Source organism: Microcoleus sp. SVA1B4 (genome assembly GCF_036700545.1).
Taxonomy (GTDB): domain Bacteria; phylum Cyanobacteriota; class Cyanobacteriia; order Cyanobacteriales; family Microcoleaceae; genus Microcoleus.
The window spans coordinates 1-57,671 of record NZ_JAUBPB010000035.1 but is presented as its reverse complement, the minus strand read 5'-3'; the positions used below and the strand labels follow the sequence as shown (position 1 = coordinate 57,671).

Below are 57,671 nucleotides of genomic sequence, written 5' to 3'. Positions count from 1 at the left end.
CGTCTACCATTTTTTTAAAATTACGATCGCGCAATTCGCCTGCACCGCTATATCGGAGAGGTTCATCGCGCGATTCGCGATCGGGCAGCCATTTGAAGCGGTAAAAGCTCTTTTTGGGTTCGTGTTCTGTTTGCCGCGGTTTCAGCAGATAATCCGGCCCAGAGTTAATGTGATAAGCAGGACTTGCTTCGAGAAATGAGGTAGCTGAAGTCATTAAAACTGCCGGCGCTGTCAGTTCGCCATCTGCCTCAAATAACTGATGAAAACGGTGCATTAACATCCGAGGCGCGCCCACAAAAATAATATAAGACAGTTCCACATTTCGGGCTTGAGAGCGAGTAGTTTGTGCCGATTCACAACTGTATTTCACGCCCGAAAAAGACCCCAAAATATTCTCAGGAATCAGTTGTCGCAGTTCGGGTGTTGCCGTTGATTCGACAATCGGTTCCCGAAGCAGTCCTTCTGCTACCATTGTTCTAGTTTGCGGTACGATACGCTGATAGCCTAAAATCACAAAAGTAACGCAAACAAGTAAGGTAATCGTATCCTGAGCTTCGCCTGATGCAGTGGCATCCTTAAAACACAAAGGCAAAAACAATTCGGCAATTTCTTTGACTATTTTATCGCGCCGTTCGATCAGATTCTCCGCTAAATAACGACGAAAATAAAGAATTTGAGTTTCCCATTGCTGTTTGAGCGTGTCGCAGTTTATTCCCAGCCTTTGAGCGCACAGATCCATGTTTAGCCGATCGTGCGGTTCAATGCCCGTGCGATCGTAAAAAGCATGGTAAGCAGCCGTTTCCCAGAATTCTTTCAAGGCTCGACTTTTGCTAAATCCCTGTTTGACTTCCTCTTCGTCAAGGCGATCGCGTTTAGAAGTTTTCTCATAGCCATCCAACAAATCGCTGACTATTCTCAGAACGGTTAATAACTGATTCTCATAGCGTTTGCCGACTGGCGATAAGGGCATATTTTGAACGGCAGTAATTAACGATGTGTTGTGATTGCCAAATTCTGCTAGGTCGCGGCTATAAAGTTCTACATCTCGATCGAACAATCGATAATTTTCGCCACGAGCAAAACGATTGTGAATTTGTTCTTGAATGACTAAATGGATAGAATCTGCCGCACCTGAAAGTTTTAAAGTTGCTGCACCGTAAGCATCCAGATTTGATTGCACCATATCTGCTTCGTCAAAAACTACGACATCGAATGTCCGGGCAATCAATTCAAAATAACGAATGCGTTCGCGAATAGCATGAGGTGGAACTTCAGTATCCATTGAAAGAACGTGGCCGACCCAAATATCGGCATCTAGCAAATCGCGGGGTGCTTTGTGGCGGCCGCACATCGTCCAAACCGGACAAAGATACTTTTTCATTTGCCCTTTTTTGCCCGCGCTTTGTAAAATTTCGTTGCAGGGTGCATAACCAAATCCCCACATCGAAGTATCAGCAGTAGAAAACGCAGGTAAAACGCAATTTAAGCCAAAAACTTCTGCCTGTTCCAAACTATAGCCAAAGCCGCCATTTCCTCCTGATGCTGCGATCGCATCGGCAATATTGTTAGCGTGTCGGCGGCGAGTTCCATCGCTTTGACCGACTAGCATTCCCACTTTAATTTCATGAAATGCAAGTTCTGCCATGTACTGTCTGGCAACTTCAATGGAGGGAAACACAAACATCGCTTTATAACCGTGTTTTCCCAACCAGACAGCTATCAATACGAGCAAAGTTGTTTTGCCCGATCCTGGCAGTCCAATTAAATGCTTGATGCCTGCTAATTCGATGACTGTTTCTTCTCGCAAGCCCTTGCCAATTTCTGGCACTTGAAGCGCAAAATGTTGAAACCGTTTTACCCAGTTACCCTGTCTTTTTTCAGGGTGATTTGCTTCGCGTTCATCCATCTCAACTGCTAACTCGTACAGTTCCGAAAGGGGAATGCGGATTTTTGCTTTCGGCAAGCGATCGAGGGAATGGGTGCGGCGCGGCGCAAGTGGGGCTGCGATCGGCCCAATTGGCACTCTCGCGGCTGTTGTTTCTTCACCTAAAGCAACGGCCATTTGCTGGCGGGGATCGGCAAAGGTGGCGCTGTAAAATTGGTGTGCCAAAGGCTGGCCCAGAATTTGACGGGCTTGGGCAATTAAAGGGTCTTCTAGGGGGTCTGTGCGTTCAAAATGAAGTGTTTCTAAGTTAATTTTATAGGTTCCTTGAGTTTTGTTGCGGTAGTGGCGATCGTTATAAATAGCAACTGCGTGTTTCACTGACTGTTCTGTCACGTAAGCCAGCGACATCAGGCGCATATTGAAAATGGCTTGGCGGGCTTTTGCCAACGCGGGTGCATTGATGATACTCGCCATTCCCGATATCGTTAAAGGGGCATATTCTAGGGAATTAGTCTCAATAAATTCTGCCATCAAGACACACAGCCAGCAAATGCGATCTATTCCCGTCCAGAAATCTGGTTTAATTCTCATATTTGATTGTCTTTAACAACTGTATGACTTGTGAAACAGACAGAATTTCGAGAGTAGCAGGATCGCCTTTTTTATCGATCGCTGACTGAAAAGTAGAGAGGTAATCTGGCCGCTCCTCAATTAATTGGTCGCTGACGGCAATAATGCGGCGGCGGTAGTGAATCAGCCCTCCGATGCCAGTGCGGTTGAGGCGCAAAGCAAGGGAGACAGGACTGGTGTATGACTTAGCATCAATGCCGATATTGCGACCGTTAATTGCTACGTCGCACAGGTCTGATTCTGGGTAAAGTTCGGCATCTAGTCCGTTTTTTATGGCTGCATCAAAAATTGCTAATTCGTCGATCGCCGGCCCAGTCCAATAGGTTAAAATTTGCGGTTGGGCAATCAGCAATCGGTCTTGGTTTGGGTCTAATTTCTCCGAAACTTTGGCTTTTGAGGAGTTGTGACCGAGGCATTGGCGAATCGGACATCGCCCATCGGAAAAAAGTTCTTTATTGGGATAGGGGCGCATCAGCGTACCGCAATACGCGCAGCGATGAGCGTTTCCGTCAATTAACCAGACATCCGGCACGCTATCAAAAAAGGTGTCAACAATCATTCCCTGTAAAGGTGTTAAATCGTTGTCACGTAAATACTCTAAGAGTTGGTGTTCTCCGATGAGCGATCGGCTGCCAAATAGCGATCGCAAAGCCGTATAAGCTTTGTGCTGGCGGCGAATTCCCAATCGTTCAGTTGCGTCGCGCAACCGTTGGTACAGGCGGTGTTCGATGATATTATCTTCGCCAAAAGTACCTTTACTGTTGGCAATTACTGCACAATCTTGGGTTGGTACTCGCAAGTCTGGATCGATGAGAATTACTTTACCAGAGTCAAAATCGGCGTGACAAAAAATATCTAATTCCCACTTATTGAGGGGATATCTAGCACGTTCCAAAACCGTATGCACGCAAGCCGCGCGATCGCTTTGTCCAGATTCGATATATAGCCTGCCTAACTTGCACATAGCCCGATAAAGTTCCGATGGCATACTATCATCGTCTTGGCGAACGATGTCTCGATTGAGAATTCTTGTGTACTGTCGCAGAATTCCCTGGGCTAGCAATATAACAGTATCTTCAGCGAGATCGATCGTGCTGGCGTGTCCTGTAGGTAATGGCAATGTCGTTGTTTGCATTTGTGGCAACCAGGTTGGGTCTTGACCATCAGTCTCGGCAAGAATTTGTTGCTCCAATGTTGCGTCGGGGAATGAGGGTAAAACTTGAGCGATCGCGGCCAGTGTCCAGCCTTTCTTGAGCAAAAGTGCTGTTGCCAGTCCTTCTAAAATCTGCCGAAACCGAAATTCTTGACCTTTCGGCTGTGACAGGAGTTGCTTGGATCTCCACGATCGCACAGTTCGTAAGGCTGGTGGTTCCACAGATAGCCCAAGCTGCTCAATCCGTCGTTTTAGTTCTTTTGTCAGAAACTCAGCAGTTCCCTGCCACTGGCGATCGTCTTCAAAGTACATAGATGTATAAAACCAACCTATTTACATTGTATAATGATTACATTAAACGATGTAAATAAAGGATGTCAAGAGAAACTACTCAAAATACTTGTGGCTCAAGGTAGTCATTTACCTGTGAATATCTTGCTGGATCAAGCTTTCAGTCTAATTAGAGTCAGGTAAAAACTTAGCTGAGTCCACTCTTGGATCGCAAAATCTTGCTCCCACTGCCAGTCAGTCGGTTAACCTATGGCAAATTTTCTACCTCTGGCCCAACTGCCCACCGTTTTTGGTGAATTCAACTATAATTCAAAATACACTTGAGTCCAGCCCGCACCTTCCCCGGAATATTCTAACTGTGTTTACCACCGCACCTGCTCCGAACTTTACTCAAACCCGACTGCCCGACGACTTGTTTGCAGCCATTAACGCCCTCAAACAAGAATTAAACGCCGTCATTCTCGCCCACTATTACCAAGACTCCGAGATTCAAGACATCGCAGACTTCATTGGCGACTCCCTAGAACTTGCCCGCAAAGCCGCCAACACCAGCGCCGATGTCATAGTTTTTGCCGGAGTTCATTTCATGGCCGAAACCGCAAAAATTCTCAATCCCGACAAATTAGTATTGTTGCCAGACTTAAATGCTGGGTGTTCCCTCGCCGACAGTTGCCCTCCCGAAGCCTTTGCAGCTTTCAAAGCGGCTCGACCAGGACATTTGGTAATTTCATACATTAATTGTACCGCCGCAATTAAGGCAATGAGCGATATAATTTGCACCAGTTCTAACGCGGTTAAAATTGTCAACCAAATTCCCGAAAATCAGCCGATAATTTTTGGGCCCGATCGCAATCTCGGCCGCTACGTAATGGAACAGACAGGCAGAAACATGGAGATTTGGCAAGGAGCTTGCATCGTCCACGAAAACTTCTCAGAAAAAAAGATAGTTCAACTCAAAATCGAAAATCCCGAAGCCGAAATAATTGCCCACCCAGAATGCGAACCTCCCGTGCTGCGCCACGCTAATTACATAGGCTCCACCACTGCTTTGCTCAAATACTCTCAAGCTAGTTCCAGCCAAGCTTTTATTGTCGCGACTGAACCGGGAATCATTCACCAAATGCAAAAGCAAGCTCCGCATAAACGCTTTATTCCCGCTCCTTCAACCAATAATAACTGCGCTTGCAACGAATGCCCGCACATGAGATTAAATACCTTGGAAAAATTGTATCTAGCTATGAAAAATCAAACCCCTGAAATTACCATGCCCCTAGATATTCAACTAGCAGCTTTGCAGCCCATCCAGCGAATGCTAGAAATGAGCTAACCGCTGGCTATTTTTAAGTAAATTTATTGTGTGGTGGGTTGGGCGCGGCGATTAAATTAAGTCATTGCCTAACCCACCAACTCGGCAATTCGTGAAGCAGTGGTTAACTCTTTGTCTTCCTCTGCAGTTCATTCCTTTAAAACTCATCAACAATAAATGATACCAGAAAAACTGATTGTTTTCACCCGCTATCCCGAACCGGGAACAACCAAAACTCGACTAATTCCGGTGCTGGGAAAAACAGGCGCTGCTAACCTTCACCGTTTGATGGCCCAACGGACGATCGCCTGCGCGCTCTCTCTCGAAAAAACCCGCCGATTATCGGTAGAAATTCACCGAGCCGGCGGCAGCAAACAACTGATGCAAGAGTGGCTGGGAAGTGATATTTCTTGTGAAAATCAAATAGACGGTGATTTGGGCGCCAGAATGACAGCAGCGTTTCAAAAGTCTTTTAATTCAGGGGTGGAGAAAACTGCAATTATCGGCACTGATTGTCCTGGTTTGAAAGCAGAAATCATGGCACAAGCTTTTGAGGAATTGAGCCAGCACGATTTAGTTTTGGGCCCGGCCAAAGACGGAGGTTATTATCTTATCGGGCTGCGGCGATCGATACCGGAATTGTTCGGTGGCATTCAGTGGGGAACCAGTGAAGTATTTGCTTGTACGCGGGCGATCGCCCAAAAGCTCGCTCTCAATATTGCTTATCTTCCCACTCTTGCAGATATCGATCGACCAGAAGACCTCCTCGGTTTAGATATTAATATGTTGAAATAACTAAACTCTATTTAATAAGTTTTAAGTATTAAAAATTGTCATATATAATTAGAGAAAACTACTTGATTGTGAAACCAGAAGGTCATAATATAGTAATTGTATTTGTCTAACCAAATGCTGAATCTCAGTAGCAGTTAGACAGCGCTTGGGACAATAGTCCCAGGCGCGAGAAAAAGCCAAAAATTCCCAACTAAATTAGCAACTAACAGCTCCGCTTTGTACAAAACCCGCCCCGCCAGATGAAAGCCCAATGTAGGCGCGGGCGAGGTGTAAAAAATGAGCAACTAATAGCTTGGTTTTTTACCAAACTCTCCCACCTTAAGGCAAAATGTAGGGGCGAGCCTGGGGTCAGAAATGGGCAAAATCAGCTTTGTACAAAACCCGCCCTCTCTCTCACGGGTTGCTTAAGTCTGTATGTCGCCAGAAAATCCCAATCTCAAAATTTCCATTATCATTCCAGTCTTAAACGAAGCACCTACAATAGCCTCAGTCATCTCCACCGCCCTTGAGGCCCAAAATGTCGAAATAATTGTCGCTGACGGTGGCAGCAGCGACGGTACTACAGATATAGCAAAATCTTTTGGCGTCCGAGTTATCTCCACCGCCCCAGGCCGCGCCACTCAAATGAATGCAGGTGCCGCCGCTGCTGCTGGAGATATCCTGCTGTTTCTCCACGCAGACACTCTGTTGCCTCGCGGGTACGACGATAGCGCGCGTCGGGTACTAGCTAACCCGTCTGCTGTAGCGGGGGCCTTTCAACTCCAGATTGACGCCCGCAGTCTCAGCCTCCGGCTGGTAGAAACAGGGGTAAAGTGGCGATCGAACTTTCTGCAACTGCCCTACGGCGATCAAGCCATTTTCCTCAACGCAGCTACTTTTGACCAAATCGGCGGTTTTCCCGACTTGCCCCTCATGGAAGACTTTGAATTCGTGCGCCGATTGAAAAAACAAGGTCGCATTGAAATAGTACCCCAGCCAGTGCTGACCTCCGCCCGTCGCTGGCAGCAGCTTGGGGTGATCCACACCACCGCCATTAATCAAATAGTAATCATCGCTTATTTCCTGGGAGTGTCGCCCGATCGACTCGCTTTCTGGTATAAGAGGCAAAAGAAAAATTCTTCCAAAAACTAAAGAATAGTGAACTTTTCTAAAGCTCGCTGCCAATTATGCAAATAGGAAACACGTCCCTGCGTAAAATATGACTTGAACGCCTCAACTTTTACGCACAGCGAGGAAAAAGAGAATATGGCCGATCCCAGAGATGCAGAGCTGATTAAACCCTTTAACGGCGACCCCTTCACGGGTCATCTCGCAACTCCCATCAGTGCTTCTGATTTCACAAAAGCATTCATTGGGAACTTGCCCGTCTACCGCAAAGGACTCTCGCCCCTAATTCGAGGCCTAGAAATTGGTTTGGCACACGGTTATTTCCTCGTCGGCCCCGAAATCGTCTTCGGACCCCTGCGGGATTATCCAGAAGCAGCTAATCTCGGAGGATTATATACAGCCCTCGTCTTAGTTCTGCTTGGCACACTAGGTATGTCTGCTTACGGTTTAGTCTCTTTCAAACAAGACAACACCAGCTACCCTAGCGCTAATCCCATGACCCCTGATGCCCTCAGAAATGCTGAAGGGTGGAGCCAGTTTACCGGTGGTTTCTTCATTGGTGGAATGGGTGGTGTCTTTGTTGCCTACTTCTTACTCGAAAACTTTAACGGCGTTGATGCCATTTTCCGGGGTTTAGTCAACAATTAGACTCGACTCCCACATATCCCTGTTGGAACACACTAACTTTAGTTTGGAGAATTTGATATGACAGGTTCCTACGCTGCCTCTTTCTTGCCTTGGATTTTGATTCCCCTAATTACCTGGGTGATGCCAGTTGTGGTAATGGGTTTGTTGTTTATCTACATTGAAAGCGACGCCTGATCCTTACCTCTAAAGTAAGACCTAAGTTGGAAAGCCGAAGTAATAAGACGATTGACGAACAATTGCTCTGACATTTCTAGATAAATCTAGGGAAAATTAGCAAAAATTGTTTTGAGATTGCTGGCTATCCGAAAACTTAGTTTCTTTACTCCCATCCCCAGAATTTATCTGTGGAGCAATCTTTCAGTTTTCTTCCTTCAAAACTCATAATTGCAAAAAAATCCTCCGCCTGCAGGCAGAGGATTTTTTTACAAAGAAGACAAATCATCCGCTCAGAGGACACAAATTGCCAAATTCTAAGCCACAATTGTTATGGAAACCTACTAATGAGGAGACAGCGATGCAATTTTTCCCCGCACGCCGCATCTTAGCTCCATTCCTGATCTCGGTACTGCTGCTGGTGACCGCCTGCGGCCAAACCCAAGCCCCATCACGCTGGGACAAAGCCCAGGAGGAAAGCACCCAAAAAGCTGGTAAAGCACAGCAGACAACTGCTGACAAATCAACTGCTAGTAATCAAAACCTGCCCAAAAAGGCAGTTGCAGGCGGTAAGTTAAATAAATACTTCCCGTCTTCTGGGAGTGGATTCGATCGCGTTTTTGCTCAAGAAAAATCCGGTTTTGCTGAAGCTAAGTTGAACAAAGACGGTAAAAATGTCGCGGTTCTCTCAATTAACGACATCGCCGGCAACCCCAGCGCAGGTGCAAAATTCCAGCAAAGTACCAAGAAAATAGGCGGCTATCCCGCAGTTAATCAAGGTGCTAATATCACTGCTGTTTTAGTGGCAAATCGCTATCAGGTGAAAGTTCAATCCCGGACTTCCTCTTTTACCGCTAGCGATAGGGAAGCTTGGCTGTCAAAATTTAACCTGGGCGGCCTCGCCCGCCTCAAGTAGCAATGTCTTTTTTCCAACTCCGCGCCCGACTCAAGTCTGGCGCTATCAGAACTAAGTCTGCCACCATGAGACTGTGAAGTTTTGCAATCTGCCAAAAGTAATACCTTTGATTTTCGTTTCAGCATAAGGAGTTTTTTGTGAGCAAAACAGTCTTTGAATTAGTCGATCAACTGCCTCAAGACAACATGACTGTCAAAGCCCTGCGAGCGCTTGACTTTGTGGTTCCCGGCGAGTGGAACAATTTAGTTGGCTTTGAAAATACCATTCGCACCGTTACTGGCGAAACTGACGAAGAACTGATCCAGCAAATTGGCGAGCGCGCCATCTACCTGTACAACGATAAATCTGAGGGCTACCAGCGCGCTCTCTGGCTCTACCAAACTATTGACAATGCCGACAAGGCTTTGGGTACTGCCGCCCTCGCTAACAAAGTCTCCCAAAATGTGCCGTTTTTGTCCCTTCTGGGCAATCTCACTCCCAAGCCGGAAAAAGCTCAAACGATCGACCTTTCTCTGAAGTTAGTCACTGAGTTGCTCGCTTTTTGCCAAATCAACGGTATTCCCGGCGACAGCATCGGCGATTTTGCCGCTTCCTTGGGCGACTACGGCGGCGAATCCCTGATGCGGATGGCTGCTTTGGTTTGCTTTGATGGTTTGATTCCCCTGGGCCCAGACTTTATCATGGCAACTCAGTCTTGGATTCAGAGACTCTCCCCGAACGATTTGCAAGATAATTCGGTCTTTCAGTCGATCGGGGGCATGATTCCTGGGGGCTCTCCCGCAGGTCAACTCGGCTTTATCGGCGAAAGCTTTAACTCGGTTTCTGGCTGGATGAGCTCTTTTGTGAGCGATCGAGGTTTGACTCCCCAAAACGTACTCGGCCACTTGCAGAATTTTGTAGACATTTCTGCCGACAAGGTGGACTACGTGGGCGCATTCCTCGATATCACTACCAACTACTACGAACACACTGGTGTTCAAACTCTCGCCCGCCGCTTGATTGAACGAGCTGTCGCTGAGATTTAGAATAACCAAAGGAGTTGTGATCTTGGCGGACGATCGCCCTGTGAGAGTGTTTTGAGTTCAAATTTTTTTGACTAGCCATTCTCTCAGGTTGGTTTTCGATAAAATGTGTGCCCTCAAGAAAGTCGATCGCCCGCTTGCTCAACTCCCAACTCCTTACCCAATCACTTTTACCAGGAAGCGTTAATGTCAGAAGAACCGAAAAATCCTACCGCTGGCGAATCCGAAACTCCCAGTGCTGCGATCGATCACGCCCCAAGTTCCGACGAACCAGACACAAGCGACTTACCCAGCACTGACAAGCCTCCAGCGGCTGCTAAAAAGCCCCCAGCCAAGGCCGAAGGCGACAAGCCCCCAGCTAAAGCTAAGAAGGAAAAAGCACCTGCTGTTGAAGACAAGCCCTTTGCGGAATTTATTCAACAAGATTATTTGCCCGCTTTGCAAACTGCTTTGACTAAGCAGGGCGTTAAGGATTTAGAGGTGAGTTTGGCAAAGCAAAAACTCCCAGTTGCTGGCATGAGTTCCGCCGGAGATTGCTGGCAGGTAATTGGCAAATTCCAAGAAGGTCAGCGCCAATTTAACCTGTATTTTCCTCAAGAAAATATTCAAAGTCAAAGGGCGTTTTCCTGCGCTGAAAATAATACCAAAACCAGCACTTTAGAGCCTTTTTTGATAGATGAGCGTAAGGTAACACTAGACCTCATGGTGTTTGGGGTCGTCCAGCGGCTTAACGCTCAAAAATGGCTAAATCTTAATTAACCTGAGTTCGGGATAAGAAGAGGAGGAGCCGTGTAAGCTGAAATACAGCGTATTCGAGGTTTGTGAATTGTAGGGACACGGCAGTGTCCATTGGTGTCAACTTAAGCCTGAAAGCCCGCCAAGTTCGTCTGTGGGCCCGGAGTCCGCCAGGGGTTGAAACCCCTGTCTAATAGCTAAAGTCCTCTCAAAGAGGACTAATGAGTTGAAAATTCTTCTCTTCAGTCCTCTTTTAGAGGACTTTAGCTTTGAGGCGGGGGTTTCAACCCCCGCCGGACTATGGGTTTGACCTTAAGTTGACACTCCTTGGGATCTTGGAGTATCCCTACGGGGAAGCTCACGATAGGCGGGTGTACTTCATAAATGTGGAATCTGCTGTAAATGTAAATGGAAAGCAATAGCCATAGAACTCAAAAAATCAGGTCATCTTCTCAATCAGTGGCGGCATCAATCCTGTGGGATGAAACTGAAGATAAAAATACAATTTTTTGGGAAGAATGGCAGGCGCATCAAGATTATCTTTCCCATTGCAGTTTCAAGTGGATGAACTCAAACCCACTCGATGCCGAAGAAGTATTGAGTCAGGCAATGCTTAAAGCCTGGACAGAATGGCAAAACTATGGAAGTCAAATTAAATATCCTAAAGCTTGGTTAACTAAAATTCTCTATAACTTCTGCATAGATTTGCATCGAAAACGGAAACGAGATGCACTAATAATTGAAAACATAGACGAGATTAAATTTGAAGATTATCCAGCACTTTATTCTAACTTAGGATTTACTGAACCTAATATTATGAACCTAGAATTGGAGGCATATATCCACCACCAAATTGACTCCTTGCCTCCCAGAATCCGCGATACTTTTGTCTTATACCACTACCAAAATAAATCTTATCAAGATATTGCCAAGCTATTTCTATGCTCTGAAGAAAACGTCCGCAAATGCGTGAGCAAAGCCGGACGTTTTCTGCGAAGGCATTTAACCAAATATCTGGCCGGTGAAGATGATACTCCTCTAAATTCTTCCTCGCCCGCCTTAAAGTTGGTAATTCCTTTGCCAGAAAAGTCTCAACCCCAATGCAATTGGGAATCACTAATTCCCCCAAAAAGCCAGGATGAAGAAATTAGCTATCAAGTCACCGTACTATGTCTGGAAACTTTACCCCATCATTCCTACCTCTCTACTACTGTTCCAGTCTGGAGATGAAAGTGCGTTGAGTCAGCCGTTGTTTATCCCGCCTTTGGGGAAGTTGAGAGGATATTGCAGCGGCTCAACGCTAAGAGGAGCAAGGGTTATAGGGGTTGAGGGGGGATTTTGGGGGAGAAAATTTGCTCGTAACTCGAAAAATTCCCAAATTAGGGTGGGAAAACGTCTAACTAATAAATAAGCGGTCAGATAAAACCGCTTAGAGTCCAGGCATTAGTTACATCTTTCTTAACAAAAAATGAGTACATCCCACAAAATCCAGATCGCACTCGTGGCAAGTCTCCTGTGGTCATCTACATCCATAAGCAGTTTTGCTGCTACCAACTCGATTACCTCTGAAAAGTTTCAGTCAGACACGGTAAAACTTCCTGTTGAAAGTCTTCCATCTAGGCAGTTAAATTTAACACCAGATACTTATTTAATTGCTGGTCAGTTCAGGGATATGCTGAGTAAAGTACCTGGGGGATATGCCACGTTCAAAGCATTTGACGAGATATGGAAGGATCCAGCAGACAGGAAGAAAAGATTATTTGATTACTGCAACACTCAAAAAGTGTTATCAGTTAAGCTATGTTTTAGAATGCTAACAGTTTGGGCAGACGATACATGGGAATCTGCCAACCGTAAGGACTCCGATGAGCTAAACAATATATTTGATGAAGCAAGAAAATTACCATGAGCTAAACAATATATTTAGAGAAGCAATAAAACTACCAACTTAGTGCTGCTCCATTTCAGTGTTCAAAAACTTGAAGAAAAAGCGATCTTGCCCACTCGACGAAGGGCGCGATCGCTTTTTTTCGGAGTGCGTAGGCAACGCCCCTCGTAGATATCGCTTTTTGTTTACGAGAGAGCCATTGATTGAGGCGATCGCATTGATTTTCCTTGATAATAATTAATCTTTTATAGCTTGTTTAGTTTGAGTAACTAAGACATAATCTGATCAACGTAAGTTATTCTATTTCCCCTTATATATAGCCAGTCTAAATTATGTCTGGACACTTTGCCACATCATTGGTGCAGTTCTGCCCATCCTCTGGGCTAGAGATGAATGTTCACTTTTTCTTAGAAGAAAAGCCAATTAGACAAGAGCAGAAATTGAACACTTTAAGTAAGTATGTTCAGAAATATCCCCAAGGATGGAAAAAAAGATTAGAACTAGCTAATTTGCTTTACCAGATGGGAGACTGGCAGCAAGCGGTTGCCGAATATCATCAAGTGATTGAGCGACAAGCGCAATTAATGGGTGTGCGGCTGCAACTAGGGAAACTATTGCAGCTAATGAAACGAGAAAAAGAGGCAATAGAAGTCTATGAAAAAGCCTTGTCGTGGTACGAAAACGAAGCGACTCAGCATCATATCAAGGGATTGATTGCAGTTTGTCGGGGTGAGAGTGACCAAGCAATTATTGCCTTTAATTTAGCAACTCATTTAGAACCTGAAAAAGTCGTTCACCGGCTGGCTTTGGCACAGGTGCATCAGCAGATAGAAAATCATCTTGGCGTGCTCAGTGCTGTAGAGCCAATTTTGGCAATCAACCCAGATGATGTTGTGGCGTTGATTTACAGCCATGATGCGAATCTGGCGGTGGGGGATATGAGCGCCGCAACAGAGCAGTTGAGTAAGCTTATAGCTCTATTTCCGAATGATTTTAGGGTACTGCAACGACAAATTGAGCAACGTCTTCAGATGAGATTAGTTTCTGGTGAAGAGGGGAAACTGACGAAAAAGATGATTACCTCTTTACTGCTACAAACTCCTCATGGGGCTGAGGCTCACAATTCTCTGGGCTATTATCACATTTTCCGGGGAGATTGGCGGCAAGGTGTGGAGGTGTTAGCAGAGTTTACCGCCCAACACCCCAATCATCCTTATGGTTGGTATTACTATGGCCGGTGCTTATACGACACGAGAGACTATCAAAAAGCAGCACAGATGATGGCGAATGCTTATCAACTGTATCCCCATAATTGTGCAATTTATCAGGTCTTGTGTGAAATTTTACTGGCTGCCAAACGCTGGGAAGAATTGCGTTTTGTGGCAGAACAGATGCTGAAACGATTTCCTGAACGTTGGAGTGTTTGGGCGACTGCGGGGCGGGTGTTGGTGGAACACTTCAAAGAGATTGAACGAGGATGTAGTGTTTCTGAGCAGGGCACAAAACTTCAGCCGCAGTTAGTTGATACTTGGTTTCGTCATGGGCGGGTGTTGGCTTTGGCGCTTAAACATCAAGAAGCGGTGGAGGCGTTGGAGAAAGGATGGAAGTTGTTACCAGCGGGAATTTCTCTGCAATTCGTGCCGACGGCGTTGTGGCTGGCGGAGAGTTACCAGGTGCTGGGGGATGTTGGGGCTAGTCAGCGCTGGTGGAAAGTTGCCGGTGAGGGATGTCAGGAATTGAGAGCGTTTAACGGGGCTATGGCTGACTACTGGTTAGGGAGAGCCTTGGTGGGGTTGAAAGATCAGTTGGGGGCGATACAGGCTTATGAAAGTGCTTTGAGTCAGCAGTTGTTGTATCCAGCGCGTGGGGAAGTTGAGAAAAGTTTGCTGCGGTTGAAAGGTAAGAAGGGGAAGGGTTCTAGGGGTTGAGGGGGGATTTTTGGGGGAGAAAATTTCCTCGTAACTCGAAAAATTACTAAATTGGGATCGGGAAACGTCTAATAGATGTGGGAAAAAAAACACCACTAATCAACGTAAATTGTCACAAAAAAGGTATTGTCGTATGACTATTGTCAAAAAACTAGGAGTGGTTTTAATCACTACTGTTGGAATTTCTTTTGGTGTCGTTGGTACAGCCTTAGCAGAGATGGTCATCAAAGCAGATAAGATTCTCGTTCCTAATGATAGAGATCTTAAATTTATACCAAGCCATAGGGGAGGGAACACGATTTGCTTCCAGACAACTGATAAATTAAGTGGTTGGATGATGATTATATCAGGAATGAACAAACCAGACTTACTAAAAGCTACCCCCACGGAACAATGTATATCCAAATCCTCAAATAGGATGCCTATATTGATAGTTGGTGCTTTCAGAGATTTACCTGATGAGAGTAAATCCATTCGTGTATATGTGAAAGAGTGACCATAAAGAATTACGTCAGGAAGCGCACAGCTAAAAACATAGTGCGATCGCCGAGCTTGTAGGGTGCGTTAATGAAATGTAACGCACCATTCGTATCATTAAACTCGATGGGTTACGCTGTCGCCAACCCACCCTACGTTTTAGTGCGATCGCTTTTTTGTCGAGAGAATAGCGATCGCATTCTAATCATTGAACTGGTATAAAATCATAAGGAGACAAAACTATGTGTACGCGAATACTATGGACAGGAAAGGTTGGTGACAAATCTTCTTCAGTCTGCGGTCGTAATATGGACTGGGGTTTTGATATGGAAGAAAAGCTCTGGGTCTTTCCTGCTCGACTAAAACGGAAAAGTGATGTCAAGGGCAAATTTATAGGGTGGGTCTCAAAATATGGCAGCATTGCTGCTTCTGTGTACGATCAGGCTACAAGTGACGGAATGAATGAAAAGGGATTAGCAATTCATGCTAATTGGCTTACTGAAAGTTATTATGGGGAGCGTGATGAAAGCAAACCAGGCCTTGATGGCAATCGAGGACTGCAATATTTCCTTGATAACTTTGCCACCGTTAGGGAAGTTGTTGAACACTTGGAAAAAAATAAAGATCTGCAATTTGTCCCAACCAAGATAAAAAAGGGAAATGGGGAAGACAAAGTCCAATGCCACCTGGCGATGGAAGATGCTCAGGGTGAGTCGGTCATTATCGAGTATCTTAAAAATGGAGATAGTGTAGAAAGAAACATCTACTACAGTGGCGACATTCTTAATTATTCGATGCAGTACAATGTCCTGACTAACTCTCCTCCCTTCAAAGAACAGCTTTTAAATCTCCAGAAGTACGAAGGGTTTGGTGGTGAGCTAGACTTGCCTGGTACTACTGATGCTGCTGACCGTTTTGTTCGTGGTGTCTTTTATTTAAAGAGTCTCCCTGAGCCAGCAAACCAACGGGAAGCGATCGCTGGGGTTTTAAGTGTGATGCGTTCTACCGCACAACCGTTTCGAGTACCAGACTCCGGTGCTTATGCCTCATCAACCCGATGGCGTACAGTCGCTGCTCTCACAGAAAAACTCTATCTGTACGAATCATCCCTTTATCCAACTCTGATCTGGCTTGATGCCAAGAAGTTAGACTTCAAAGAAGGCAGTGGTGTTCGTGTCTTCGATATGGCCAAGAATCGGGAAGCGATCGGTGATGTATCCGAGAAATTGACACCTGCCGAAGATCTGTTTGGGAACAACGTATCCACTGATAGCTTGCACCTCTATGTACGCACCCATATAAGCTAATCGTCATTCATTTTTATAGTGCGCTCGCTTGCTCTTGTAGGGTGCGTTAGCTGTCTTCGTAACGCACCTTCTCAATTGTCGGTGCGATGTCTACGAAGCCCTCTCGCTGGAGAGCGATCGCACTTCTTAGTGATTGCACACAGGCGATCGCAAAAGCGTAGCATCCCCATGTAAAGCTGCTAGAACCGTAAGCGAATTGCGACGTTTAACGAACAATGACATACTTATGTATTTTCCCACTCATCTACTTAATTGCTAATTGCTGATGCCGATAAGATTGTTTTTCGGAGATGCCCAATGCCCCATGCCCAATGACTATTGACTATTGACTGCTGACTAATGACCGATTTTCTTCGGATTTTGTCAAAAAATTGCGAGCTTGCATAATCCCATGAAGGTTAACATCTGTTTCTAACAAACAAGCATGACCGCTGTTAGCCAGCAGCACCATTTCAGCATTGGGAATTACCTTGACTAAAAGCTTCGCTTCTACTAGAGAAGGCAGCAGCCGATCGGCACCGCTAGCAATTACTAGCGTCGGCTGTTTGATGCCGCGCAACTGATTTTCGTCAACATTAAACGATCGCACTAAGGCCAATCTCCACACAGACGTGTTTTGCGGTACCGCTTGCATCGCTTCTAGCAAAGCGCGGCGATCGTCGCGCCCAATCTTTCCTAATGATGCTAATATCGGCAATAAACCGATTACCGACAGCGGATAAAGGTTGGCCGGCAGCCACTGAGTCAGATACGAGCCCCACTGCACCCAAGGCTGCTGTCGAAACGAAGAAGCTGGATTGACTAAAATTAATCGATCGCACAATTGAGGAGCTTCTAAAACAGTTTTCATCGCTAAACAGCCCCCAAATGACTCGCCGCAGAGATAAACCGGCCGCTTCGGCTTTCCGGCTTGCTTTTCTGCTTCAATTAAGGCAATTGTTTCGCTAACCAGTACCTCCCAACTAGCCATGTCGTCAGCCGGTACCGTTAAGCAGCGAATGTCGAAATCATTTGCTAATTTAGAAATTTGCGGCCGCAGTAGCAAACCGCTGCCATCCATACCGGGCAGAAATACAAATAAAGGGCGATCGGGTTTCGGCGGTTTGGGGGTTAGGAAACGAATCTTGTTGTTAGCATTTGCCATGATTCAAGTCAAGCGATTTTAGATTTTAGATTTTAGATTTTAGATTGGAAATCTGACACCAGCCCACAGTCAACAGTCAACAGTCAACAAACTTACAAACAATTTCGTTGGAGTAATTCGGCAATTTCTCCCTGACAGTGGTTTGTGAGTTCAGCCACAACTGCTTTGGCTTTTTTGCCTCGATATTGCTGCTGTCTCTCGACAGTAATCCAGTAAGGCTGGCCGATTAAAACATTAACTCGCTGATAAATTATCACAGGATGCCACCCAGATCGATCGAACAGCGGTTCCGAAGGATCAAACAAACTCAACAACTTGAGCGGTACACCCGATCGTATTGACTGTTCCTCAAAGGAACTAATCGCCACCGGCAAAACTGCCAAATCCCGCACCGGCGCCCGCAAAGCCAAATGAGCAAATCCCCGCTGAAACTTCCCCACAGTATTCGGGCCAGTCAGCTTCACCATCGGTTCTGCACCCTCTGGAAACACCCCCACCATCTCCCCGCCTTGCAGTAGCGCTGTTGCTTGAGAGAAAAAATGCTGCTGTCGGTGTTCTGGTGCTTCCAAGGGGAAAGCGCCGAAAGTCGTGACCACTTCCCTCATCACCGGAACTTGACCCATGTAATGATGACAAGCAAAGCGGATCGATCGACCCAAAGCCGCCGTCAGCAGCACAGGATCTAAGAAACTGCGGTGATTGCTCACCACCAGCACCGGACTCTCTTGGGGAATCCGGTCTTCGCGGTACATAAACATCTGCGTTCCCAAACCAGCCAGGAAACAGCGCGAAATCAGCAATTTGCTCTCTGAAGACATGGGCGAAAAGACAGGTGCGACGCTATAAAGGTTGATTCCATTTCCACGCAGCTTAACATTTCTTTACCAAGTCGGGGCTCCCTCAAAAAGTAGACTTTCCCCTTGTGCCTTTGTTTCGTAAGCTGTTGGACATTTAAACTGTGAACTAAAATTTGATAAAGTTCTTGTGGGGAGTAGGGGTTGGGCTTATAGCCCGCACAAAAAATACGATTTAGATTCAGAACAGCTTAGTCCTGGACGCAGGGGTTGCCAGAAACCGGGTTTTTTGCGAAAAGACGCGTTACAGCCCGCCAAAACAGTAAAAAACCCGGTTTCTTTGTCGGAGTGCGTAAGTCTTGTTTCGGCCAAATTTCCCAGTCAGAAACAAAAATTCATAAAGTGTTGTTGCAAACTTCTATAAAAATGTTTAAAACAGCCCTAAAACCAGGTTGCGGCAGCTAAACTTAGAAATTTACAGTGGGCATTGACGCACTGTCAAAGTATTTTTGGACAAGTCGTAATAGCAATCTCGCGAGGCATCAAATGAATAACATCCAAAACTATCGCCTTAGATGTACGCTCACCTTTGGCGACATTTACGGTCAAATCATTGTTTGGCTGATAGTCATCTTCCTAAGTCTAGCGTCGGCACTCGCCTTGTGGAGTAGCGCCCGCCAAATCTTCGCCTTGGCTACCGTCGGCTTGATTTTAGTGCTGTCTCTGCCCTTCTTGCTGTTTGCTTTCGTTACAACTCTGCTAAATAACATTGAAGTGCTTGCTGTAGAACCCGGTACGGAAACTCAACCTTCTGCAACGGGAAATCAGTCCAATCAGCAGCCTGTCGAAAGCGCCGGCTAGTCCAATGTGAAATTTTAACTTTTGATTTCCCATTCAAATCAAAAGTTAAAAAACTTCCTGCTCTTTTGGTAGGAAGTTTTTTTTTGCGTCACGATAAGTTGAGCAGAACACTCAAAATAATTCAAAAAGATGCTAGAACACGACGTAATCATTGTAGGCGGCGGTTTAGCAGGTTGCCGCGCCGCAGTAGAAATTGCCCGGACTGACCCCAGTTTAAAGGTAGCTGTCGTCGCCAAAACTCACCCGATTCGATCGCACTCCGTCGCAGCCCAAGGTGGGATGGCCTCCAGCCTCCAAAATGTCGATCCCGAAGACAGTTGGAAAGCCCACGCCTTCGACACAGTAAAAGGTTCAGACTATTTAGCCGACCAAGACGCGGTAGAAATCCTCACCCGCGAAGCCCCCGGTGTAGTCATAGATTTAGAACACATGGGAGTCCTCTTTTCCCGCCTCCCAGACGGCAGAATTGCCCAGCGCGCTTTCGGCGGACATTCCCACCGCCGCACCTGCTACGCCGCCGACAAAACCGGTCACGCCATCCTCCACGAATTAGTCAACAATCTGCGCCGCTGCGGAGTTCACATCTATCAGGAGTGGTATGTCACGCGCCTGATTTTGGAAGAAGGCCAAGCCAAGGGGGTAGTTATGTATAGCCTGCTAGACGGTCAAATTGAGGTCGTGCGCGCTAAGGCGGTGATGTTTGCTACGGGGGGTTACGGCCGAGTTTACAATACCACGTCGAACGATTACGCCTCGACGGGAGACGGTTTGGCGATGACGGCTTTAGCTGGATTGCCGCTGGAAGATATGGAATTTGTACAGTTTCACCCGACGGGTTTGTATCCCGTGGGAGTGTTGATTTCCGAGGCTGTGCGGGGCGAAGGCGCTTATTTGATTAATTCAGAGGGCGATCGATTTATGGCGAATTATGCCCCGTCGCGGATGGAATTAGCGCCTAGGGATATCACTTCGCGGTCAATTTCCATAGAAATTCGCGCCGGCCGAGGAATTAATGTTGATGGTAGTGCCGGCGGCCCCTTTATCTACCTAGATTTGCGGCACATGGGACGCGAAAAAATTATGAGCAAAATTCCTTTTGCTTGGGAAGAAGCCCACCGTTTGTTAGGAATTGATGCCGTAAATCAGCCGATGCCCGTGCGCCCTACCGTCCACTATTCAATGGGGGGAATTCCTACTAATGTTAGCGGGCAAGTTCGCAGCAGTCCTGATAGTTTAGTAGACGGTTTCTTTGCAGCCGGGGAAGCAGCTTGCGTGTCGGTTCACGGCGCTAACCGTTTGGGCAGCAATTCGCTGTTGGAATGCGTCGTTTACGGCAAAGTTACTGGCGCGACCATAGCACAATTCGTACAAAATCGCAAGTTACCTACCGTAGACGAACAGCGTTATATTACGGAAGCAAAAGAGCAAATTCAGGCACTTGTAGAGCGTCCCGGAAAATACCGCATCAATCAAATCCGGCAGCAGTATCAAGATACTATGACTGAGTATTGTGGCGTATTTCGTAGCGCCGAATTGATGCAGGAAGGTTTAAACAAATTGGAGGATTTAGAGCGACAATATGAGGAGGTTTACTTAGACGATAAAGGCAAGTTGTGGAATACGGAAATTGTGGAAGCTTTGGAGTTGCGGAGTTTGATAATTGTCGGAAAAATGATTTTAACTTCTGCTTTGAATCGGCAGGAAAGTCGGGGAGCTCATTCGCGGGAAGATTTTACTGAGCGCGATGATGGGAATTTTTTGAAGCATACGCTGGCTTATTATTCGCCTGCGGGGATTGATTTGGCTTATATGCCGGTGGCGATTACGATGTTTGAGCCGCAGGAGAGGAAGTATTAATTTGTAGGTGGGCAATGCCAGCCCTATTAAGGTGGTGAAGAAATCCCTCAAACGCTTGAAATTGCGTAGCGGGCGATCGTTAAATCTGATTCTTTTAAAAGGCGATCGGTAATAAACCAGGTTTATTGCCGATCGCCACCGCCTAGAATGACGCAAATCAGTCGTTAGCGCAGCCCTCGAAGAGGATCGCACCTTGACTGGGCTGGCTGGCAATGCGTACCTTACCAATTGAGAGGAAATTCGGCAATCTTTAGTCTCTTCTACCACTTTTAGTTATCTTGCGCTATAATTATGTCAGATACGACATATTTGTAAACTTTATGACTAGACTACTTAATTTATGGAATCCCAAGGCGAGAACAAAGATGTTGTTTGGCTCATCAGAGGCTCCGTAAAAACTCCCCCTTTTTCCGCCTCAGCGCGAATTGAGGCAGGGATTTTATTAAGGATGTTACAAAATGGAGAAATTTTAGCCATGCCTGTCTCTCGGCCTATGCCAAGCATCAGCCCTCACTGCCACGAATTGCGGATCGATGATAGTGAAGCCGGTAAACAGTGGCGAATTATTTACCGGATTGACTCAGATGCTATTGTCATTGCAGAGGTGTTTCAAAAAATTACCCAGAAAACGCCTAAGCGCGCGATCGAAAACAGTCAAAAACGACTGAGATTGTACGATCAAAGCTCAGGAGAAACCTAGTTATTTCAGGACTTCCTTTAGGGTGGGCAATGCCCACCTTACAAATTGAGAGACAATTCACCATTCACAATCCTTGCTCTGTGCAATTCATATAATTTAAAAAAGAGGTAATAATTACAATGGATGCCATTAAACGTCAACGTTTAGAAGCAGCAGGTTGGCGGGTGGGAGATGCCGCAGACTTTCTAGAACTTTCAGCCGAAGAAATTGCTTTTCTTGAGATGAAGCTGTCTCTAATTAAACGCTTGAAGCAGCTTCGCCTTAGTCAAAATCTTTCTCAAGAAAGTTTGGCTAAGAAAATTAAATCTAGTCAGTCACGGGTAGCTAAAATAGAAGCTGGCGATCCGTCTGTTTCTCTTGATTTGATGGTAAGGACAATGCTAGCGCTGGGAGCAACTCGCGAGGATGTGGCACTTGCTATTACTTCTTCCAAAAGCTGAGAAGCAGACAGTTGAAATTTGAGAATCTTCGAGAATTTGAAGTTAACTTTATCCCGATAAAACTATCTCAGCCGTGATAATTGTGGCTAACTTCCTCCACAGATAAAATTAACGCCTCCGCCACTTGTTCGACACTCAAACCCATTCCCAACAATCGGGGAATAGCATCCCTTCTTGGGCAGTTCGCACCTTACTAATTGACAACTACAGGTTCGCCAAGCATAGATATGCTCAACCATATTTTGCTAGCTGTCAAAGCCGAACGTTTTTCAAACAGTCCTGGACGCACTCGGACAAAAGAAACCGGGTTTTTTACCTTGGGTGCGGGCTGCAACGAAGTATTTTTGTAAAAAAACCCGGTTTCTGGGTTCCATGCGTCCAGGACTATCAGAAATAAAAATTGCAACCAATACCAGAGGTAAGCAAAAGCACCTCCTTGGGACGGAGATCCGTCGCCAGAAGATTATTCTTATCAACACGATGGACAACCTATCTCGTGGTCAGAAGAGTAAACACAATCTACTGAATTTGCTGTTTATTCAACTCTGGGGGATGACTGCAAACTTGGCAGTGTTATACTGCTTTTATCCGGTATCATACAGTTAAATATAATATATGAGCCAAACAACACAGACATCTCAATTCCAGCAAGCTCTTGAAGCTGTAGAAGTTTTATCATTAGAAGATCAAGCCCTGCTTCTAGATATTCTTCAGAATCGTCTGCGACAACAGCGACGAAATGAATTACTCAAGGAAGTGGCAGAAGTTCGTCAAGAGTATGCTGAGGGCAATGTTAAATTTGGGTCGGTAGCCGATTTTATGGCGGAGTTGGATGATTGATGAAAATTGGTTGGACTCCCAAATCTATTCGTACTTTCAAAAAGTTAGTTCGTAAAAATCCTCAGCTTCGCCTTTTAATTGAAGCTACGCTTGAACTTTTGTCTGAAGACTGCTTTAACCCCAGCTTGCGAACTCACAAACTGACAGGAGATTTATCGGGTATCTGGTCGTGTTCAATAGATTATGATTATCGGATTTTATTTGAGTTTGTGACTGATCCAGAAGATGAGGAGGAAGCTATTTTATTGCTCAAAATGGGTTCTCATGATGAAGTCTATTAAGACCGATCGCCCTTTTGCCCAATTCTCTCTGACTATCTCACTCTCCAGCATTCTCCGTCACTTCCTCCACGGATAAACTTAACGCCTCCGCCACTTGTTCGGCACTCAATCCCATTCCCAACAAGCGGGGAATTGCATCCCTTCTTGCCTGAAATTCAGCTTGTCGTGCTTGTTCTGCACTCTCGGCCCTTTCCCGCTGTTGTTCCCCTCGCAATCTCTCTAATTCTGCTCTTTCATCGCCAATCAACAGCAAATTACCTTCCTCGTCCCACCACCGCAGCCACAGCATACTTTGATTTTGATAAATGCCTTGCCAAAGTCCCAATGCTATCCCTAAAGATGCAATGGGAAAATGACCGCGTTGATTGAGTTCTAACAGTTGATAATACCCCTCCATCAACCGATAAACTTCTAATCGACCGCTGTTAATTTCATAGATGCCGTAATAGGGAATTCGCATCACCCGCTCGTAAACCCAAAACTTTCCAGGTTTAGTGACTAGCCCTTCATCGGTGCGAGATAAAGGAGTACGTGAAGCGAAGCTATCCCGAAGGGAATCGCGCTCTTCATCCCCGTTCCCGCTAGCAAATTCCAAAGCAATTAATGGTGCTATGTGTTCTCGCCACAGCACGTAGGAACGGCGAATTTGACCGTCTAAATTAGGAGGTACATTGGGAACATAAAACCAATCAGGAGCTTCTGCACCTTTTTCCGGCGGCTCGGTTTCGCGCCAGTAAATGCCGCAGTCTTGACCGATCGCATATTGTCCGTCAGGATGCCGTGCCTGCATAATTGGCCAGATCGAATCTGTTAAAATTAAACTTTGCGGATGCTCCTGAAAATTTTTAACAAAAATACCGTCGGAGTCTGGTAATTGAGTGTGGTCTGGAAAAGCAGGAGGTAGAACAACGCGGTCAACGCTTTGGGTCATAATTCCCTCCGAGGTCTTACCTAATTGGTAATTAGTAATTGGTAATCGGTAACAGGACGCTCCGCGCGAGGACTGAGAAACCCGGTTTATTTATGTATCTGTCGTTGTTCAACCAAGATTTATCTTAGAAACCGGATTTCTTTTCGTAAGTCCTGCGTAATTAGGAATAAAGCGAGTAGTTTTGAGTTTAAATTATTAAGTTTTTAACTTAATAATTTTTCACTGACAACTCAAAACTCTTTTACTTCAAACTTTCCTTAAGGTTTCGGTAGCGCACCTTCTGGACTAGGAGAAGCAGCCGGTTCGGGAGTCGTCGTAGCCGCAGGAGAAGGCGAAGGAGCGCCACTAGCTAACTGATTAATTTGGTCTTTATAGTTAGGAGGAGCTAACTCAGTAGCTCGATCGAACAGCGTTTTTGCCTCATCTGTTTTGCCCTGTTCCTTGAGCACGATCGCCTTTCCTAAAGTCGGGCGAAAATCTTTGGGATTAGCCTTAGCAGATTCGTCGTAAATTGCGATCGCCTCCTCGTAGCGCTTCTGCACAGCATAAACCTGCCCCAAAATCAACTGCACTGAAGTTACATCAACACTTTCCGGTTTCGCCAGATTTGCAGCCGGAGCCGCCTTCAGCGTATCTTGCAGCAATCCGATCGCAGCTTCGGGCCGCTGCTGCACCAGCAGCAAATTCACCAACCCCTGCAAAGCCTTAATTTCCCCAGGCTTAGACGCTAAAATTGACCTGTAAGCTTGAGCAGCCCCTTCGCGATCGCCCGTGCGTTCCTTAGCCTGAGCCAGCAAAATTCCGTATTCAGTAGTCTCGGGATTCAGTGAAGCCAACTTTTCCAAAGGAGCGATCGCATCCTTAATGTCGCCCACTCCTTGGCCGATCAACTCCAGCCGCACCTGCAACAATCCCCGCAAAGCCGTTACGTTGTCAGGTTCCCGCTGCAAAACCAATTCGTACCCCCTAGCCTGAGCTTGCAGCAACTCTGATTGCTTCTCCCCAGACTGCGCCGTCTGAGTAGGTGTTGGAGTTGACGTACTTTGGGCTTGGCTGGCCTTGAGAATACTGTCCAAAATGGGAACTAGAGAAAATCCCAAAAAAGCGATGAGCGACAGCACCACCACCACAGTAATCAACCCACGACGCTTATTTGCTTTTTCCATAATTCAACTATCCCAGCTTAAAATCTACTATTTTCTAAGAATTAACGCCTCGCCCGGGGGCGTGGGCCATTTAACTAGATCCATGCAACCATAAAAGTTCTTAACTTCAAAGTCCGAACGGACAAAGCAGCCTTTTACTTGCAGCTAATATGGTAACAGACCCACAACTCCATGCTAGCTAAACAATTTTGGACACTCAGACCCGCAGCCCCAAGGACTGCGGTGTCTGTCCAATTTAGTCTGGTCAAGCTAAAAATTACCGAAAATATGGCGGATCAGGCCGTTAGGTAATTGGATTAAGTAAAATAGGCAAGCTGAATATCCTAAATGCTATTAGCCAGCAACTCCAGATCAGCGCGATCGGCGATCGATCGGTCAGCAACTCCCAAAGTCCTTATTCGCAAGGATTTTAGCAGCCAGCGAACCGATCGGCATTCGTAGCGTTGAAAGTTGGCGTTGACGGGTCACAACCAGACCTCCGGGCGCAAGCCCCAAGTCAGGTGCTAGTAGTTTTTAAAGCAGTTTCTTCAGTTTATTCCTAATTTCCCTTAAGGGATGTGTCTCCGCTGCAAGGAGTTTTTATGAACCCCTCTCCCAACCGGTCTTCCAAATCGTCCAAATCTACTTCAACTCGCAAGGCTCAGCCCAGCGAACAGGCCGTCAATCCGCCTAAAGATACAGATTCCATTCCTGAGACACCAGACGAAAGTTCGGTGCCTTCGGCGTTGGCTGCGCCTGTTGACCAAAATCAACCGGCAACGCCAACAGACGCCCCAGCGTCCAAGGATAGGCTGCAACGACCACGCTACAGTTCTGCCCCCGACAAGGACAAAACAAAGCCACAAGACCAGCCCAGCAATGCTCCTGCCCCCCCGGCGTCTGCAGCGTCTTCGACACCTGTCAGCGATACTCCAGCCCTAGCAGTCGCACCGCCGGCAAACGCCGAGCCTGCCGCTAACGAAAGTCAGGCCGCTGAGGACATACCATCCGTCATGCGCCAACATCCCATTCCCCCCCCCAGCGAACCCAGACAGTACCGAGCTGTTGGTTTGGTGCGGGGCCGCTACACGCCATCAGAAGAGCAATTCACCCGGGGTATGCTGATAGCTGCCGACGGAACTGCCATCGACGCAGTTTTGCTGGGTAGAGTTATGAGTTTAGTCAAAAATCACCTGGAGCTGGAACAAGAACACCTGTGGGTGGTCTATCCCCGCACCAGACAAGAAGACGGCAACTTGCACGCCCAGATTATGGGGGTTTGGGAGCCGGAAACGCTCAAGAAATCTCCCGAACCGTCCTCTGATGAGGAAGAAAATCAGGAAGCAGCGGAGATTGAGGCTAGTGGCGAAGCATCGACCGCATCTTTGCCTCCCTCGGAACCTGATGTTGAAGATGGCTATTTTTCGATTAGAGGTGAGGTGATTTATCAATCCCAAGAGGGAGAAAAGTATGTCATCGTCAAAATCAAGCAAGCTCCTCGCAAGAATGACGACAAGATGAAGTTTTTTAAACTGAAACTCAAGGGAGATTTAGCAACAAAAGCGATCGGGTTTTTTTGGGATTTCCACGTCAAATTGAAAGCTGACAGTCTGATGATTGAGCAGGCTAATAATATTGGTGCCCTGCCGATTAAAAAGCGGAAATTCCCCCCTGGCAGCAAGCCGCCCGGTGGCTTCAAAGGAGGAGGGAAGCGTCCGTTTACTCCTAGACCCAGCGGTGACGGTGCTCCAGTAGGGCGTCCTACTATCAAGTCCGCTGCTGCTGCACCACCGCCTGTCCCGAAGGAACCTCTTCCTAAGCCAATTAAGAAGCCTAAGCCGATCGAGGAATGAACCAATTTTAGATTTTAGATTTTAGATTTTAGATTAGTGTGTCCAAGACTAATTTACAACCGCTAAATCGCCAATCTAAAATCCTTTATTCGAGCCGGACTTGTGCGCCCCACAAATCTTGCGGGAGAAATACTCTGTCAGTGGGTAGGGGAGCAACTGGGGCCGTGAGGGTAAATTGACCCGCTTCAATTTGCTGCTTCAATTCCAATGCTACTTGCCGGGAGAGAAACATACTCGCAAGGGGGGCGGCCCGTACTGGTTTGCCCTCTATCAGGATGCGGCCAGTCTTTAATTGAGCATAGCTGACTAAACCGAATGTGGGACGAACGCGCCGGGGGATAGAGAAATCTACCACCGGCGCTACTATTTTCTTGTCTGATACTGCACAGTGGGCGACGACGGTTTCGTTTAAGACTGGAAACGGGATGCCGACTCCCAGCATCAGGGATGGGCCGTAGTTTTTGAAGTAGCAGCCCCGCACCCATTTGGAGTTCATCTGTTTGGCGTCGCCGATTAGTGCGAGGGTGGCAGCGGGGCCGATGGGGGTGCGGTTGGGCTGGCGTTTTTGCAGCGGGAAGTGCTGGGTTCCTTCCCAGGTGATGTAGCCGGTGGCGCCTCCTAGGAAGATGCGGGTGCCGATGCCGATAATTTCGAGGTCTGGGTCGTTGAGCAGGGGAGACATGGCTCCTAGGCTCGAATAGACGGCGTTGCCGAGGTTTGGTTGCAGGGGGCCAAGGTAGGTGAACAGCGGGCGATCGCCCCCGTTGACGCCAACAATAAAGTTTTGATATGCGTTGCGGGGATTGAATAAATAAAACTGGTTGATTGTATCGCGGGTAATTGTGGTTTCAAAGGAGGCGCGCGGGTAGCAGTCTGTTACTTGTCCCAAGGCTCGCAACTGCACGGGTTTGCCGGCTATTAAGTCTTCGATGACGTGTCCGCCTCCCCGTTCGCGGGATTCTTCGCCGTCTTCGGCTACTTGGGTGGCTCCCAGGTACAGGTCTACTGCCCCGAAGCCGGAGTAGGCTAAAACGCCGTCTAGCCAGCACTGGCGGATTTTTATCGGCGGGTCGGTATGGCCGAGGTTGATGATTGCACCGGAGGATTCCATGGGCTCGAAGGTGCCGGTGGTAATGACATCGACTTCTTTGGCTGCTTGGGTAATGCTGGTTTCTTGAACTCTAGTTTTGAGTTCTTCGATTGTCCAGACTGTGGCTTTGCCCTGGCTGATTTTATCGTTGATTTCGTCGATCGATCTCATATATTTTAGATTTTAGATTTTGGATTTTAGATTTTGAATTGATTGATTTTGGAGTAATTTTGATTTTGGATTGATGGATTGTCTATCGAGCTGGTTGTTTGAGATAAAATCAATATATTATAACTGAGATGTTGCACCATTCTCAACAAGCCTTTTATGAACAGGCTTTCCGGCCTGTTCCACAATAAAATTCACTCTTCGTGGAACAGGCCGGAAAGCCTGTTCTTGATAATGATGCAAGATGTAAATTATAACGGATACAATAACAATATCATAAATCAAATAAAGGGCGATCGCCATGACTCAAGCGATATTAAAACCAGTCACCTTCGATGAATTTATTGACTGGTATCCTGAAAATTCTGAAAACCGTTACGAACTGCACAATGGAGCTATTGTTGAGATGCCTAAAGCAACCGGAGAACATTCAGAAGTAGCGGGCTTCCTTGTCGCTGAACTCAACTTTGAAATCCGACGATTAGGACTTCCTTACTTCCTTCCCAAAGAATGCGTTGTCAAAGCTGATAACGAGCTATCTGGTTACGAACCGGATGCGATCGTTTTGGACAGGCAAGGGACGGACAGCGAACCGAGATGGAAAAAGGAATCTATCATTACAATGGGTAGTTCTGTCCGGCTAATTGTCGAAGTTGTCAGTACCAATTGGCGGGATGATTACGGCTACAAATTGGTTGACTACGAAGCTTTGGGCATTTCTGAATACTGGATTGCGGACTATTTGGGACTTGGCGGGCGACGCTATATTGGCAATCCTAAACAACCTACTTTTTCTGTTTACCAGTTGGTTGACGGTGAGTATCAAGTCAGTCAGTTTAGAGGGAACGAGCGGGTTTTGTCGCCCACATTTCCGCAGTTAAATTTGACGGTTCAACAGATTTTTAGCGCCGGCAGAGATACGGTAAAAAATGCGAGGCTTGAAGATAGTTAGTTGAGGGTGTTAGTACCACAAATTTCCTAAGTTGGTAGTGAATAATTCTGTCCTATAACTGGGAATGAATCAGGAGTGAAGTCAATCGATTTTAGATTTTAGATTTTAGATTTTAGATTGAAGCCTTGACGCCACGTATAAATTCGGGGGGCAAGTTTCATCGGATACAGGTTTTTTATTTCTGGGTCCTGAGTCTGCGAAGGAATCAATCCGGGGGCTTGTATCCTGGAGGCTTTCGGTCATTATGAATTTTAACTATTGATTGTCAGGAGCCTCATTTTCAGCATGATCGGGGATGTCGGGTTTCTGTTCAGGTAAATATTTTTCTGGCAAGCTTTCGGCGACTCCTAGAGATTCTTGTTTTTCATGGATAGCAGAATCGATTGCTGCTAAGGTTTTAGGGCTGGCACTCCACTGGTTTAGAATATCTTTAATTAGGGCTTCCCTAATCCAAACTTGAGCTACAACGGTGAGGGGGAGGGCTAGCAATAAGCCTAAAAATCCAAAGAAGGTGGCGAAGAATACTTGAGCTATTAATGTTACTGCTGGCAGCAGTGATACTTGCTGTGCCATGACGTAGGGGGTGAGGACGTTACTTTCAAACTGTTGAATTAGAAAGTAAAGGATGAAGACAAAACCGGATTGCAAGGGAGAATCTAAAAGTGCGATCGTCATTGGGGGGATGACGCTCAGGGTGGGGCCTATATTGGGAATTAGGTTAAGAAATCCTGCTACTACAGCGTGAGCGAGCGGTAGGGGAACTTGCAAGACTGACAGACCAATTAAGCTCAAAAAAGCAATCACACTCATGCTAATGAGAGCCCCGATGACCCATCGACCTAGAGCTATTTCGCATTCATCTAAGATGCCATCGACTCGTCGCCGATAAAAAGAGGGAAATAGTTGGATGAATGCTTTGCGGTAAGATAGAGGTTCTGCTAATGTCATCAATGTCAAAACTATGACGAGCAAAAAGCTGAGGATAACGCCTAATGTGTTGCCTACAAAGGCTCCTGCACCGCCGACGAGTTGATTGAATAAAGGTTGCAGTTGTTGCATGATGTCGTTAACATCAAGATTTGGCAGTCGCTGACCAAATTGCCCTGAAAAGCGACCCTCAAATTGATCTATCCACTGATTTAATCTTTCTATTCCTTGAGGGGCTCTTTGGGTAAGTTGTTGAAACTGTTGGGTAAAGGGCGGTACAATTATCAGGAATAAGCCTACGAATACGAGGATTAGGAAGCTAACTGATAAGAGTACAGCGATCGATCTTTTGAGTCCGAATTTTTGTAAGTAGCGTGCTAGTCTGTTTAAGGCTGTGGCTAAGACGACGGCCGCAAACAGCAGCAGTAGGGCCTGCCTGATTTGCCACAGGATGTAACAAGATGCGATGAGGGCTAATAAGCCCATCCACTGTCCTAGCTTCATTAGATTTTAGATTTTAGATTTTAGATTTTAGATTGAGGAATAGGGTATGGGAATTGCAGCTTGGTAATTGCTTTGCAGCCCAGAAGCGATAAATCGCATCTCTATAAGATACCTTAGATGCGGGCGATCGCATCTTTAATCGGATACCCCTACTCGGACATTAGTACAAGCAGCCTCCTCAATTCCCTTTTGCGAACACCTGCTGCGCTGTCAGCTTCAATTCTGGGAAAGTTGGGGACTCAATACCCTCGCCTCCTCGGAACAGTTTGACTTGGTATTCCCCGTCAATTAGTTGGTAAACCGAAAAGGTTGGTTGCTTGGGGTGGCCAATAAACCGTCTGCCGCCCAATCCTAGATAGTCTATAATCCAATATTCTTGAATACCCATTGACTCATAAGCCTCAAGCTTTAGGGCATAATCATCACCCCAATTAGTGCTAGTTACCTCGACGATTAGGGGGACTGATGAACCCATTGTAATAATTGATGATTTCTCCCATCGCGGCTCGTTTCCAATGGTTTGTTCGTTAAGTACAATAATATCTGGTTCATATCCAGATTCCTCGCGCATGGGTTTGATGACGCATTCTTTGGGGATGAAGTAGGGTAGGTTTAAGCGTTCTATTTCGAGAAATAACCAGCCGCTGGTAAAACCGGCCACTTTAGAATGTTTACCTGTTGCTTTTGGCATCTCAACAATTTCTCCATTGTGCAGTTCGTAGTGGTGTTCTGAATTTTCAGGATACCAGTCAATGAATTCATCGAATGTTACTAATTCAGGTATGATTTGAATCATGGTGAGTGCCTCAAGTTTGGTTTTGATAGCTGTACGGGGAATTAAGATTGGGGCAAAAACATAGTCTTTAGACCTAGTGTAGATCGATCGCACTTTTTGATGGCGTGTCTACTGCTGCTGTTGTTGCGATCGCCAGCCGAGGATAGCAGCTAGGATGATACTGGGGGTAAAGACGGCGATTAGGGCGTTGAGGTCGGTAGAGGGGATGGATAAGCTAGGCCCTGCGTATTTGATGGCCAGGGAAAGGGCGGCGGATAGGGTGAATACTTTGAGGATGGGGCTGATGTTGGTGTTCATGGAGGTGGTAGTGGGTTGTATAATTAGGCATTGAGATTATTATCGCAAGTATTGTGTTGCGGCTGCGATCGCGCCTTAGAGTTTTTAACAGGAAAGAGGCGATGAATGTTGTTTTAAACCCTGAACTTGATTGAGGTTCTCATGATGACACAGACACTTTTACAGCCACTAGACCAACGGTTCATTCAGTCCGGGATTAGCTGGGAACAGTTCAAGCTAATTGAACAGGGGTTTTCAGACTCCCCTGGGACGAGGTTGTTTTATTACAGAGGAGAGGTAGAAATCTTGGCAGTTTCCCCAGAACACGAATTTTTCAGTCGGACAATTTGTACGCTGCTGTCTATCTATTGTGCCGAAAATGAAATTGAGTTTGCACCTACGGGAAGCTTTACCCAAGAACAGGAAGGGGTAGTATCTGCACAAGCTGATGAATCTTATTTTATTGGGAGACGCATAACCTCAAATTCTCCCCCCGATTTATGTATCGAAGTAGTCTTCACTAGCGGTACTGTCAAAAAATTGCAGCGCTATCGAGCACTAGGAGTTGCTGAAGTCTGGTTCTGGGAGGATGGTGTATTGGCTATGTATCGCTTGGGTTCTGAGGGTTATGAAAAAATTTCTTCAAGTGTGGTTTTGCCAGATTTAGATATTAACTTATTGTGTCGCTGCTTGCTGATGGCTTCGAGTGTGGAAGCGATGAGAGAGTTTAGGAGAGGCATTTCTGGTTAGGGCGATCGCACCTATTTTTTTATGCTTAACTTGATTTGAGTAGGTTGGGGCGATCGCCAGCTTAGCAGTGCGGCAAGGATAATAGTACGGGTAAACACGGCGATTAGAGTGATCGCAGCCGTTGAGGGTATGGATAGAATGGGGCCGCCGTACTTAATGGCGAGGAGAGGGCGATCGAGATCGGGAATACTTTCAGGATAAATGCGGTGTTGGTGTTTATAGAATAGGTCTTTGGTGATACAATATGGCAGCAGGTGGGAAAATTGGGGGGCAATAGATTTGGCCCAAGACGGCGCGGCTCGGATGCCTTTCTATTTTAGAATAGGAATGTCCCACCAGGTAATTTGGTAATATTAGGCTTGATTGAGAATGGATAACCAAGAATCAGAGTTAATCGAGAAAATTCGTCAACAATTTGACAAAGCTCCTTACCCTAAAATTCCCCTCGACCACTCTCCCAAAACAGAGTATCAATCTCTCTATATTCATAATCTGGTAACAGCTTACTATTTAAGAAATCAAAAAGTTATAGATACTGAAGGTAAAGTTATTTTAGATGCGGGCTGTGGCAGTGGCTACAAATCTCTGATGTTAGCAGAAGCAAATCCGGGGGCAAAAATTATAGGAGTAGATATATCTGAGGAGTCGGTCAAGTTGGCCAGACAGCGGTTACAATATCACGGTTTCAATAACACTGATTTTTATGCTCTACCCCTTGAGGATTTACCCGATTTAGGTTTAAAGTTTGACTATATCAACTGTGATGATGTCCTTTATTTAGTACCCGATCCTGTGGTCGGTCTTCAGGCAATGCAAGCCGTTTTAAAGCCCGATGGCATCATTCGCGCTAACCTTCATAGTTCTCTCCAACGCGCTTCTTATTATGCAGTTCAAAAAGTATTTAAGATAATGGGTTTATTAGAAGAAAACCCCCGAGAAATGGAAATAGGTATCGCTAAAGAAATTATAGAAGAATTACAAGATAATGTAGCGATCAAGGCAAGAACTTGGAATTTGCCAGTAGAAAAAAATGAAGAATGGCTGCTGGCCAACTATCTCCTTCAAGGCGATAAAGGCTACACGATTCCAGAAGTTTTTGCAGCTTTAAGGGAAGCGAATTTAGAATTCATCAGCATGGTGAATTGGCGACAATGGGAGTTAGCAGACTTGTTCAAAAATCCCGAAAACTTGCCCGCATTTTTGGCGATGAGCTTGCCGGATCTTCCTGTTGAACTCCGACTACACCTATTTGAGTTATTTCACCCGGTCAACCGATTGATTGACTTTTGGTGTGGTCATCCTAATCAAGCTCACTCTTTTAGAGAGGTGTATGAATGGACGCAATCTGACTGGCAGCAAGTTCGAGTTTATCTGCACCCTCAACTCAGAACACCTCAGTTAAAAAACGATCTAGTGAATGCTATCACTAATCACAAAGTTTTCGAGATAAGCCGCTACGTAAGTCTGCCTACGCGAGTACCAATTACGGTAGATAGTATGATGGCGGCTAGCCTACTACCTTTGTGGGAAACTGATCGGCCACAGTCGGTCATGTGTCTTGTAGAGCGTTGGCTCAAACTCAGACCCCTACATCCTATCACTCTTGAGCAAGCTAAGCCAGAAAAAGCTTTTGAGGAAGTTAAAGAACTCCTTAGTAGCCTAGAAGTCTTTCTATACATACTTTTCGAGCGTTTGGTTTGAGGCTGCTCAAAAATTTGGTTAGCGAGTGATATGAAAGTTATTGAAAAGGGGTAAGTTACTCTTAGGAGTCAAAAATCAAGCATCTCACGCGATTTGGAGAAATAAAACATGAAAACTGAATTGAAAGCGAAATTTCTACAACACCTCAATCAGAAGCGGGATAAGGGTTTCACCTTAATTGAACTGCTGGTGGTTATCATCATCATCGGAATTTTGTCGGCCATTGCCTTACCCTCCTTCTTGAACCAAGCCAACAAAGCTAAGCAGTCAGAAGCTAAGCAGTATATCGGTTCCATGAACAGGTCTCAACAAGCTACCTTCGCAGAAAGTGGTAGATTTGCCACATCTGTTGGCGAGTTGAATCTTGGCATAAAAACGCAGACTCAAAACTATAACTACGCGCTCGATCCCATAGCACCTGCTACAAATGCTACTGAGGTGGGAAATGTCGCACAACCCATAGGGGAAGCGCTCAAAGCATACGCAGGAAAAGTAGCTTTAATTCAGCCTGCAGGAGCAACTGAAAGAACCACTGCGGCGGTATTGTGCGAAAGAACTGCTGCCGGCGCAGGAGCTGTAACGGGCTATGCAACGGTTGCCGCTGCCAGTGTGGGTTGTACAGGTCCCGCATGGACGGAAGTTTCTAAGTAGGCTTGATCTAGCCTTTAAAGCTAGAATTGTTCCTGCAAGCCTCATCAAAAGTTGATGCAACACAATGGGTAGTGTTCTGAACGCTACCCACTCTTGTAGCCAAATTATCACTAAATAGTTATTTTGTTTAGGTATGTTCTTTGCCATAATTTTTAGTGCGGCAAGATCATAACAATAAGGATAAAAAAGGAGACTTACTTATGGTGGTATTTTTAGAAAACACCTCGTCTACAGATTTAGCAGCTTTGGAAGAACAAGCACATAAATACTTAACTGAAGGACTGTACACTCTGGCTGCCAACCTATATGAGCAAGCAATTGCTACGGAACCAGATACCAAGTCTCACTACTGGAATTTGGGGCTAATGCTATTATTGCAGGAGCAAGAGCTAGAAGCTCAAGCTACTTGGCTGTTATGCATGGCAGAGGGTGAGCAAGAACAAATTGAGCAATGGACTGAGCAGCTGATAATGGTTCTGCAAACAGAAGCAGAACGCAGGGAGGCTTTGAAAGAGGACTCGATTGCTTGGGCAATTCGGCACCACATCCGGGAGATTGCTCCCACAAATATTAACAACCTGTTATACTTGCTTGAGCTTTCCGTCAGGCTGGGGACTTTTACGGCTGAGGAAGTGACTTCTCTAGGAGTGATTAAACTTCTTAAATCAGAAGAATCTGGAGAAGTAAACTTCGAGGTATTGATGCAGGTGTTAAAAAGCATTTTAGAATACGATCCTTTGCACCCATCATCCTTGGAATTGGCAGAAGCCTGCCTTACTCATGTCTGTGACTGCCAACTATATATTAACTCTGTAATACCAACGGCTTTTGGACTGGCAACTTTGTGGAAAAACTCCAGGCAAGCAGTACACTTTGCTGAATTGTGTTTACGCTTAGATCCAAACAATCTAGATATTATCTGTCTTTTAAGTGTTTTTTACCAGAATGCAGGTCAATATAATGAAGGGATAAAGACCGCTAAAATATTATATTCATTAGCAGAATCTTTGCCTGTGAAAATCTATGCAACGCATCTCGTCCTTCGGGGGTTAATGAGCGCCGGTGGATATTGGGAAGAAGCTGTCTCAGTCGTTAATCGCCTCCAATCTCTACAAGAGTCCTTGATAGCTGAACAGCCAATTTCATTGGACTTAATTACAGCTCATAACCTGTTTCTTACCCCCTTCTTTTTCCCTTACTTTAGAGATGAACCCAAAAAATACAGAAAAATCAGTAACCAATTAGCTCAAATATGCCAAGTCAATATTCAAAACTCTGCTAAAAAGCAGATAGAACTATACAGGCAGCGCCAGTTTACTCATCGCAAAAATATTAGTAGTTTAACCAAACCTTTGAAGATCGGTTATTTATCTCATTGCCTCGCGACCCACGCGGTGGGGTCGCTAGCTCGATGGCTAATCAAATATCACGATCGGGAGCGTTTTCAACTGCATGCCTATTTAATTAATTATAGGAATATGGAGGACCCGCTACAAGAATGGTACGTAAATCAAGTGTCTAAAGCATATAGGTGCGGGATTGTCGGTACTGAAATCGCTGAGCAAATTTCTCAAGATGAAATTGATATTCTAGTTGATCTTGACAGCCTCACCTCAGATGTTAGCTATGAAGTGATAGCGCTTAAACCTGCACCTGTGCAAATAACATGGCTAGGATGGGACGCATCAGGGCTACCTACAATTGATTATTTTATTGCCGATCCTTATGTTTTACCAGAATCAGCTCAGGATTATTATTCTGAAAAGATATGGCGTTTACCTCAAACCTACATAGCAGTAGATGGTTTTGAGGTGGGGATACCAACACTGCGACGCGAGCAGTTAGATATTCCTACTGATGCGGTCATATACCTTAGTGCTCAGATAGGTTACAAACGGCATCCTGATACAGCACGGCTCCAGATGAAAATTATCAGTGAAGTCCCTAATAGTTATTTCATAATAAAAGGAGCAGGTGAGGAAGAGTCTATTAAAAAACTCTTTAATGACTTAGCACAAGAAGAGGGTATAGATTTTAATCGATTACGATTTGTGCCAGAGGTAGTCTCGTCAGAAGTTCACCGAGCCAACCTTAGTATCGCTGATGTAGTTTTGGATACCTATCCCTATAATGGGGCTACAACCACTCTAGAAACTTTGTGGATGGGTGTTCCTTTAGTGACAAAAGTTGGAGAGCAGTTTGCAGCTCGCAACAGCTACACAATGATGATGAATGCTGGGATTAACGAAGGCATTGCTTGGACGGATGAAGAGTATATAGAATGGGGAATTCGTTTAGGGAAAGATGCGGCTCTGCGGCAGCATATATCCTGGAAACTGCGGCAGTCACGACAAACGGCTCCACTGTGGAATGGCAAGCAATTTACGCGAGAGATGGAGAAAGCATACGAGCAGATGTGGCGAAATTACGTAGAAGCTGGCCATTAAATGCTGCCCTAGGCATAACAGAGGAAAAAATTACTATGACGAATAATCACATTCCTAGAAGTTCAATGTTGGGGTCATTATTGAATGCAAAGCAGTTGGGTTTTGATCCGGAAACGGTTATTGACGTAGGTGCTGGATTAGGTACATTTGAGATTTATTATGCTTTTCCAAAATCCAGATATCTCCTGATCGAACCCATAGCCGAGAACGAACCATATCTAAAAAAAATATGTCAACATCTTGAAAGAGCAGACTATATAATTGCTGCTGCTTCCACAGAGGCAGGAGTTGTGCCTCTTCAAGTGAATGTGAGCAACTTTATCCACTCTTACATCTCAGAGGATGGTGAAGCTAGCTCCGAAAATTTTGAGCTAAGGACAATCCCGGCCGTTACTCTGGATGAAATTTGTAAAACTCGCCAGTTAGAAGGGCCGTATTTAATCAAAGTTGATGTAGATGGTAGAGAACTAGATGTCCTAGCAGGTGCAACTCAAACTCTTCAAAATACAGAGTTGGTAATTGTAGAAGTTAATTTATATGTAACAGCTAGATTTGATAAGATGGCTAGTGTTATAAACTTTATGAAAGAGCAAGGTTTTGTAGCCTATGATCTTGTCAATCTTGCTTGTCGTTATTCAGACTTAGCTTTATTTCAGGTTGATATGGTTTTTGTCAAAGAATCAGGTCAGTTTACAAAAGAATCCCGTTATGTGGCAGAAAACGAGCAGGAAGAAAGACTGAGGGCGCATTTGAAAGCGTATCGAGAAACCTTAATCGCACAGATCGAAAATTTGACGCCCTTTGAATTTTTACAAAAAACTGGATTGACTCAAGCAGAAACTATCCAGAATCAAGCTTATCAAAACTTACTTCAAGGAGATTACAGCCGAGCTGCCCATCTCTACGAAGAGGCTATTGAAGCTGAACCCGATAATAGGTTTCACTATTGGTATTTGGGGTTGGCGTTGCTATTAGACGCACAAGAGATAGAAGCTCAGGCGACATGGCTGATGGGGATGACGGGAGGAGATAGCGAACAAGTCGATCTGTGGACAAAGGATTTAATGCAAGTCCTGCAAACAGAAGCGGAGCGACGGGGAAAATTCGGAGACTATGGAATTACTTGGACAATCCGCCATCATCTACGGGAAATCAATCCGACAGACATTAATAATCTATTGCATTTGATTAACCTGTCTATTCGGATGGGGATCTATACAGAAGCTGAACTCGATTCTTTGGGCGTAATCAAGCTTCTGAAGTCGGATCAATCCTCTGAGGTAGATTCTGGCTTATTGCTGCTAGTTGTGAAAAATGTTTTAGAATACAATCTTTTGCACCCACTTTCTAGAGAATTATATGAGCAAGCGGGAACTAGGCTTTTTGGAGCTAGCCCACCGCAGGATACCCTTAAGAAGGAGAACTGATTTCATTAGGGGAGTTGCTGATAATTAAGCTGTCTAGCTCACGAGTGGGAATGTGTTGGGCTTGTACTCTGGCGATCGCCTCTTTATTTTCAGACTGCAACACAATTCTACCATGCAGGCGAGGTTTCACAGCTTCCCACTGAATTTCGCTCAACAGTCCAATCACAGAAATTTCAGGCCCGTCGGAGACATCTAAGTCCTCTTCCATTAACAGGTTCATCACCACACTAGATAAAGCAAGATTAGCATCTTCATCAGAAATTTGGCTACTGTCTACCAGCAGAGTCATCTTATCTTTGTCTGGGTGAGTTGCTATCGCTCTTATTACCTGGGCAAACTCCTCATTTAAAGAGGGTTCCGGCTGATTCCAGTCTGGAAATACGATTAAATTGATTTCTCTTAAGTTCAGGTTTTGGTAGAGATCACTTCTGTACTCTTTAGACAGATAGTTAACCCGAAAAAAGCTTAAATCAGGTAACATTCCCCATACCAGCCTCGCCGCTTGAGCCACATTAGATATTCCCGCTTGCTCTCCATTAATCGCCCAGGTACCTATTGAGCCATTTCCGTCCGACATGGGACCTTGATATGCTTGGGGCTGATGCGTCTGTCTTTCAGGAATATTAAACTGCGAAGGGGGAATTTTATGTTTTTTAGCCAATTCTTCAATTTCTTGCAAACGAGTGTCGTACTCGCCAATATCCATATTGATACTTGAAGCACCAGCCCTTACGACAGTTAAAATATCAAATTTAATTTCTTCATCCTCCGGGAAAAATAACTCTTTGGTACTAACTTGCACGTCAGCAATGCACATAAATGGGTTGATTGATGGTACTAAACTATCGTGCAGCAGTTTCTTGGTATCTTTTTTGGCATCGTTTAAAAAATCTTTAAATGGTTTTCCATCCAAGCTGGGGTAGCACGATGAAGTTCCCGTACTATGTCCAGAATTTCCCGCCACTGAAAGAGGGCGAAAAGAATATAAGTAATTTTCTAAATAATAGGCATTAATCACACCCGAATACACATCGGGAATAGATGACATGAAATATTTACCATGAACAGATTTAATCTTTTCTATTAAGGCTCTAGGAATAAAAGCATTGTAGAGCATGGGGAGTTCACCATAAGAAACTTCAAAATTATAGAACTGCTTTAATTTTTGTCTTGCTTGAAAATTTACAGCTACCTGATCCTGCAACTGAACGTACAATTTATTCTTATGCCAAGGGACGATCGCACTCTGCCACCAATATACAGTGCCCCGAGACCAAGCCACTGTCTGCACGTCATATTCCTGGAGAAGATTTAAACAAATTTCGAGGCAATCTGGCATTAAAGCATCATCATCTCCGAGAACAGTAATGTATTCTCCTGTAGCGTGAGATAACCCCAATTCCCAATTGTCAGACATGGAGAGTCTTTCATGTGCGCGATAATACTTGATTCGCTCATCATTAAATGAAGCTACAACTTCGGCAGTTTCTGCACTACTAAAATTGTCCATAACCACCAGTTCAAACTCCTTATGAGTTTGATTAAGTACACTCTGAATCGAATGTTTTAATGTATCATGTCTCTGGCGTGTAGGGATGATAATAGAAAAGAAATTGTTTGATGACATTATTGATACCTAGGATAGATAATAAAATTGAGATTTCGCCAATTCTTAATTAACCGATCGCCCTACTACTTCCCCTTCACCTGCCCCAACAGCGCCTTATAATCAGCTCTGTGAGGATTTAGCTTCACCAACTTCTCCAAAGGCTCGATCGCCCCCACCTGATTATTCATCTGCAACCGCACATTTGCCAATCCCTCCAGAGCCGTCTGATTCTGCGGTTCCCGCTGCAAAACCGTCTCATATCCCCGTTCCTGGGCCCCCAGCAAAGATTCCTGAGAAACTGCTACCGGAGCAGATTTTTGCTGGTGCTGGCTGCTCAAACCGCTGCCGAACAGACTCACCATACCAAAAATTGCCGAACCACCAAAGCCAACCATTGATACTAACGCAAAAATCTGCTTAATTCGATCGCTCCGATGAACCCGACTATCACTAGATTTTTTCTGTGTGCTTTCCATTGCTAACTCTTGGTGTCGCTGTTTTCCAGGCACTCGCAAAGCACCTAATCTCTAGAATGCCCAAGTTCGATCGCAAAACGATCGCCCTTCGCCATTTAAAATTTGAGACCAATTCTAGCCTTTTACATAAAACCTGAGATTTGTCAATGACATTTAGGTGACAATAACACGCGGGCGATCGAGATCGATGAAGCGCGATCGCCCGCTGATTTTTTAGCTGTTACCATCAGGCAATTCGCCAAACTGATCTCGGTAACGCGCTAGCAAAGATTCGAGTTCAGCAGCACGCTGGCGTTCCGCTTCTGCACGCTGGCTTTCTGCTTCTGCGCGCTGGCGTTCCGCTTCTGCGCGCTGGCGTTCCGCTTCTAATGCTGAGGCTAATTCATCAGGAAGCAGTAATTTTTCTCCATTATCTTCCCGATAAAAACCGATGAGTTTGCCCTCTACTTCTAAACGCAGTTGCAACACTTCACTGCGACTATCAGTAATTAATTGATAGCTATCTTCCCACAGTCGATATCCCCGCAATTTTTCCGGTATCCATTGTCCTTTGGGATCAAACAACCAATATTCCTGAACCTCTAAACTTTCGTACAGGTCTTTTTTCGTAACTTTATCTTCCGACTGCGTACTCGGTGACGTAATCTCAAAAACTATTTTCGGAACTTGCCCTTCTAACCATATTTTATAATTATCTCTACCTCCCGGTTCGACATCATAAATTACCATCACATCTGGTGCAGTACGCAATTTTGGGAAACCTTCAGCGTAATATAAAAACTGGTTGGCCAAAACAGTAGCGCGCTGTCCGGCGAGGTATTGTTTTAGGACTTCTAAAGTGCTTAAAATTGCATAGAGGTGGTCGTAGGTTTCTGCCACGGGTTTTCCATCCGCACTGGGGTAGACAATTTCAGATGATTTGAGGGTGGGTACGACTGCTGTCATGGTCGTGCTTCCTATGAGTTGTAGCTCTATTGTAAACTTTTTTATTAAGATATATCGCCCTCCCACACATTCAAATGCCATCAGGATCGATACCTTGGCTTCTCAAGTATGCCATTAGTCGATCGACTTTCTGGCGTTCCTCTTCGGCCCTCTGGCGTTCCTGTTCCACCCGTTCCGCACCCCACAGCAGCAAATTGCCATTCTCATCCCACCAGCGCAACCAATAACCCGTCCTCTGAGATTTTTCACCTTCCCAAACCCCCAGAAATAAACCCATTGATTCTATCCAGAATCGCTGATTAGCATCCGGTTCTTGCAATTCGTATTCTCCCGAATTCGAGAGTCTGTACACTTCCAATACTCCCGATTTAGGTTCAAAAATTACATAAATCGGCACTTGCAAAATTCGCTCATAAAACCGCCATTTTCCGTAAGGATATGTCGGTTTATTTGAATATTCACTACCGTCAGTATCCGATAAAAATTCCATCACTACAGCAGGTACTTCTCCCTCAGCATTAGGCGCATAACTACGCCGAACTTCTCCTGGTTCTGGTGGCAATACCGAGGGAACGTACACCCAATCTGGTGCTTTTACTACTGTTTTGTCGTTAACTTTGGCACAGAGTCCAAAATTGGAAGCTATTAGCATTGAAGCTAGGATAAATCCTGCCAGATCCAAGGCTTCGCGCAGGGCCGCGGCTAAAAGTGGTTGGTCGATATTTTCCACAGGATCGTCGGGTAATTTAAAGTCATCTGGCAATTTTTCCCAAGTTATATTATACTGGGTTTTGGTTTCGTCCGGTTTCGATAATGTTTGTGTCATTGGTTTTCCTTGTTTCGATAAAACGAGTTTTTTGTTAATAGGATTTGGACAATAACTTTAATGCAGGGTGCTGGCGCACCTCATGAACTAGGTGTAATCTGGGTGTGTATTGCGCTGGTTACTAACAAAAGTAGAGCGCCAATATTGTGCAATTGCAGTTATTCAATGATACCCTATTTTAAGGGATATTTTCTGGCTCAACTGGTTCTGCTGACCTGGCAGTTTTAGAAGGTATAACAGGCAATTTTTGCTGTTTGTGCAAGCTGGGAAATCCCGGCTCTCCTGATTGATTTCTGGCAGGTGGACTCGCATTTACTTTCTCAGAAAGGGGAGCTAATGTTTGAGTCACTTTAACTTGGTGTCGTAGTTGTTCTGTCGAACCCAATAAGCCTCCTAATCCGTTAAACAACCTGCGAATGTTGTTGCGGAAAGCCGGATCTCCTGTCAAATCATCCACGTCGGAAGTAATTTTCTGCACGTTCTGAAATGTAGCTCGTGCAGAATCTAGAGTTTGCTGCAATAATAGCAAAGTGGCGGGATTGTTTACCTGGCTGGATAAATCTCGCAAACTACCAGAAGCTTGGGCAGCATTGGCTGATAAAACTTCTAAATTGTTCAGCAATTGTCCTTGGTTGATGCGATTAATTGTCGGACTCAAACTACTGACAGCTACCCGCAGTTCCTGACTGCTTTGATTGATGTTATTCAGAGTTGAGACTAAACTGGCGCGGTTGGTTGTTACTAAAGAATTGAGTTGGTTGGCTGTTAATGTAACTTGATTGGCTGCTTGACTTACTGAATTAGCCGAACTTATTACAGATGCAGATACGGCTTTTGTGGAAGTATCCGCCGTAGCTGCGACTTTAGAAACATCAGCGGCTACTCCTGATATTTCCGCTTTTAATGATTGATTTAAACTGGTTGCTTCTCCTTTTAATGATTGATTTAAACTGCTGGCTTCTCCCTTTAATGATTGATTTAAACTGGCTATTTCGGTTTTCACCGATTGATTCAATGTCCCAATATCTCCCCTGACAGATTGATTTAAGTTTTTGATTTCGGCTTGGGCAGTTTGAGTTAAGTTTGATAAATCTTGAGTGAGTTTAGCTGCACCTTTAGCTGTGTTGGCTGTATTCTCGGCCAGAGATTTAATATTGTTGAACAGCGCGGGGTCAGTGTAGAAATTAGCTAGGCGGACTGTGGATTTAATTAGTTCATCGATAGTGACTCCAGCTTGACCTTTTAAGCGCGAATTTTGGCAGATAATCTCTGGGGGACAGTCGGCACTAACGGGATTGGCGGTAAGTAACGATTCTGGCAAAATCGAGTTGGGGGTAATGTCGATCGACGATTCGCCAATTAAACCCGATTTATTCGCTTCGATCGTAACATCCCTGGGAATCACTAAAGTACCGGGGGCAATCTCCAGCGTCACGTCTACGCCGTTGGAACCCGGTTGGAGGGCGGTAATTTTACCGACTGCAACCCCGCGATACCTGATGGGCGTACCTATTTGCATTCCTTGGGCGCTGGCAAATTCTACGGCGAATTTGTAGCTGCGGTTCCCTACCTGCACGCCCCGCAGCCAGAGCACTAAGCCGCCAAATAAACCGATTCCTACTAAAATTAAGAACCCGACAGAACCTTCTCTTACAGTTCGCGATCGCATATTACCTCCTTAGTCATTGGTCATTGGTTATTAGTCATTCATCATCGGTCATTTCAATCTAAAATCTAAAATCTAAAATCTAAAATTGGCTGACTATCCAAGCGCTTGAATTGGCCCAGTAACACTGCCGCTAAAAAATTGTCGGATAAGTAAATTATCTGTCGATGCAATGTCATTGACAGTTCCCTCCCACTGCACTTTGCCTCGATAGAGAAACACGATGCGATCGGCAGTGCGGCGGATGGTACTGTCTTGGTGAGTGACGATCGCATAAGTGCTGCAAACACCTTGGGCCGCCTGCAACTCGCGGATTAAATCTTCAATTACCGTCGAAGCGATCGGATCTAAACCCGCCGTCGGTTCGTCGTACAGCAAAACCTCTGGATTATCCCTGTCATTATCAGGATTCGCCATGATCGCGCGGGCAAAACTTACCCGCTTCCTCATTCCCCCAGACAACTGCGCCGGATAGCGTTCGCCAATTCGCGGCAAACCCACCATCTCCAACTTTTCCTCCACCAATTCCCGAATGCGGCGGCGCGGCAGCTTAGAATGCTGGTAAAGTAAAAAACCGACATTCTCCTCCACCGTCAGCGAATCAAACAAAGCCGCTTGCTGAAACACCATCCCAATTCCGATCGGATCTGCCACGTCGTCCACCCATCCGACTCTGCGCTGTCCCTGAACAAAAACCTCACCGGCATCCGGGGCCAACAAACCCGCAATTATCCGCAGAATCGTAGATTTCCCCGTCCCGGAAGGGCCAATAATTGCCAGGGCCTCTCCCCGATAAATCCTCAGATCCACTCGATCGAGGATCGGGTTCTGGCCGAAGGACTTACTTACCCCCTTGAGTTCGATTAGTGGCTCAGCCATAGGATGTTATCAATAAGTTATCAGTCATCAGTCATCAGTCTACCTAATGACTCATGACTCATGACTAATCACTAATTACTTAAATTGACTGCCAGAATCAAAACTCTCTTGTATTGTAAATTTGTCAGATCGAGCTGTTCCAATACCCTTAAGACTAATTAACCATGTCAATTAGTTCACTTCCTAAAGCCCTCCGCGTCTTGGCTAAAGCCAAGCAGGTTTTTGCCCAATCCAGAAATCCTTACCCCCCTTCTTTGCGGAACGGGCGAGTTCACCAGTGGTTTAAGTGGTTAGCCCCCGGACTGTTAGTGAAACGGTGGCTGCTGATTAGTGCCAGCGGCGTGGTACTTGCCACTTTGGGTTTAGCGATTTGGACTGGGATGACTCCCATTTTCTTCTTATTGCAATTGTTGAAAAATTTTTTGGCGTGGATTGCGGAAGTTATTCCTAATTACGTGTCGGGCCCGATCATCATTGCTGGCGGGATTTTATTAATTCTGTGGGGACAAACTCGCAGTTTGAACTCTATTACCCAAGTGCTGATGCCCGAAGGGAATGAGGAATTGGTCGATCGACTCCTCAACCACCGCCGCTTGCACCGCGGCCCGAAAATTGTGGCCATAGGGGGCGGTACGGGCCTTTCCAATTTGCTCAGGGGATTGAAGGATTACAGCGCCAAAATCACTGCTATTGTCACCGTGGCGGATGATGGCGGGTCTTCCGGGCGGCTGCGGCGGGAAATTGGGGTATTGCCGCCGGGAGACATTCGCAATTGTTTGGCTGCTTTGGCAGATGAGGAAAAGTTATTGACTGAGTTATTTCAATATCGCTTTCGGGCTGGTGACGGTTTGGTGGGTCACAGTTTTGGGAATTTGTTTTTGACGGCGATGAGTGATATTGCTGGAGATTTGGAACAGGCGATCGCCGCGAGTTCTAAAGTTTTAGCAGTGAGGGGAGAGGTGCTGCCGGCTACTCTGAGCGACGTTTCTTTGTGGGCAGAACTGGCGGACGGCCGCAGGATTGAGGGGGAGTCCAGCATTACAAAAGCTAACGGAAAAATCATCAAAATTGGCTGCACTCCTGCTAATCCTCCGGCGTTGCCCAAGGTCGCCCAAGCACTTCGGGAAGCGGATTTTATCATTATTGGGCCGGGGAGTCTTTATACGAGTGTTATTCCGAATTTGTTGGTGCCGGAAATTGCTGATGCGATCGCTAATAGCGAAGTTCCGCGCATTTATGTTTGCAATATTATGACTCAGCCGGGGGAAACTGACGGATACAGTGTTGCAGACCACATTCGGGCGATCGATCGCGCTTGCGGCCGGCCACTGTTCGATGCTGTAGTAGTTCAAGGCAAAGTCCCTTCTGCAAAGGCTTTGATCCGCTATTCTCAGGAGGATTCTTATCCGGTTGTACTCGATCGAGAAGCCGTAACGCAATTGGGGCGGCGAGTTGTCATCGCCAATGTCATGGATGAAGATCAAAATACGGGTTTAATTCGCCACAATTCTCAAAGGTTGGCGGGGATGTTGCTGCGTTGGTACGGCCGCGCCCAGAACATTTAAGCTGCTGACTGCTGACTGTTGACTGTTGACTGTTGACTGTTAACTGTTAACTGTTGACGGTGCAGACTAATGTTATTGGTTATTAGCTGCCCCAAGCGAGTAATAAATAACAAATAACAAATAACCAATAACAAATAACAAATGACTAATGACTGATATGATACTTTCTCTTCCAGATTCTGAGGCTACGCGCAAGTTTGGTGTTGCGTTAGGTCGATCGCTCCCCCCAGGCACTGTAATCTTATTACAAGGAGATTTAGGTGCTGGTAAAACTACCTTGGTTCAAGGCATCGCTGAAGGTTTAGGAATCTCAGACTCGATCGAAAGTCCTACTTTCACGCTAATTAACGAGTATTTTACAGGGCGAGTTCCGCTGTATCATCTAGATTTGTATCGACTGGAACCCGAAGAAGCCGAGGCTTTGCACTTAGAAAGTTATTGGGACGGGTTAGAAAGGGATTTGGGAATTGTGGCGATCGAATGGGCGGAAAGATTGCAGTACAAACCCGAAAATTATTTGCACATTTCTTTGAGTTATCTAGATAAGGGCCGGCAAGTTGAAGTAATGGGTAATGGCGACTTATTGGATTGGCAATTGGAAATTTGAGAAAAGGCGATCGAATTTAAATGTTGCACCATTCTCACTCAGCCTTTTCTGAACAGGCAAGATGCCTCTTCCACAAGAAGAAAATTCACTCTTTGTGGAACAGGCATCTTGCCTGTTAAGAGAGAATGGTGTAACATCTCAGCGCGAACTTATTGCGGACGGTTGACACGAATCAATTTGCCTCTCAAACTTTCTTCAACGGAAATAGCATCATTGATGCGTGTTGCCAACCTTTCTAGATTTTTATCGTCTGTACACACGATTATACCAGCATGATTGGGTTGTTGAGTGTGCAAGCGAATGAAATGCCGACGATTTTGCGTCATAACCGCCCGATCGTTATTCACAGCAAAGGCTAATACTTCGGGGTCATCATCTCCGGCATTTCCTGCCTCTTGAATAGTCAGGGCATCGTGACCGAAATTTCGCAGCAAGGCCACAACAGGAAACGGGAACTGTTCATCTGCATACAGACGTGCCATAAATTATACTTCCTGCATCATTGCTGCTGCTTCTTCTCGGAGTGCTGTTTCAATTTCTTCGGAGTTAGCCTCAGCATAAGTCCAGACATTTACTAAGTTTGCAGCATTCAACTGGGGATAAAATTGTAGAAGTTCAGCATCACTTGAACCTTGACGGCGCAAACTCACGAACAGCCAAACTGGAAGTCTAGTTTTGGCTATACAAGCATCGCCACCGCATACGTCGGGAGTTTTGGTAATTCCCGGCCAGCTATTGTTTAAACTTTGAGTTATGAGCCGTAGGACTTCAGCTTTATCGGTGGGAGTTAAGGCCAGAAGTTGTGTTTCTAGTTCTTTGAGGAGCATGGTTAATATTGCCTTGGCAATAGGAGAATATACAGTTATTTTAACAATTTTTTTTTCATTTCAGCATAATTCAGGCTTCCTCATTCTTGCAGATTGCTTCTTCGATTTCCTCCATATCTGCATCAGCATAAGTCCAAACATTGACTAGATCTGCCGCACGGAGATGGGGATAAAATTGTAGAAGTTCAGCATCGCTTGAACCTTCACGGCGAAAACTTTCAAGCAGCCAAACTGGGATGCGAGTTTTGGCAATGCAAGCATCGCCGCCACACACGTCGGGAGTTTTGGTAATTCCTGGCCAGCTATTGTTTAAACTTTGGGTTAAAAGCCGGATGGCTTCAGCTTTCTCAGTAGGAGTTAAGGCCAGGAGTTGTGTTTCTAGTTCTTGGAGGAGCATGGGTAAAATCGCCTTTGCGATGCAGGAATACCCAATTATAACACTTGACCTAAAATCATGCTTATTCAGCGTCAAATGTCAAGGCTTCTCCCCTCACATTTGTATCCAATTTACCATTTTCAAAAACAACTTTTCCTCCAACAACAGTCACAACTGGCCATCCCGTCAAACTCCAACCTTCAAAGGAACTCCAGCCGCACTTGCTCGCCATCTCTGCGCCGACCACCGGGCGGTAGTTCTCCAAATCAACTAAGACTAAATCGGCGTCAAAACCCGGAGCAATCGCCCCTTTGTTCGGAATCTTATAAGCCTTAGCAACTGCAGCCGACATCCAATTAGCAACTTGAGCAACTGTACATTTTCCCTCTACTGCTTGCGTCAGCATCAAAGGCAAAGAAGTTTCGACTCCCGGCATTCCCGACGGCGTATTTGGATATTCTTGAGCTTTTTCTGCTAATGTGTGCGGCGCATGGTCGGTGGCGATAAAATCAATTACGCCGTCGAGTAAAGCTTGCCAAAGTATTTCGTTATCGCGGGGTTCGCGCAAAGGCGGATTCATCTGAGCTAAACTGCCAATTTTTTGATAGGCGCTGGTATTTAACAACAAATGCTGCGGCGTCACTTCTGCTGTCACCCAACTCGGTTTTTCCTGGCGCAAAAACTCAGCTTCATCCCCCGTTGAAAGGTGCAGAATGTGCAGTCGGCGCTGATATTTATTAGAAAGTTTTACTGCTAGTTGAGTTGCTAATAAAGCTGCTTGATTGTCTTGAATTTGCGAGTGCACTGCCACATCGGAAATCCCGGCAAATTCCTGACGACGCTGATTGATTCTAGCTTGGTCTTCTGCGTGTACCGCAATTAGTCGATCGCCCTTAGCAAAAATCGCCTCTAAAGTTGCTTCTCCATCCACCAACAACTGCCCGTGCATCGAACCCATAAACACCTTAATTCCCGGAGTCGGATTCGCATTCAACAAATCCGGCAAATTCTCAGGCGTTGCACCAATAAAAAAGCCGTAGTTCACCAAACACTTCTCGGAAGCGCGGCGCAGTTTGTCATCTAAGGCAGCTTGGGTTGTGGTCAGAGGTCGCGTATTCGGCATTTCCAAAAACGATGTCACGCCGCCTTTAGCGCAAGCACAGCTAGCGGTAAATAAGTCTTCCTTGTGTTCTAAACCCGGTTCGCGGAAGTGTACCTGGGGATCAATTACTCCGGGTAACAGAGTTAAGCCTTTCGCATCTATTTCTCGATCGCCAGATTCGACAATTTCCGCAGCAACTTGGACAATTTTGCCATCGCATATTTGTACATCTCCTACCAAAAACTCACCATTGGGCAAAAGAATGCGAGCGCGACGGATTAACAAACTTGATTGGGTAGTCATAAGATATCCTTAATTCAGTAAACAGCGTGCTAGCATGGAAGCATTATTAAGTTTATAATTCGTATCCAGCTCAGTCACTACAATACCCTATGACTCGTCTAGACAAGTCAGCCGACGAAGAAAAACCTCCGCAAGACACCGAAAATCCTTGGATCGAAGGAATTAAGACGATCGGCTTAGCAGCATTTTTGGCCTTTGGTATCCGCACCCTGGTTGCCGAAGCTCGCTACATTCCCACCGGCTCGATGCTCCCAACCCTACAAATTAACGATCGATTAATTATAGATAAGGTAAGCTATCGATTCCAAGAGCCCCAGCGAGGAGATATTATCGTATTTATGCCTCCTGACCAGGCTAGTTTGTGCACGGGACAGCCGCCACCGATCAAAGATGCCTATATCAAGCGAGTGATCGGACTTCCAGGGGACACTGTGGAAGTCAGAGAGGGAAAAGTTTTTATTAACAAGCAGCCGCTACAGGAAAAATATATTGAAGAAATTCCGCAGTATCCCTACGGGCCTGTAGTTGTAGCTCCAAATTCTTACTTGGTGCTCGGCGACAACCGAAACGCAAGCTGTGACAGCCATTATTGGGGCTTTGTACCCAAGCAAAATATCATTGGTAGGGCAATTGTGCGTTTTTGGCCACTCAACCGCACAGGTTCGATCGACCCCACGCCCCTTTATCCCGCTAAAAATTAGCTACAACCCGCAACCCGCAGATTAAAATCTGCGGTTATCAGTTTAAAGTACCAATTACTTATTAGCCATTTTCCGCGACCAAATAATTAATGGTTAAATGAGATTTAGTATGAGGTTTCGCGATCGAGAACTTTCACAACTTTGTTATACATGTCCTCAGCTTCTTGGTGCGAATTGCCAATACTCGTCACTCCCAATTTGCCAAACTCCGACAAACAACCCATTAAATGAAACACACTCCCCGTCTCTGTACCGCTGTCAAAGTGCAGTTGATTGTCAGCAATAATATCCATCAAATCGTTCGGTAACAATCCCCGATAGCGCTCTTTTTTCAAATTGTCCGAAGCGACATAATATTTTGGACGGCCCTGCAGGCTGTAAAATAATCCGGTAGTACGCTCGTACCGACCGTTTGTTAACAGCTTCAAAGCCATAAACGGATGAGTTGTGCCTCCTTTTCGTAAGTTAATTTCTATTGCTTGAATATCCCATTTCCCGTCTGATTGCCGCACCGCGAGAAAATCTACTCCAAATCTCTCTAAAGCACCTTTTTCGGCTAAATTTTTCCCAACTTTCCATCCCAATTCCTGCAACGCTATCCGATAAGATTCGTCCGCCGGAAATTGGCAACCCAAGAAAATTTGACCGTCTGGGCCTCCTAAAATCTGGTCATGAGTGGAGAGGATTTCTACTTCGCCGCTGGGAATAATTCTGCCTTGAACACTGGGCGAGAACTTTTCTTCTCCTTCGATAAATGCTTCGGCAATTGCCCCTAATTCGGGAATGCGGCTGCTAAAATTTTCCCAGGTTTCGCCTGTGGATTGAAAGCGTAAATTATGGAAGCCATCGCCAATTGCCTTCGCTCTTTCTTGAGGCGCTTTACTTGCCAGGGAACGCAAATCTAGAATTGCATTTCCTTCCCCCGAAAAACCTTCATTTAACTTAATTACCATCCGCTGCAAATCCGGCTGCCGTTCCCACAAATCGGCCGCAGCTTCTGCTAAATCTTCCGCATTCCAAACCAACTCGGAACCGTCAGGATAAGGCACGCCACATTCTTTAAAAATTTGCCTGCTGCCGCTTTTTGTTCCCCAGTATAACAGATCGGGATCGCTTGCCCACAAAGGAATCCCCAATTGAACAGATAACTCCCGTTCTAAGGGCGTCGAGTTATAACAAACCATATAAGATTTTTTCGGCCGTACTGCTTGACGAATGCGCTCCATCAAGCGGGGGCGCTCTAAAATTTTCTGGGTGAGGGATTTGGCAGAAGCATCGTAAGCACTGAACAGCAAAAGCCGATCGCGCGCGTGAGAAAATGGAATTCCCGGCAGCAATTGCAGGTAATAATCCACAATCATCGGGTGCAAGGGCTCCGAGGTAATGTAAATTAAGCGCGTGCGGGGATTTCGCAGGCGAATCAATGAAAATAAATGCCGCTCTTCGTAATGGTAAGCACCCTCAACTTTCTGCATTTCTTGCTGATCTAAGCTGACAGAAGGAATGATAATAATGTCACAATCTCCGCTGTCGAATTCTTCGATAGCTCGCCAACGTTCGCGTAATTCTGTCTGAAGATTGCGAAACTTCTGCGCGGATTCGGAAGATGAATTATTTAACTCTTGCATTGCTTTTTATCCTAAGTATTCAATTGACACTCACTCGACCTGAAGGCGCGAGGATTCTTGAGGGATTTCTACCTCAATTTCCCTATTTCTAGGGTTCCCAGACTCCTCACATTTGCTCAAATGAGCGTGAGGATATCTTCTGGGCGTTTAGGCGCGAACGCCCGGTTTCGCGGAGTCCCCACGTACCAATTTCAAAGCCCGATCACGAATAGTTTTTGCTGCACCGATATCGGCATGCTCGTGATATCCGCATTCAGCGCAAATGAACTTTTCGCCATCTCGATTAGACTTGTCGATATGACCGCAGTTCCGACATTCTTGGCTGGAGTATTTGGGATTAATTTTGATTACGACTTTTCCTTGCTTTGCAGCCAGATACTCGATCTTCAAAATTAATTCGGCCCAACCTGCGTCAGAGATAGAACGGTTTAAACCTTTCTTTCTTGATTGCCCATTTTTGAGGAATCTACCTGTTTTTTCGTCAACCTTCACTCGACATCGACGCATCATTCCCAAAATATTCAAGTCCTCCAGAGCAATCGCGTCAACGTTACGGAAAACTATTTTATTGGCAACCTTCCAGTGGTAAGCTTGACGCTTATCGCTAATCTTCTGGTGGAAAAGTCCTAGTTTTTTAGCTGCTTTCTTGCGGTTTTTACTACCCTTTGTTTTTCGGCTAACCCGCCTCTGCCTAATTTTTAGAGTGCGCTTAGCTTTTTTTGTGGTTGAAAACTTGGGATTTTCAATTTGAGTTCCATCTGAGAGATGGACTAATTTTGTAAGTCCCAGATCGCAGCCAATTACTTTGACGACATCCTTAAGAGATTTTGTCGTGTAATCGGGGACAGACTTGTTTTCAATGCGGACGGATATGTACCAGCCATTTTGTCGCTTTCTTACTGTACACGCTTTAATGGTAAAGCCGTTGGGAATTGGGCGCGAGTTATAAAAACGCATCCAGCCTAACTTGGGTAAGTAGATTTTACTGCCTTGTATTTTTACCCCCATCACGAAAGTAAAAGAAGTAAAGTTACTGCGGTTTTTGAACTTAGGAAAGCCACGTCCCTCGAAAAAATTTTTATAGGCAGTGTCCAGTCGTTTGACGTTTTGTTGTAGAACTGTCGAATCTATCCCGGCAAACCAGGGTCTAGCTGCTTTTAATTCGGGCAACGCGGTGATTTGAATGTCGCCTGGGTTGCGTCGGGGGTTTTTGATCTTCCCCTCTTTGTCTGTTTTTCCTGTTTTCCAAGGTTCTCCCGTGGCACCGTTTTTACTGACACAACTGGTCAATGGACAGGCTTCACTTTGCGTTCTAATGTCGCAATAGTTACCTTGAATGAACTGTTGACTATATTGAGTGATTCTGTCATTAAGACACCAGTTGAAGTGACTTCGCAACATATCCACCCAATTGGACATTTTTAAGTCTTGTGTTTGATTGGGCCGCAACTTGTATACATAGTTTGTTAACAAGTTTAACTCCTTCTTTTTTGAGCTACTGTTAGTATATAGTGAAAGGCTTGCGTGCTTGTATTTTTTATATTTCTTCACCAAAGATGGTTTAATGTTTATACTTCTACTTACAAAGCCGTCCTATAAGGCGATGCACTGAGCGTAGCCGAAGTGACGGGGTTTTAGACCCATTTCTCTGATAATTATTGCTGATTATGTCAAATGCGTCCGCCCAAATACCTGAGACAACTCACACAGTTTTTTTCGGACGCACCTTACTGGGAAGATTGACAAAAATGCCCAAATAGTGATTTAAGGTGCGTCAGTCGAAATATTTGAGGCAATTCAAACAGTTTTTTCAGCCCCCGCCCAAAAACCGATACCATTCCACGTACTCCTATCGTGAATATCCAAAAATTTTAGACCAAAGTTTAATCTCCCAGATTCATCTGTGGAATAAATCTAAAATCTAAAATCTAAAATCTAAAATCTAAAATCCACTGACGTACCCTACCGGGGAGTGTCGGGGACGATCGTCCATTTCTGTCAATCTGCTTTAAGAAGCTCGCCGCGCTCGAAAAAGTCTGGCATATTCCAATATCGGCTCTAACCGCCGTTGATTTTGCTTGAGTGCCGAGATCAATTTTTCCGAAGGGCGGAACACCAGGGGAGCCGAATATTTGTTCAGCATCTCGATTTCTGGCGACTGGCTCATCAGCATCAGCCGCACGTCTTTGTCGAGTAAATAACTCAGAGACAGCAAATCTCCCATGTTCGTAAAATCGTTGCCGCGATCGCTAATTACAATTGTATCTTTAATCGATCGATTAGCTATCGCCTCTTTGTTAATAATTTTCGCAACTTCAGCATTAAAATAGCTCAAGTCTTTGCTCCACCAAGTATCAGAAAAAGCGCTGACCGTACAGGATGCTATACTTGCTGTAAAAACCAGGGCTAAAATGACTTGCCAAAACCGCTGCTGAGTTTTCACGTTACTGGCGAGCAAGTAAGCAACTGCTAGCTGCACTCCCGGAAAGCAGGAAATCAGATAGCGGCTGACGGCGGAACGTTTGCCACCTAGGATTAGATCCGGTAATGCCAGTATCAAAAAAGGTACAAAAATTGATGTTACAATAAATAGCCAAGTTGAACTGCTAGTGCGGCGGCAAATTGTGTAAAGGGCTGCCACAATTAACAGCAAAAATGGCAATCTCAGCAGATAAGTCCAACTATTATCAAACCCGAAGTCGAAGTCAAAAAATAAGGCTGTAAAGCTGAGTATCCACAATTTGACAAGATACAGCCAACCCGGAGATACTCGCGTCCAATCTGTCGTAGCTGATGCTCGTCCCAGGTTGGTTGCCAGCACGTAAATCCACGGAATATACAATATTAAAGCTGCTGTTACTGCTAAAAAGAATTGGGAATTAGTTACATGACCTCGCAATTTTGTTTTTTTGACAAACAACCAGTAAGAAATTATAAAAACTCCGTGTCCGATGAGTGTTAAACTGAAGAAAGGGTGAGTGTAGAAACCAAGGGCGATCGCCAGCGAGTAAAATACCCAATTTTTCCAACCCCGCAACCGCACTGCTCTCAGCAGCAGCCAACTGCTGCCAATAACTATGGCTGTTAGCAAACTGTACTGCCTTGCTGTCTGAGCAAACAATATGTCAAAGGGTGATAAAGCCAAAAGTGCTGTTGCTAATAACGCCGCCAAATTCGAGGCGAAAAGTTCCTGAGCTAAAGCGTACATCAAAGGCAGCGACAGCAAACTCAATATTGCTGGCAAACTGCGCGATGCTGTTAGAGAACTGCCAAATTCCTGCATCCACCAACGAGCCATGAGAAAGTATAAAGGCGGATGCTGCGGGTCTTCTAGTGCTAAAGAACGAATTGTGTCTGCTTCTGTACTTCCCGGTTTAATCCGCTGATATTTTTGCAATTCTGGTGCGGGAATAATCCGGTTTTGGAATAGTTCGTTGTCGATTTCTTGGCGGGTGAAACCAGCGGCGCGGATTGATGTGTAAGCTTCGTCGTGCCAGTACAGTTTGCGATCGATCTCAAAAAACCGAAATCCGATACCTAGTAAAATGCCGATCGCCAATAAGTTAATCAACCAGCCGGAATTTTTGGTATTAACAGATGTGTCTTGATGTGTTGTAGATCCCATGCTTGTCCTAATTGTGGCGATTACTTGTTACCAGGAAGAGCCTGGTAACACAGATCCGGAGGCTCTGCCTCCAATTTTAATGTAAGCTTTTCGAGGCAGAGCCTCGCTTACATCGGTTCCCAGACAGAGCCTGGGAACCAGTTAAATATCTTCTACATCTTGGGCATTCTGAAGGCGGGAGCAGGCTGAACCACCCCAAAATCAACAATCTTCAACCAAATGCTCCCAGAACCTCCAGACCCCAAAAATAACTGCTAACATACGTGTTGTACAGTTAATCAACAAGCTCCGCAAGGGGTCTACCCGCGTACCGCAAATGCCAAAAAAAGAAGCGTCTATAAAAACTTCCACTGAAAACTCAGAAAAGCAAAAAGCTCTAACTTCCGTACTTTCCCAAATCGAGCGCAGCTTTGGCAAAGGGGCGATCGTCAGATTGGGAGACTCCACTCGCATGAGGGTAGAAACCATTCCCACCGGAGCCCTGACACTGGACATTGCTTTGGGCGGCGGTTTGCCAAAAGGTCGAGTTATTGAAATTTACGGCCCGGAAAGTTCCGGTAAAACCACTCTAGCCCTCCACGCGATCGCCGAAGTCCAAAAATCCGGCGGTATCGCAGCCTTCGTCGATGCCGAACACGCCCTCGATCCCACCTACGCCTCAGCTTTAGGCGTGGATATTGAAAATCTCTTAGTTTCCCAGCCGGATACCGGCGAAATGGCCCTAGAAATAGTCGATCAACTCGTCCGTTCCGTCGCCGTCGATATCGTAGTAATTGACTCCGTAGCCGCCCTAGTCCCCCGCGCCGAAATCGAAGGCGACATGGGCGACTCCCACATGGGTTTGCAAGCGCGCTTGATGAGCCAAGCTTTGCGGAAAATCACCGGCAACATCGGCAAATCTGGCTGTACCGTCATTTTCCTCAACCAATTGCGGCAGAAAATCGGCATAACTTATGGCAACCCGGAAACAACAACCGGCGGTAACGCACTCAAGTTCTACGCCAGCGTCCGGCTTGACATTCGCCGCATTCAAAGCTTGAAAAAAGGTACAGAAGAATACGGCAACCGCACGAAAGTTAAAGTTGCTAAAAATAAAGTTGCTCCGCCTTTCCGTATTGCCGAATTTGACATTGTATTTGGCAAAGGCATTTCTACTTTAGGCTGTCTGACTGACTTGGCCGACGAAATGGGAGTAATTCTGAAAAAAGGTTCTTGGTATAGCTACAACGGAGAGAACATAGCTCAAGGACGAGACAAAGTGATCCAGCACATGGAGAAAAACATCGATTTCAAAAATGAAATTGAGGAGCTAGTTAAAAAGAAACTTGAGACTGGTGCTCTGGTTTCTGCTAATTCTGTCGCTCCTATTGAGGTAGATGATGTAGATGATGTAGATGATGTAGATGATGTAGATGATGTAGATGATGTAGAAGTTTTGGACGAAGAAATCTAAGTTTTTTAGTCCTCAATTGTTACTCGTTTACTGCTTGTTTACTCGTTTTACTCGTTACTTTCGCAAAGAACGAAAGTAACGCTCAACAGCGACAAGCGAGCCTCGAATTTAATTTTCGCTCGGCTTCGGCTCGCTTGTCGCTTAAATGGGTTAAGAGGCACAGCCAGTCAACCAGTAAACCAGTAATACCAATTTTTTATGAGGTTGCATAGAATCCGATCCCCCCTAACCCCCCTTAGTAAGCAGGGTGGATTAATTGTCCCCAAGTAAATTATAATAGTCGAGCGCGAGCGGATCGAGTCCGCTC

54 protein-coding genes and 1 pseudogene (1 of these 55 running past the window's edge) are annotated in these 57,671 nt (G+C 45.5%); 31 read left to right on the top strand and 24 right to left on the bottom strand.

Annotation, left to right across the window (positions count from 1 at the left end; translation table 11 throughout):
• Window positions 1-2,476, bottom strand: partial view of a pPIWI_RE_Z domain-containing protein gene (locus tag QT987_RS17185; protein WP_333242046.1) — the 5' portion only. The gene continues 938 nt to the left of window position 1, outside the view; 2,476 of the gene's 3,414 nt are visible here — the first part of the coding sequence; its start codon is at window positions 2,474-2,476; the stop codon falls past the left edge of the window.
• Window positions 2,466-3,980, bottom strand: a complete 1,515-nt coding sequence (locus QT987_RS17180) for a restriction endonuclease-related protein (protein WP_333242044.1) — start codon at window positions 3,978-3,980, stop codon at window positions 2,466-2,468. The genes QT987_RS17185 and QT987_RS17180 overlap by 11 nt, the downstream gene beginning before the upstream one ends.
• Window positions 3,981-4,317: 337 nt before the next feature.
• Here QT987_RS17180 and nadA point away from each other — a divergent pair, with 337 nt between their 5' ends.
• From nadA to QT987_RS17115, 13 genes are all read left to right on the top strand, one after another.
• Window positions 4,318-5,286: a quinolinate synthase NadA gene (nadA, locus tag QT987_RS17175; RefSeq protein ID WP_333242042.1), complete on the top strand. Its 969-nt coding sequence runs from the start codon at window positions 4,318-4,320 to the stop codon at window positions 5,284-5,286.
• 156 nt (window positions 5,287-5,442) lie between these two features.
• Entirely contained in the window at window positions 5,443-6,060 is a 618-nt protein-coding gene (locus tag QT987_RS17170; RefSeq protein ID WP_333242040.1) for a TIGR04282 family arsenosugar biosynthesis glycosyltransferase, read from the top strand.
• A 414-nt stretch (window positions 6,061-6,474) separates the two neighbouring features.
• Window positions 6,475-7,191: a TIGR04283 family arsenosugar biosynthesis glycosyltransferase gene (locus QT987_RS17165; protein ID WP_333242038.1), complete on the top strand. Its 717-nt coding sequence runs from the start codon at window positions 6,475-6,477 to the stop codon at window positions 7,189-7,191.
• 114 nt (window positions 7,192-7,305) lie between these two features.
• The gene (locus tag QT987_RS17160) at window positions 7,306-7,815 is read left to right on the top strand and encodes a photosystem I reaction center protein subunit XI (RefSeq protein WP_333081456.1); all 510 of its coding nucleotides are present in this window, start codon (window positions 7,306-7,308) and stop codon (window positions 7,813-7,815) included.
• 57 nt (window positions 7,816-7,872) lie between these two features.
• Window positions 7,873-7,989: a photosystem I reaction center subunit VIII gene (locus tag QT987_RS17155; protein WP_333042098.1), complete on the top strand. Its 117-nt coding sequence runs from the start codon at window positions 7,873-7,875 to the stop codon at window positions 7,987-7,989.
• 340 nt (window positions 7,990-8,329) lie between these two features.
• Window positions 8,330-8,884 carry a hypothetical protein gene (locus QT987_RS17150; protein ID WP_333242052.1) on the top strand — a complete coding sequence of 185 codons (555 nt, stop codon included), beginning with the start codon at window positions 8,330-8,332 and terminating at the stop codon, window positions 8,882-8,884.
• 137 nt (window positions 8,885-9,021) lie between these two features.
• The gene (locus QT987_RS17145; protein WP_333242036.1) at window positions 9,022-9,909 is read left to right on the top strand and encodes a hypothetical protein; all 888 of its coding nucleotides are present in this window, start codon (window positions 9,022-9,024) and stop codon (window positions 9,907-9,909) included.
• 183 nt (window positions 9,910-10,092) lie between these two features.
• The gene (locus QT987_RS17140) at window positions 10,093-10,665 is read left to right on the top strand and encodes a DUF2996 domain-containing protein (RefSeq protein WP_333212670.1); all 573 of its coding nucleotides are present in this window, start codon (window positions 10,093-10,095) and stop codon (window positions 10,663-10,665) included.
• A 384-nt stretch (window positions 10,666-11,049) separates the two neighbouring features.
• Complete coding sequence (locus QT987_RS17135) at window positions 11,050-11,871, top strand: RNA polymerase sigma factor (RefSeq protein ID WP_333242034.1); 822 nt, start codon at window positions 11,050-11,052, stop codon at window positions 11,869-11,871.
• Window positions 11,872-12,142: 271 nt separating this feature from the next.
• On the top strand, window positions 12,143-12,550 hold the full coding sequence (locus QT987_RS17130) for a hypothetical protein (protein ID WP_333242032.1): 408 nt from the start codon (window positions 12,143-12,145) through the stop codon (window positions 12,548-12,550).
• 311 nt (window positions 12,551-12,861) lie between these two features.
• The gene (locus QT987_RS17125) at window positions 12,862-14,457 is read left to right on the top strand and encodes a tetratricopeptide repeat protein (protein WP_333242030.1); all 1,596 of its coding nucleotides are present in this window, start codon (window positions 12,862-12,864) and stop codon (window positions 14,455-14,457) included.
• Window positions 14,458-14,590: 133 nt separating this feature from the next.
• On the top strand, window positions 14,591-14,953 hold the full coding sequence (locus QT987_RS17120) for a hypothetical protein (RefSeq protein ID WP_333242029.1): 363 nt from the start codon (window positions 14,591-14,593) through the stop codon (window positions 14,951-14,953).
• A gap of 223 nt (window positions 14,954-15,176) precedes the next feature.
• Window positions 15,177-16,241, top strand: coding sequence for a linear amide C-N hydrolase (locus QT987_RS17115; RefSeq protein ID WP_333242027.1), 1,065 nt, complete (start codon window positions 15,177-15,179; stop codon window positions 16,239-16,241).
• A gap of 322 nt (window positions 16,242-16,563) precedes the next feature.
• On the opposite strand, the gene QT987_RS17110 is transcribed toward QT987_RS17115, so the two are convergent.
• Together QT987_RS17110 and QT987_RS17105 are read right to left on the bottom strand one after the other, a co-directional pair.
• The gene (locus tag QT987_RS17110; RefSeq protein ID WP_333242025.1) at window positions 16,564-17,385 is read right to left on the bottom strand and encodes an alpha/beta hydrolase; all 822 of its coding nucleotides are present in this window, start codon (window positions 17,383-17,385) and stop codon (window positions 16,564-16,566) included.
• A gap of 92 nt (window positions 17,386-17,477) precedes the next feature.
• Window positions 17,478-18,203, bottom strand: a complete 726-nt coding sequence (locus QT987_RS17105; RefSeq protein WP_333242023.1) for a lysophospholipid acyltransferase family protein — start codon at window positions 18,201-18,203, stop codon at window positions 17,478-17,480.
• Between the two features lie 522 nt (window positions 18,204-18,725).
• Between QT987_RS17105 and QT987_RS17100 the strand changes: the two genes are divergently transcribed.
• From QT987_RS17100 to QT987_RS17085, 4 genes are all read left to right on the top strand, one after another.
• Entirely contained in the window at window positions 18,726-19,040 is a 315-nt protein-coding gene (locus QT987_RS17100) for a hypothetical protein (protein ID WP_333242021.1), read from the top strand.
• Between the two features lie 129 nt (window positions 19,041-19,169).
• Window positions 19,170-20,897 (top strand): succinate dehydrogenase/fumarate reductase flavoprotein subunit, encoded by a 1,728-nt coding sequence (locus QT987_RS17095; RefSeq protein WP_333242019.1) that lies wholly within the window; start codon window positions 19,170-19,172, stop codon window positions 20,895-20,897.
• Between the two features lie 340 nt (window positions 20,898-21,237).
• Complete coding sequence (locus tag QT987_RS17090) at window positions 21,238-21,597, top strand: type II toxin-antitoxin system RelE/ParE family toxin (protein ID WP_333242017.1); 360 nt, start codon at window positions 21,238-21,240, stop codon at window positions 21,595-21,597.
• 119 nt (window positions 21,598-21,716) lie between these two features.
• Window positions 21,717-22,037: a helix-turn-helix transcriptional regulator gene (locus tag QT987_RS17085; RefSeq protein WP_333242015.1), complete on the top strand. Its 321-nt coding sequence runs from the start codon at window positions 21,717-21,719 to the stop codon at window positions 22,035-22,037.
• A gap of 67 nt (window positions 22,038-22,104) precedes the next feature.
• Here the strand turns inward: QT987_RS17085 and QT987_RS17080 are convergent.
• A pseudogene (locus QT987_RS17080) lies at window positions 22,105-22,212 on the bottom strand (Uma2 family endonuclease); the annotation flags it as partial.
• A gap of 22 nt (window positions 22,213-22,234) precedes the next feature.
• Here QT987_RS17080 and QT987_RS17075 point away from each other — a divergent pair.
• The 3 genes from QT987_RS17075 (at window position 22,235) to QT987_RS17065 (ending at window position 23,158) form a co-directional block, all read left to right on the top strand.
• On the top strand, window positions 22,235-22,387 hold the full coding sequence (locus QT987_RS17075; RefSeq protein WP_333242013.1) for a hypothetical protein: 153 nt from the start codon (window positions 22,235-22,237) through the stop codon (window positions 22,385-22,387).
• A 265-nt stretch (window positions 22,388-22,652) separates the two neighbouring features.
• Window positions 22,653-22,877: a hypothetical protein gene (locus QT987_RS17070; protein ID WP_333242011.1), complete on the top strand. Its 225-nt coding sequence runs from the start codon at window positions 22,653-22,655 to the stop codon at window positions 22,875-22,877.
• Window positions 22,877-23,158 carry a type II toxin-antitoxin system RelE/ParE family toxin gene (locus tag QT987_RS17065; RefSeq protein ID WP_172191064.1) on the top strand — a complete coding sequence of 94 codons (282 nt, stop codon included), beginning with the start codon at window positions 22,877-22,879 and terminating at the stop codon, window positions 23,156-23,158. Before QT987_RS17070 ends, QT987_RS17065 begins: the two co-directional genes overlap by 1 nt.
• 37 nt (window positions 23,159-23,195) lie before the next feature.
• Here the strand turns inward: QT987_RS17065 and QT987_RS17060 are convergent, their stop codons facing one another.
• Both QT987_RS17060 and QT987_RS17055 read right to left on the bottom strand, forming a co-directional pair.
• Window positions 23,196-24,089 (bottom strand): Uma2 family endonuclease, encoded by an 894-nt coding sequence (locus tag QT987_RS17060; RefSeq protein ID WP_333242009.1) that lies wholly within the window; start codon window positions 24,087-24,089, stop codon window positions 23,196-23,198.
• Between the two features lie 257 nt (window positions 24,090-24,346).
• Window positions 24,347-25,255 carry a tetratricopeptide repeat protein gene (locus QT987_RS17055; protein WP_333242007.1) on the bottom strand — a complete coding sequence of 303 codons (909 nt, stop codon included), beginning with the start codon at window positions 25,253-25,255 and terminating at the stop codon, window positions 24,347-24,349.
• A 581-nt stretch (window positions 25,256-25,836) separates the two neighbouring features.
• Here QT987_RS17055 and QT987_RS17050 point away from each other — a divergent pair.
• Complete coding sequence (locus tag QT987_RS17050) at window positions 25,837-27,087, top strand: hypothetical protein (RefSeq protein ID WP_333242005.1); 1,251 nt, start codon at window positions 25,837-25,839, stop codon at window positions 27,085-27,087.
• A gap of 85 nt (window positions 27,088-27,172) precedes the next feature.
• Here the strand turns inward: QT987_RS17050 and QT987_RS17045 are convergent, their stop codons facing one another.
• Window positions 27,173-28,348: a homocysteine biosynthesis protein gene (locus QT987_RS17045; protein WP_333242003.1), complete on the bottom strand. Its 1,176-nt coding sequence runs from the start codon at window positions 28,346-28,348 to the stop codon at window positions 27,173-27,175.
• Window positions 28,349-28,646: 298 nt separating this feature from the next.
• Here QT987_RS17045 and QT987_RS17040 point away from each other — a divergent pair, with 298 nt between their 5' ends.
• Window positions 28,647-29,297: a Uma2 family endonuclease gene (locus tag QT987_RS17040; protein WP_333242000.1), complete on the top strand. Its 651-nt coding sequence runs from the start codon at window positions 28,647-28,649 to the stop codon at window positions 29,295-29,297.
• A gap of 255 nt (window positions 29,298-29,552) precedes the next feature.
• On the opposite strand, the gene QT987_RS17035 is transcribed toward QT987_RS17040, so the two are convergent.
• The 3 genes from QT987_RS17035 to QT987_RS17025 all read right to left on the bottom strand — a co-directional run bounded on the left by QT987_RS17035 (window position 29,553) and on the right by QT987_RS17025 (window position 31,821).
• On the bottom strand, window positions 29,553-30,728 hold the full coding sequence (locus QT987_RS17035) for an AI-2E family transporter (protein ID WP_333241998.1): 1,176 nt from the start codon (window positions 30,726-30,728) through the stop codon (window positions 29,553-29,555).
• Window positions 30,729-30,906: 178 nt separating this feature from the next.
• Window positions 30,907-31,524, bottom strand: coding sequence for a Uma2 family endonuclease (locus tag QT987_RS17030; RefSeq protein WP_333241996.1), 618 nt, complete (start codon window positions 31,522-31,524; stop codon window positions 30,907-30,909).
• A gap of 108 nt (window positions 31,525-31,632) precedes the next feature.
• Window positions 31,633-31,821 (bottom strand): hypothetical protein, encoded by a 189-nt coding sequence (locus QT987_RS17025; protein WP_333218384.1) that lies wholly within the window; start codon window positions 31,819-31,821, stop codon window positions 31,633-31,635.
• Between the two features lie 141 nt (window positions 31,822-31,962).
• Here QT987_RS17025 and QT987_RS17020 point away from each other — a divergent pair, with 141 nt between their 5' ends.
• From QT987_RS17020 to QT987_RS17000, 5 genes are all read left to right on the top strand, one after another.
• A complete protein-coding gene (locus QT987_RS17020; protein WP_333241994.1) occupies window positions 31,963-32,550 on the top strand; it encodes a Uma2 family endonuclease in 588 nt (195 codons plus the stop codon).
• A 369-nt stretch (window positions 32,551-32,919) separates the two neighbouring features.
• Complete coding sequence (locus QT987_RS17015) at window positions 32,920-34,251, top strand: class I SAM-dependent methyltransferase (protein WP_333241992.1); 1,332 nt, start codon at window positions 32,920-32,922, stop codon at window positions 34,249-34,251.
• Between the two features lie 108 nt (window positions 34,252-34,359).
• The gene (locus QT987_RS17010) at window positions 34,360-34,902 is read left to right on the top strand and encodes a type IV pilin-like G/H family protein (protein ID WP_333210424.1); all 543 of its coding nucleotides are present in this window, start codon (window positions 34,360-34,362) and stop codon (window positions 34,900-34,902) included.
• Between the two features lie 200 nt (window positions 34,903-35,102).
• A complete protein-coding gene (locus QT987_RS17005; protein ID WP_333241989.1) occupies window positions 35,103-37,349 on the top strand; it encodes an O-linked N-acetylglucosamine transferase family protein in 2,247 nt (748 codons plus the stop codon).
• On the top strand, window positions 37,268-38,776 hold the full coding sequence (locus QT987_RS17000; RefSeq protein ID WP_333241987.1) for an FkbM family methyltransferase: 1,509 nt from the start codon (window positions 37,268-37,270) through the stop codon (window positions 38,774-38,776). Before QT987_RS17005 ends, QT987_RS17000 begins: the two co-directional genes overlap by 82 nt.
• Here QT987_RS17000 and QT987_RS16995 read toward each other — a convergent pair.
• The 6 genes from QT987_RS16995 to QT987_RS16970 all read right to left on the bottom strand — a co-directional run bounded on the left by QT987_RS16995 (window position 38,760) and on the right by QT987_RS16970 (window position 45,177).
• Window positions 38,760-40,403: a glycosyltransferase family 2 protein gene (locus QT987_RS16995; protein WP_333241985.1), complete on the bottom strand. Its 1,644-nt coding sequence runs from the start codon at window positions 40,401-40,403 to the stop codon at window positions 38,760-38,762. The genes QT987_RS17000 and QT987_RS16995 overlap by 17 nt on opposite strands.
• A 65-nt stretch (window positions 40,404-40,468) precedes the next feature.
• On the bottom strand, window positions 40,469-40,861 hold the full coding sequence (locus tag QT987_RS16990) for a tetratricopeptide repeat protein (protein ID WP_333241984.1): 393 nt from the start codon (window positions 40,859-40,861) through the stop codon (window positions 40,469-40,471).
• Between the two features lie 213 nt (window positions 40,862-41,074).
• Window positions 41,075-41,806, bottom strand: coding sequence for a Uma2 family endonuclease (locus QT987_RS16985; RefSeq protein ID WP_333241981.1), 732 nt, complete (start codon window positions 41,804-41,806; stop codon window positions 41,075-41,077).
• A gap of 70 nt (window positions 41,807-41,876) precedes the next feature.
• Window positions 41,877-42,632 (bottom strand): Uma2 family endonuclease, encoded by a 756-nt coding sequence (locus tag QT987_RS16980; RefSeq protein ID WP_333241978.1) that lies wholly within the window; start codon window positions 42,630-42,632, stop codon window positions 41,877-41,879.
• Between the two features lie 178 nt (window positions 42,633-42,810).
• Window positions 42,811-44,301 carry an MlaD family protein gene (locus QT987_RS16975; RefSeq protein WP_333241975.1) on the bottom strand — a complete coding sequence of 497 codons (1,491 nt, stop codon included), beginning with the start codon at window positions 44,299-44,301 and terminating at the stop codon, window positions 42,811-42,813.
• A gap of 93 nt (window positions 44,302-44,394) precedes the next feature.
• Window positions 44,395-45,177: an ATP-binding cassette domain-containing protein gene (locus tag QT987_RS16970; RefSeq protein ID WP_333230896.1), complete on the bottom strand. Its 783-nt coding sequence runs from the start codon at window positions 45,175-45,177 to the stop codon at window positions 44,395-44,397.
• A 164-nt stretch (window positions 45,178-45,341) separates the two neighbouring features.
• On the opposite strand from QT987_RS16970, the gene QT987_RS16965 reads away from it, so the two are divergent.
• A complete protein-coding gene (locus QT987_RS16965) occupies window positions 45,342-46,742 on the top strand; it encodes a gluconeogenesis factor YvcK family protein (RefSeq protein ID WP_333241973.1) in 1,401 nt (466 codons plus the stop codon).
• 157 nt (window positions 46,743-46,899) lie between these two features.
• A complete protein-coding gene (tsaE, locus tag QT987_RS16960) occupies window positions 46,900-47,349 on the top strand; it encodes a tRNA (adenosine(37)-N6)-threonylcarbamoyltransferase complex ATPase subunit type 1 TsaE (RefSeq protein WP_445299709.1) in 450 nt (149 codons plus the stop codon).
• A gap of 149 nt (window positions 47,350-47,498) precedes the next feature.
• Here tsaE and QT987_RS16955 read toward each other — a convergent pair whose 3' ends face one another.
• The 4 genes from QT987_RS16955 to QT987_RS16940 all read right to left on the bottom strand — a co-directional run bounded on the left by QT987_RS16955 (window position 47,499) and on the right by QT987_RS16940 (window position 49,957).
• Window positions 47,499-47,831 carry a DUF5615 family PIN-like protein gene (locus QT987_RS16955; RefSeq protein WP_333241969.1) on the bottom strand — a complete coding sequence of 111 codons (333 nt, stop codon included), beginning with the start codon at window positions 47,829-47,831 and terminating at the stop codon, window positions 47,499-47,501.
• A gap of 3 nt (window positions 47,832-47,834) precedes the next feature.
• Window positions 47,835-48,176: a DUF433 domain-containing protein gene (locus QT987_RS16950; protein WP_333241966.1), complete on the bottom strand. Its 342-nt coding sequence runs from the start codon at window positions 48,174-48,176 to the stop codon at window positions 47,835-47,837.
• A gap of 70 nt (window positions 48,177-48,246) precedes the next feature.
• Entirely contained in the window at window positions 48,247-48,573 is a 327-nt protein-coding gene (locus QT987_RS16945) for a DUF433 domain-containing protein (RefSeq protein ID WP_333241964.1), read from the bottom strand.
• 61 nt (window positions 48,574-48,634) lie between these two features.
• The gene (locus QT987_RS16940) at window positions 48,635-49,957 is read right to left on the bottom strand and encodes a dihydroorotase (protein ID WP_333241962.1); all 1,323 of its coding nucleotides are present in this window, start codon (window positions 49,955-49,957) and stop codon (window positions 48,635-48,637) included.
• An 89-nt stretch (window positions 49,958-50,046) separates the two neighbouring features.
• Here QT987_RS16940 and lepB point away from each other — a divergent pair, with 89 nt between their 5' ends.
• Complete coding sequence (gene lepB, locus QT987_RS16935; protein WP_333241960.1) at window positions 50,047-50,658, top strand: signal peptidase I; 612 nt, start codon at window positions 50,047-50,049, stop codon at window positions 50,656-50,658.
• A 104-nt stretch (window positions 50,659-50,762) separates the two neighbouring features.
• Here the strand turns inward: lepB and QT987_RS16930 are convergent, their stop codons facing one another.
• From QT987_RS16930 to QT987_RS16920, 3 genes are all read right to left on the bottom strand, one after another.
• The gene (locus QT987_RS16930) at window positions 50,763-52,286 is read right to left on the bottom strand and encodes a peptide ligase PGM1-related protein (protein ID WP_333241958.1); all 1,524 of its coding nucleotides are present in this window, start codon (window positions 52,284-52,286) and stop codon (window positions 50,763-50,765) included.
• Between the two features lie 147 nt (window positions 52,287-52,433).
• On the bottom strand, window positions 52,434-53,837 hold the full coding sequence (locus QT987_RS16925; protein WP_445300356.1) for an RNA-guided endonuclease InsQ/TnpB family protein: 1,404 nt from the start codon (window positions 53,835-53,837) through the stop codon (window positions 52,434-52,436).
• 457 nt (window positions 53,838-54,294) lie between these two features.
• Window positions 54,295-55,911, bottom strand: a complete 1,617-nt coding sequence (locus QT987_RS16920; protein WP_333241954.1) for a glycosyltransferase family 39 protein — start codon at window positions 55,909-55,911, stop codon at window positions 54,295-54,297.
• A 316-nt stretch (window positions 55,912-56,227) separates the two neighbouring features.
• Between QT987_RS16920 and recA the strand changes: the two genes are divergently transcribed.
• Window positions 56,228-57,364: a recombinase RecA gene (gene recA / locus QT987_RS16915; protein WP_333241952.1), complete on the top strand. Its 1,137-nt coding sequence runs from the start codon at window positions 56,228-56,230 to the stop codon at window positions 57,362-57,364.
• Window positions 57,365-57,671: the final 307 nt, after the last annotated feature.

Coding starts and splice junctions, on each gene's coding strand:
- QT987_RS17055 (WP_333242007.1), bottom strand. CDS start 25,255: ATGGAAAAAGCAAATAAGCGTCGTGGGTTGATTACTGTGGTGGTGGTG.
- QT987_RS17040 (WP_333242000.1), top strand. CDS start 28,647: ATGACTCAAGCGATATTAAAACCAGTCACCTTCGATGAATTTATTGAC.
- QT987_RS16975 (WP_333241975.1), bottom strand. CDS start 44,301: ATGCGATCGCGAACTGTAAGAGAAGGTTCTGTCGGGTTCTTAATTTTA.
- lepB (WP_333241960.1), top strand. CDS start 50,047: ATGACTCGTCTAGACAAGTCAGCCGACGAAGAAAAACCTCCGCAAGAC.
- QT987_RS17050 (WP_333242005.1), top strand. CDS start 25,837: ATGAACCCCTCTCCCAACCGGTCTTCCAAATCGTCCAAATCTACTTCA.
- QT987_RS17070 (WP_333242011.1), top strand. CDS start 22,653: ATGAGCCAAACAACACAGACATCTCAATTCCAGCAAGCTCTTGAAGCT.
- QT987_RS17045 (WP_333242003.1), bottom strand. CDS start 28,348: ATGAGATCGATCGACGAAATCAACGATAAAATCAGCCAGGGCAAAGCC.
- QT987_RS17035 (WP_333241998.1), bottom strand. CDS start 30,728: ATGAAGCTAGGACAGTGGATGGGCTTATTAGCCCTCATCGCATCTTGT.
- QT987_RS17165 (WP_333242038.1), top strand. CDS start 6,475: ATGTCGCCAGAAAATCCCAATCTCAAAATTTCCATTATCATTCCAGTC.
- QT987_RS17150 (WP_333242052.1), top strand. CDS start 8,330: ATGCAATTTTTCCCCGCACGCCGCATCTTAGCTCCATTCCTGATCTCG.
- QT987_RS17125 (WP_333242030.1), top strand. CDS start 12,862: ATGTCTGGACACTTTGCCACATCATTGGTGCAGTTCTGCCCATCCTCT.
- QT987_RS17140 (WP_333212670.1), top strand. CDS start 10,093: ATGTCAGAAGAACCGAAAAATCCTACCGCTGGCGAATCCGAAACTCCC.
- QT987_RS17065 (WP_172191064.1), top strand. CDS start 22,877: ATGAAAATTGGTTGGACTCCCAAATCTATTCGTACTTTCAAAAAGTTA.
- QT987_RS17120 (WP_333242029.1), top strand. CDS start 14,591: ATGACTATTGTCAAAAAACTAGGAGTGGTTTTAATCACTACTGTTGGA.
- QT987_RS16920 (WP_333241954.1), bottom strand. CDS start 55,911: ATGGGATCTACAACACATCAAGACACATCTGTTAATACCAAAAATTCC.
- QT987_RS16945 (WP_333241964.1), bottom strand. CDS start 48,573: ATGCTCCTCCAAGAACTAGAAACACAACTCCTGGCCTTAACTCCTACT.
- QT987_RS17115 (WP_333242027.1), top strand. CDS start 15,177: ATGTGTACGCGAATACTATGGACAGGAAAGGTTGGTGACAAATCTTCT.
- QT987_RS17100 (WP_333242021.1), top strand. CDS start 18,726: ATGAATAACATCCAAAACTATCGCCTTAGATGTACGCTCACCTTTGGC.
- QT987_RS16930 (WP_333241958.1), bottom strand. CDS start 52,286: ATGCAAGAGTTAAATAATTCATCTTCCGAATCCGCGCAGAAGTTTCGC.
- QT987_RS17020 (WP_333241994.1), top strand. CDS start 31,963: ATGATGACACAGACACTTTTACAGCCACTAGACCAACGGTTCATTCAG.
- QT987_RS17060 (WP_333242009.1), bottom strand. CDS start 24,089: ATGACCCAAAGCGTTGACCGCGTTGTTCTACCTCCTGCTTTTCCAGAC.
- QT987_RS17030 (WP_333241996.1), bottom strand. CDS start 31,524: ATGATTCAAATCATACCTGAATTAGTAACATTCGATGAATTCATTGAC.
- QT987_RS16950 (WP_333241966.1), bottom strand. CDS start 48,176: ATGCTCCTCAAAGAACTAGAAACACAACTTCTGGCCTTAACTCCCACC.
- QT987_RS16940 (WP_333241962.1), bottom strand. CDS start 49,957: ATGACTACCCAATCAAGTTTGTTAATCCGTCGCGCTCGCATTCTTTTG.
- QT987_RS17010 (WP_333210424.1), top strand. CDS start 34,360: ATGAAAACTGAATTGAAAGCGAAATTTCTACAACACCTCAATCAGAAG.
- QT987_RS17090 (WP_333242017.1), top strand. CDS start 21,238: ATGGAATCCCAAGGCGAGAACAAAGATGTTGTTTGGCTCATCAGAGGC.
- QT987_RS17170 (WP_333242040.1), top strand. CDS start 5,443: ATGATACCAGAAAAACTGATTGTTTTCACCCGCTATCCCGAACCGGGA.
- QT987_RS16965 (WP_333241973.1), top strand. CDS start 45,342: ATGTCAATTAGTTCACTTCCTAAAGCCCTCCGCGTCTTGGCTAAAGCC.
- QT987_RS16955 (WP_333241969.1), bottom strand. CDS start 47,831: ATGGCACGTCTGTATGCAGATGAACAGTTCCCGTTTCCTGTTGTGGCC.
- QT987_RS16985 (WP_333241981.1), bottom strand. CDS start 41,806: ATGACAGCAGTCGTACCCACCCTCAAATCATCTGAAATTGTCTACCCC.
- QT987_RS17005 (WP_333241989.1), top strand. CDS start 35,103: ATGGTGGTATTTTTAGAAAACACCTCGTCTACAGATTTAGCAGCTTTG.
- QT987_RS17110 (WP_333242025.1), bottom strand. CDS start 17,385: ATGGCAAATGCTAACAACAAGATTCGTTTCCTAACCCCCAAACCGCCG.
- QT987_RS17180 (WP_333242044.1), bottom strand. CDS start 3,980: ATGTACTTTGAAGACGATCGCCAGTGGCAGGGAACTGCTGAGTTTCTG.
- QT987_RS17105 (WP_333242023.1), bottom strand. CDS start 18,203: ATGTCTTCAGAGAGCAAATTGCTGATTTCGCGCTGTTTCCTGGCTGGT.
- QT987_RS17095 (WP_333242019.1), top strand. CDS start 19,170: ATGCTAGAACACGACGTAATCATTGTAGGCGGCGGTTTAGCAGGTTGC.
- tsaE (WP_445299709.1), top strand. CDS start 46,900: ATGATACTTTCTCTTCCAGATTCTGAGGCTACGCGCAAGTTTGGTGTT.
- QT987_RS16980 (WP_333241978.1), bottom strand. CDS start 42,632: ATGACACAAACATTATCGAAACCGGACGAAACCAAAACCCAGTATAAT.
- QT987_RS16970 (WP_333230896.1), bottom strand. CDS start 45,177: ATGGCTGAGCCACTAATCGAACTCAAGGGGGTAAGTAAGTCCTTCGGC.
- QT987_RS17015 (WP_333241992.1), top strand. CDS start 32,920: ATGGATAACCAAGAATCAGAGTTAATCGAGAAAATTCGTCAACAATTT.
- QT987_RS16990 (WP_333241984.1), bottom strand. CDS start 40,861: ATGGAAAGCACACAGAAAAAATCTAGTGATAGTCGGGTTCATCGGAGC.
- QT987_RS17155 (WP_333042098.1), top strand. CDS start 7,873: ATGACAGGTTCCTACGCTGCCTCTTTCTTGCCTTGGATTTTGATTCCC.
- QT987_RS17160 (WP_333081456.1), top strand. CDS start 7,306: ATGGCCGATCCCAGAGATGCAGAGCTGATTAAACCCTTTAACGGCGAC.
- QT987_RS17135 (WP_333242034.1), top strand. CDS start 11,050: ATGGAAAGCAATAGCCATAGAACTCAAAAAATCAGGTCATCTTCTCAA.
- QT987_RS16995 (WP_333241985.1), bottom strand. CDS start 40,403: ATGTCATCAAACAATTTCTTTTCTATTATCATCCCTACACGCCAGAGA.
- QT987_RS17085 (WP_333242015.1), top strand. CDS start 21,717: ATGGATGCCATTAAACGTCAACGTTTAGAAGCAGCAGGTTGGCGGGTG.
- QT987_RS17025 (WP_333218384.1), bottom strand. CDS start 31,821: ATGAACACCAACATCAGCCCCATCCTCAAAGTATTCACCCTATCCGCC.
- recA (WP_333241952.1), top strand. CDS start 56,228: ATGCCAAAAAAAGAAGCGTCTATAAAAACTTCCACTGAAAACTCAGAA.